Here is a 57,671-nt window from a genome sequence, read left to right as displayed (position 1 = left end):
AGGTGGTTAAGTCCGCCAAGAGTCCGGTTCTGACTATTAGACCCTCCTAAGAATAACCTCATAACTGACCGGATGACCCTCACCCCGGTCTGAAGGTCGACCTCACTAACCTCAAAAAGCCCCCCGTCCTGCCATGAACGGGGGGCTAACTTCATTGTTTTTTAATAAACAGGATTTATTCAAGTGGTGCTGCCATAAACGGAGGGCTGAATTTATTCTTTCTGAAATAAATGGAATTTATTTTGGCATGGCTGCCATAGACAGGGACCTTGCTATCTTGTATTACTAATTGTGATACGAAATCAGCAAGGGGAAAGACAATGCAGAAAGGGATTAGCACCAGATTTGATGAGAACACCTTAATCCGACTGGAAGAAATGGCCGATCAGCTTGGTGCCAGCCGCTCCAGCATAATAAAGGATGCTGTTAACCATTATCTTGAATATCTCACTTGGTATGCTGAAGAAGCACGGCAGGGAGAAGAAGATATCGAGCGCGGGGATTTCACAACCCATGACGACATAAAAGCTAAATTCAACAAGCTTGGCGCAAAATGCAAATAATATGGTCCAAATCAGCAGAAAAAGATCTGGACTCCATTCTTGAATACTTCAAAGACAAAGGCGAAGAAGACGTCGGCCTGAAAATAATTACACAGTTACTTAATTCCACTTCACGCTTAGAGAAATTCCCCCATTCTGGAAGACAAAGCGTTTTACCTCAGCGCAGAGAACTGGTTATCCCCGATCTGCCGTATTTTCTTCTTTACAGAATTTCCACACAGGTAAGAATCATACGTGTAATCCACACCTCAAAATTATGGCGGGGTTGATTCAAAACTTCCCTTGTTCTAACTTTTAAAGCCCCCGCCCATGGCTGGACGGGGGCTGAGCTTAGCCTTTTTTCCTTGTCTTCTTCATCTTCTTTATATGCAGGGCAATATCGCGCCAGCGTTCTTTTTCCACCCGATCAGCGGTTTTGTACTGCCTCTGTGAAAGGTAATCCAGTTCACGCTTCATTTTGTAATAACTTTCAAGCCGTTCAGCAGAAAGTTCTTCATTCGTGACCGCCTTCAGCACGTTGCAACCGGGATCATTTAGATGGTCGCAATCTGAAAAACGGCAGTAACGGGCATATTGCTCGATATCCGCAAAGGCATCTTCCACCCCGCCATCATTCGAGTAAAAAGCGATTTCGCGAATCCCCGGATTATCTATCAACATCCCGCCCTGCGGCATGATGATCAAATCGCGTCCGGTAGTGGTATGCCTGCCTTTACCCACACTCTGGCTGACTGAACCCGTTTGCTGCACGGATTCGCCATACAGCCTGTTTAAGAGCGTAGATTTACCAGCTCCTGATGAACCGATCATGGATACGGTCTTTCCCGAAGACAGATATTGCTCCAGTTCTAAAACTCCGACTTCATCCTCAGCAGAAACGAGGTGCACAGGAACACCGAAAGCAACTCCCTCCACCTCGTCAACACAGCCCAGTGGATCTTCATGCAGGTCAGCCTTGGTCAGAACTATTGCGGGAGACAGATTGCAGTTATAAACAAGAGTCAGATAGCGCTCGATACGCCGGACATTGTAATCACGATCCAGACCGCAAACAATGAGTACAGTATCCAGATTGGCAGCCATAATCTGCTCTTCGGTTGCTGCGTCACTGTTTTTTCCGCGTCCCCCGGCAGCACCGCGCGATAACGTATTACGCCGCGGCAAAACCCTTGTAATGACTGAATCCCGGACAAGCACCCAATCACCAGTAACCGGGAACAATCCCTCTGAGTTCGGCACCCCTGCTTTATAACGGACTTTGCCGGAAAGCGTGGCCTGCAAATCCTTACCGCCCTGACTCAGGGCAAACAGATCCTTGTTCACGCTGACAACTCTGGCGGGAACTTCTGTGTCGCTGGCATTTTCATGAAAAAACTCATCCCAGCCCAAAACTTTAAGGTTCTTATCGCTGGAGAAACATTCTGCTAATTCGTAAAAAATTTTCATTGGTATTACCATCTATTAATAACCTGACCCATGACAGTTCAGACACAACAAAACCGTCATGCATCAAGCAATGTTCATTTAAATCTATGTATCAGGCTACGGACGCATGCAAAGGATGCAAGAGTCCGACAACCTGAACGATACATACAGGTCATGAATAACAGCTAATGGTATGTCACCGACAAAAATTGGGAACAGCAATAGAGGCGGAACTCTGAATAGAGGTCCGATACGGCGTAAGCCGAGAAGGAAACAGAAAAGCTCCTCAGATGGAGTGGGTGTTCCGCACAAGGCAGAACCAGATCATTCTGCTACCAGCTTGTTACCCGTTGTCGGCAACGTGCGGCACAATCTCCAATGATCTCATAAACATAAAAACTCCTTAAAAGAATTATCACTTATTTTGGAAATCCATACTTCCATGACTATCTCATGTCAACAGCATTAATTTTGACAAATCCCCCGTTCCAAACTAATAAAACCGTGCCTTCCTTTTAAATTTGTACCTGTCTTTACTGCGCCAAGAGCGAAGCCCGATAGGGATTCCAAAGGGGATTATCTCCTTTGGCCGCCGGAGGCGAAATCAAATAATTAAAGCGCACTGCGCATCAATTCAAATAAGGATTCCAGCATGTCCGCCATTAAAGTCCGCTCTGATATGATGAATTCAAAGCCCTATGCACCGGGCCTGACCATCGAAGAAATCAAGGAAAAATACGGTCTCGATACTGTCATCAAACTTGCCAGTAACGAAAACCCGCTGGGCACTTCTCCCATGGCCCAAAAAGCCATCAACCGCCACGCTCCATCTGTCTTCCGCTATCCGCACAACGGCAATCCGCGCTTAAACGCAGCCATTGCCAAACGCACAGGCGTGTCTGAAGAGCAGATCATCAGCGGTAACGGCTCGGATGAGATCCTCGACCTGCTTGTGCGCATCAAGGCCAATCCCGGACAGGATGAAGTGCTGACTTACGAATCCTGCTTCAGCATGTATCGGCTCATGTCCCATCTCTGCGCCATCAATTTCCGTCAAATTCCCCGTGATGCAGGCCACAAACAGCCCCTGAAGGCTCTGACGGAAGCTGTGAGCGAAAAGACCGCCATCGTCTTCATGACCTCCCCGGATAACCCCACCGGTCTGGCTGTGACTGTTGATGAAGTGCGTGAAATGGCTGCCTCCATTCCCGAACAGACCCTGCTGGTCATTGACGAAGCATACATCGAGTTTGCCCGCCCCGCTGAAAAATACGACATGCGCGGCCTGCTCGACGAATTTCCCAATATAGTGCTGACCCGCACCTTCTCCAAGGCTTACGGTCTGGCCGGACTGCGTATCGGCTACGGCATCATGAGTCCGCAACTGGCCGGATACATCAAAAGTGCCCGCGCCCCCTTTACCGTCAATCTACTGGCCGAAGAAGCAGCAATCGCAGTGCTGGAAGATGAAGCATTTTTCCAGACAACCATGGATGTGGTCCTGCGCGGACGTAAACTTTTCACTGAAGAAATCCGCAAAATGGGCTGCGAGGTACTTGATTCTCAAGCCAACTTCATTATGTTCAAGCCCTCCCGTGACGCCATGGAAGTTTTCCAAGAACTGCTGGAACGGGGCATCATCGTCCGCCCGCTTAAAAGCTTCGGCCTTGGCGAGTACATCCGGGTCAATATGGGCACTGACCAAGAAAACAAAATTTTTCTGAAAACACTCAAGGAGGTCCTTTAATGGACAAACCCTTTATCGTAACCCTTGACGGTCCGGCCGGGGTCGGCAAATCCACCCTTGCCAAACGTCTGGCCGACCACTTTGAGATCGCTTACCTTGATACCGGGGCCATGTTCCGCGGAACAGCCTGGAAACTGGGCGAAGGTTCATGGGACTGGGATGCGGACAAACTTGCAGAAGCCCTTAAAGGACTTGAATTTACCCTCTCAGGTAGCGGCTCTGAATCTATCCTCAGTCTGAACGGAACACCGCTCACTGACGAAATCCGCACCGAGACTGTGGGCATGTGGGCCTCTAACATGGCTAAAATCCCGGCTGTGCGCGAATTACAAAAAATCGCCCAGCGCAACATCGGTGAAACAACCCCGCTTATTGCTGAAGGCCGTGATATGGGTACAGTCATCTTCCCGAAGGCCCCCTGTAAATTCTTCCTAGATGCCGATCTTGAAGAGCGGGCACGTAGACGATTCGAACAACTAAAAGACATGGGCAAGTCCGCAAACATGGCAGAACTTATTGAGCAGATTCGCGCCCGTGATGATCAGGACCGCAACCGCAAGGTGGCTCCGCTCAAACCCGCTGAAGATTCTATCATCGTAGATACCACCCATCTTGATATCAACGGGGTCTTTGACAAGCTTGTTTTCGAAACTGAAAAAAAAGTTAAATAGAACCGAAAACGCAAATATAAATATTTCAGGCCGTTTGGAAAATTTCCAAACGGCCTTTATCTTTCAACAACCCAAATGTTACTTGACTTTAACTTTTCAAAGACTACCTAATTAAGCCATGAATCATCAACCAGCCCAAACGGAGCTTTCCGTGAAAATATCTTCTATTCTGAAAAAAATATTCCCTGAACCACTCGGCCCGGTTTCCGAAAACCTGACCGATGAACTGGCGGCATCCTTTTTTCCGGCAGATTCAACCAGACTGGCCCACATGCGTCAGGCCAGTGGCACTGCCCGCAGGCTTGCAGCACAAATGGATTATGATGCGGAAACAGCGGATAAAATAGTAACCGCAGCCCTTTTCCATGATGTGGGCTACTCCGAAAAGCTGAGCAAAACCGGTTTTCATCCTCTTGACGGAGCAGCTTACCTCGCCCACTGCAATGCACCGGAAGATTTAATTCAGGCCGTGCTCTGGCATTCCAGCACCCCGGTTGAGATTGAGAGCCTGCCTGAAATCAAGAAGATTTACGACAATTTCCCCGGCCCCAACTATGAATGCCCCATCCACAAGGCCGTGGCTTATTGTGATTTCAGGACCTCCCCTGTTGGGGAATCATATTCTGTAGGGCAACGCATAGTTGAACTTGAGAGCAGGTTCGGCGTAGATTCCGTGCCCCCGGCCATAGCGCGCAAAACCCTGCCTTACACCCGTAACAACCAACAGGACTTCGCTAAGACAATAGCCTGTATGCAGGGAAAAAACCTGCCTTGGATTTTCTGCGACATCGACAACACGCTGATCATGCCCGGAGAGCGTATTGATCGCCGGACCTTAAACGCCATCAACCGCTACACCACCGCAGGCGGACACTTTTCGCTCATCACCGGGAAACACATGATCAGCGTACCGCACCTGATCAGCAGTGTCGGCGAACAAACACCTCATGCTGGGGTTAACGGCTCAGTGATCGTACGCAATGGTAAGCTGGAAGTATTCGGGGAAACAGTAGGACCGTTCAAAGCCATCGAAGATGCTCTCATAGATGCCGGAGTCAACTACGCCACTTATGTGAGCGATTCCATCTGGACCCGTGCGGACCTCAACGAAAAAGAGCTTAATGACTTCATCAAAGTAGGCGAAACCCTGCCCCAGTCCGGTCCGACCCCGGAAGACAAGAGCGCCATCAAGATCCTGACATTTTCCCATCGCGAGCAGACTAAGCAGTGCGAACTGGTCCGCAAGCTTGCCGAAGAACACGGTATGAGTTGCGTACGCACTGCCGAAGATTTTCTTGAAATCGGACCTGCGGGACACGGCAAGCACTCCGCCATGATGCAGATTATGAAAGAAGCCGACTGGTCTGACCTTAACTCCATTGCCATCGGCGACAGCGAGAACGACCTGACCATGTTCGGCCATGTGGGTTTAAGTGCAGTGGTTGCCAACGCAGCCCCCGAAGCATTACCCGCAGCTGACCTGCATATCCCGGCCTGCAATGAATACGGGGTGGCCCGCTTGCTGGATGCCCTCGTAGATTCCGCGCAGGACGGCTGCTGGTCCATTCCCCATAACTGGTTGGCCGTCTACAAGTAGCACTTCTTTTTCTGTCGTTGCGACTTTCTTCCATTGTGCTATAAGGATTATACATAAAGTCTGATCCTTATAGCGCATTCAAGGAGGTCGCTCCGGCATGAAAAAATCATTTTTATTCAGAACAGCAGCAATTGTCCTGACACTTACCTCACTGTTACTGTCAGCTGGTTGCTCCAAAAGCAGCACCGACACAATCAACAAATGGGGCAATGACCTGACCAAGGCCCTAACCACCGAAAATCCTTTTCAGGAAATTGAACTTTTCTACGGCACTGACCGCAAAGCAACAGGAAGCACCGTCCCGGACAAAGCTTTCGGAAATAAAGAAGGAACCCTAAGCTGGGGAGCCTGCACGGTCAGCATACCCTACGATAAAGAGATTAAGACCCTGAAGAAATCACACTTCACCATGACTTCCTACGGCCTAAGTCCGGCCTGCGAATACGAAATTAAAGATGTCCGCCAACTTCCTCTGCGCTCATTTGAAACTATCCTGCCAAAACGTCTGGAAGACAATCCCGACAATTCAGTCCTCATTTTCGTACACGGCTTCAACATCTCCTTTATAGAAGCAGCCAAACGCACCGCCCGCATGAGCTATCAGATGCAATATCAGGGCGCACCGCTCTTTTTCAGCTGGCCGGCACAAGGCGATAAACTTGATTATCTCACAGATGAACAGAGCGCGGATCACACTGTGCCGCAGCTAACTGAATTTCTGAAAGTAGTGGCTGAAAAATCCACCGCAGAAAATATCTACCTCATCGGCAGCAGCATGGGCTGCGAACCGCTCTGCGAAGCCCTTGCAGATCTGGACTTAAGCTCTGAAAACATGGATCGCATCAAAGAACTGATCCTCATCACCCCGGACATCAACCGCAATAAATTTGCCGAAAAGATACTGCCCAAGTTGCATAACACCAGAGCACGCATCACGGTCTACACCTCCAGCCGGGATGACAAACTGGCCCTCGCACACAAGCAACGCACAGGAGTAAGGCTGGGAGATGTAGTTAATAATGCCGACCTACCGGGCATAGACTTTGTGGATGCTTCCGCCATAGACACCAGCCTCAACGGCAAGCCCCGCTTTGTGAAGCAGACTTCAACCTACAACGATATATCAAATATAGTTAAATAAGCCTTCGGCGCTTCGTAATCTAATTCATACAAACATCAACAAAGCCCGCAATATCTATCAAGATATTGCGGGCTTTGTTAGTAGTACGCATTTTGATGCTATAAGCGAAGCAAACTAAAAAGTTTTTTGGAGAGTCCAGAGAACCTTTTTTCCCAAAAAAGGTTCTTTGGCCGCCGGAGGCAAATTAAGCTCCCTCATCTACAATTAAATCACCGGACAAGGCCGCATTGCGGGCCAGATCGTCACAACGTTCGTTCTCAGGGTCCCCGGAATGTCCCTTTACCCAGCGAAAAGTCACATCATGCTTCTCCAGCAGAGGGATAAACTGCAACCAGAGATCCTTGTTTTTAACCGGCTTCTTGGCTGCGGTCTTCCAACCATTCTTCTGCCAATTGTCGATCCACTTCTTGGTGAAGGCGTTCTTCACGTACTGGGAATCAGTATACAGGATAATCTCACAAGGCTCCTTGAGTTCAGTAAGGGCCGCGATTACCGCACGCATTTCCATGCGGTTGTTGGTTGTTCTCTTGTAACCCTGTGCAAGTTCCTTGCGGTGTTCGTTGAACAGGAGAACTGCACCGTAACCGCCCTTGCCGGGGTTACCAAGACAGGAACCGTCCGTGTAAATGGTCATTTTCTTTTTAGACATTAATTACTTTATTCCTCGTGGGCTGATGATTCAGGATCAGGCTGACTGTCGTCTTCCTCTGCGTGCACTTCAGGAACGGGCTGCTTGGATTCAACGTTAACCAGTCGCTCCCAGATCATAGACAGGGAAGTCATGAGCGATGCGGGCCATTCCTCATCAGCAAAATGATTTTCAAAATGTTTGTTTTCAAGCTCCGAAATAAATTCATTTCCCAAGGCATGATGCACAAGACCGGGAAAATACATTCCTACCTCCTGCTGAGGAGGAGAAAGAACGATCAGAAGCTCCTTGGGATCAACTTCCTGTTCCGTGATCGGGTCGAGAATGATCTGAATCCGAACCGTGACCCCGAATTCGTTGCGCATGCTTCTTATAAAACCCTGAATGTAATCACGCTCGGAGCGATCCAGAACCTTGGTCTGGTCCCAGAGTGCATTACGGGCCTGAATTTTTTCCATTGTAGACTGGTTGTTCATCCAGAAGGCATAAACAACGAGACCGAGAATTATAACCATCCCGATCATTCTGAAAAACCGTTCCGTACCGGTCTTACCATGTGGTTTTATAAACAATGCCATGATTCATACCTTGTGCTGCTTGATAAATTAAAAACAGGAGAAAATGCTTACCTGCATGGGCCGATGGTATCAAGTATTTGCTTTCATGTAAAAATGGCAACTATGAGCAAAGCTCCGCAGCCAGCCGCTTAAGCAAGGCTTCCACGGTACTCTTTATTTCAGAAAGTTGATCTTGCGAGGAAGCCTCAAAACGAAGTGTCAGGGCCGCCTGAGTATTGGATGCCCGCACAAGGGCCCAACCACCTTCAAAAACAACACGCACGCCGTCGATACTTATAACTTCATAATCCTTGGCAAGTTCCTGCGCCGCCCTTTCAACCAGCTTGAACTTGATTTTTTCGGGATACTCAACGCGCAGTTCAGGGGTAAAGAAAGTCTGCGGCCATTCATCCCACATTTTTGAAAGGGGAATCTCAGTAGCAGATAAAATTTCCAACAACCGCAAGGCGGAATAAAGACCATCATCAAATCCGTAGAAACGGTCGGAAAAGAAAATATGCCCGCTCATCTCGCCGCCCAGTCCGGCTCCGGTCTCAATCATCTTGGCCTTCATGACCGAATGCCCGGTACGGGCCATGAGCGGCTCACCGCCGTGCTTGGAAATATCATCAAAAAGAAGATGACTGCATTTTACGTCTGCCACCACAGTCTCTCCGGGCTTGCGCTCCAGCATTTCACGGGCATACAGAGCCACAAGCCTGTCTCCGGGGATAAGATTACCCTGCTCGTCCACCGCCCCGATGCGGTCGGCATCACCGTCAAGACCTATACCTACTTCAGCACCGTGTTCAACCACAGCCTTGAACAAGTCTCCCATATATTCGGCAACCACCGGGTCCGGGTGATGGTTGGGGAAATCGCCGTCCGGTTCGCAGTACTGGGGAATGACCTCGGCCCCGGCCTGACGGAGCAGTTCCAGAGCGATATGGCCCCCGGCCCCGTTACCTCCGTCCAGCACAACTTTGAGCGGGCGCTTAAGCTTAATACCGGAAAGCAGGTCTTCAATATAATAGGGAACAATATCATGATAGGAAGCCACGCCGCTTCCCTCAACGAACTTCCCGGATTCCATTATATTGTAGATTTCCTGAATGTCATCGGTATGGATAGTGGTATCGCCACCCCAAATCTTGAAACCATTGAACTCCGGAGGATTGTGGCTGGCAGTGATCATTACCCCGGCTTTGTAGTCCAGTTTTTTCGCTGCAAAATATAATGCCGGAGTAGGAATAAGGTTCAAGAAAAGAACATCCACACCGGATTTATTAAGCCCCCGCCCCACGGCCTGTTGATAGGCAGGAGAACTATGGCGGCAGTCATGACCGAGCACCGCCCGGTCCCAACCCTTGGAACGAAACCATGTACCGCAGGCCCGGCCCAAACGCTCAACCCACTGCTCATCAAAATCCTGATCCACAACCCCGCGGATATCGTAGGCCCTGAAAATTTCTCTTCTTATTTCCTTCATTATATTTCTCCGTTAGCCCTAAATCTATTCCGGCTTCATAAAAATCAACCCATTCTTGCGGTAGATCCAGATTGAGAGTATGCATTAACAGCAGGTATCACATTATAATTTATAAAAAAGGCAACCGCACAGCAAGCCATGTTTAATATTCCATACGTTGAAGTACATACAGTAGACCATTGCAACAACAGCTGCCGCTGGTGCCACAATTATTCCCCTTTCTGCCCGGAAAAGGAATACGAGGCCAGTGACTATTTCCCCGGCCTTGATATTCTTAACGATGATAGATTCCATCTTGGAGCCATCTCGCTCATGGGCGGGGAGCCATTCCTGCATTCGGATATCACCCGTTTCGCTTTCCACATCTGGGAAAGATACGAACGCCCCCTGGTCATCACCAGCAATGGTTTCTGGCTTTCCGAAGATGCTGTGCGCGCTTACAAAGATCTCTGGAAACTCATGGCGCTTGTTAAAATTTCCCGCTACCCGACCATCGAAAAACGACTAGGCGGATACGAAGAAGCCTATCGAATAGCCATGCTGATCAAAGAAGACAACCCCAATATAAGGATTGAATTCCCCCAAAAGGCTGTTTTCAACAAACTGGAAACCTTCGACCAACCAAGGGAAGTAAAAAGATTTTGCGGCAACTCTCATTGCATGGCCCTGCTACGCGATATGACCGTGCATCGCTGCGGTGCCGGAGGATATCAACGGTTTGCCCCAGAAGGCATGCTTAGCGAAGGGTTCACAAGCTGTCCCCACATGTCTTACGACCTGAAAAATTTCGACTACCATGACTTTGTGCTCTGGAGGTCTCGCTATCCCCTTGAAGCCTGCTCCTACTGTAATTTCTCCGACCGCACCCCTTCGGTAGGCTGGAAGGTTGAAAAAGGACACAAGCCCTTTAACAAATATTATGAAATCGCTTACCACTACAATCTGGCCAAAAACATGATAATTCAGGAAAGTTTTGCTGATGCGCAAAACAGAGCCGAATTTATCCGCAACAACTACGGGCAGCAGCCACAGATTGATGTAATCAAAGGTCTAATTGCAACACAGCACGGAGATTTACCCGGCAGTCTTGAAGCCTTTTCTGCCGCCTTGCAGCAGGACCCGGATGATGTAGAGGCCAAATACTTCCTTGATTTAGTGCGCCAACAAATAAAACCATCCTGAACAGGATACAATATTCAGAAAGGGTTTTATCTTTAACGAAAATTGATATAATCTGTGCATATTTATTAACGCGTTACAGGATGGCCGGATAACTCTCCCTGCTTGCTGATACAGAACGTTCGTGCGGAAGTTATTATTTCATTAACATATTGATCTGCATATCCGATTTTCCTTGATATGTCGGTCTATCTCACCTATCAAATTTACATGAACTGGGACTGGGACAAATTATCGGAACAACGGCAGAGGAACAAAGGCGGCGGGGGAACTCCGAAACCGCCGAATGTGGACGACATCAACTCCACTATCAAAAAACTCCGCGGAACCGGCCTGCCGGGCGGAAAATTTATCATACTCGGTATCATCCTGCTCTGGTTTCTTTCCGGGGTCTACATCGTAGAACCGGATGAAGTCGGTGTGGTAACAAGATTCGGCAAGTACGTGGATACCACTACACCGGGACCGCACTACCACCTTCCGATTCCCATTGAATCGGTCATGAAGCCTAAAGTCACACAGATTAGACGTGTGGAAGTTGGTTTTCGTTCCTATGGTTCTTCGCGCTCCTTTACCCAAGGTCAATCGCGCAATGTGCCCGAGGAATCCCTCATGCTGACCGGTGATGAAAACATCGTTGATGTTCAGTTCATCGTACAATACCAGATCAAGGATCCGGTGAACTATCTCTTCGAAGTCAGCAACCAGCCTAAAACCATTCAGGATGCTGCCGAAGCGGCCATGCGCGAGATCATCGGTAAAACCAAGATCGAACTGGCTCTGACCACTGGTAAGCTACAGATTCAGACTGAAACACGTGATCTGTTGCAGACCATTGTGGACCGTTACAAACTCGGGGTAAATGTGCTGGCAGTGCAGCTGCAGAACGTGCATCCACCGAACGAAGTTGTGGACGCCTTTAAGGACGTAGCCTCCGCCCGTGAGGACAAAAGCCGTTACATCAACGAAGCGGAAGCATACCGCAATGACATCCTGCCCAAGGCAAGAGGTCAAGCAGCGGTCATGGTTAACAAAGCGGAAGCATACAAGGAATCCAAAATCCGCCTTGCAGAAGGTCAAGCCCAGCGTTTCATGGCTGTGTACAAGGAATACAAAAATGCCAAGGACATCACGGTTAAACGTATGTACCTTGAAACCATGCAAAACATCCTTTCCTATCCGAGCATAGAGAAAGTGATTCTTTCCAATGATGCGGCCCAAAAGACACTTCCTTTCCTTTCTCTGGACGGAAAGGCCCTTCCCATTCAAACCGGCAAAAAATAGGGGATAAGAATATGAGTTTACTCAAAAAAGGTTCCGCTCCCCTGGCAATTCTGATTATTGTTGCCGTACTGGGGATTGCGCAGAGTGCATATATCGTAAAGCAGACCGAGAAAGCCATTGTGCTCCAGCTCGGTAAACCCAAATCCGGACCCATGGGACCGGGGCTGCATTTCAAGCTGCCCTTTGTCCAGAACGTAATCTATTTTGATTCACGCCTTCTGGAATATGATGCCCGTCCGGCTGAAATCCTGACCAAAGACAAGAAAAACATGGTTGTGGATAACTACTCCAAGTGGCGCATTGCCGACCCCTTGTTGTTTTACCGCACCGTGCGTTCCATCCCCCGCGCTCAGGCCCGGCTGGATGATATTATCTACGCGGAACTTCGCGTTGCACTTGGCCGCTACACACTGATCGAGATCATCTCCAGTGACCGTACTTCCATTATGGAAGAGGTAAGCCACACCTCAAACACCCTGCTCAAGCCTTACGGTATTGAAGTCCTTGATGTTCGCATCAAGCGTACGGATCTGCCGCCTGAAAACGCCCGTGCAATTTACGGACGCATGAGGGCGGAACGTGAACGTATGGCCAAGCAGTATCGCTCACAGGGTAGCGAAGCAGCAGCCCGCATCACGGCACAGGCCGACAAGGAAAGAACCATCCTGTTTGCTGATGCGAACCTCAAGTCCGACATCCTACGTGGTGAAGGTGATGCAATCGCGACCAAAACCTATGCCGAGAGCTTTGGTAAAGACCCGCGTTTCTATGAATTCCAGAAATCTCTCGAAGCCTACGAGAAAGGATTCAGAGCTGGAAAAACGAAGCTGATCCTCTCGCAGGACAACCCGTTCTTGAAGTATATGAAGTAGTTTCTCAGCAAACTCGACATAACACTAATAAGCCCGTAGTATCTTAAGAGATATTACGGGCTTTATTTTGCCGGAGGCATCACATAATGAAAAAATGCAAACATCTTATTGTCGGGGCCGGAATTACTGGCTGTACTATTGCGAGACGTATTGCTGAAGAGTTAGGCGAAAAGGTGCTGGTCATCGACAAACGCGACCATATCGGTGGCAACTGCCACAGTCATATCAATGAAGAAACCGGCATAGAAATCCATAGCTACGGCACCCATATTTTCCACACCAAAGAACGACGTGTTTGGGATTTTTTAAACCAGTTCACGGAATTCAACGGTTACAGACATAAAGTGGTAACCACCTATCAAGGTCGCACATTTCATATGCCAGTCAACTTGCAGACCATCAATTCCTTCTTCGGCATAAGCTTGAAACCGCATGAAGTGGAAGATTTCATCCAGAGCAAAAGCGCGCAAGAAAATATTACTGACCCTAAGAATCTTGAAGAAAAAGCAATCAGCCTCATCGGACGAGAGCTGTATGAGGCATTTGTTAAGGGCTACACCCTCAAACAATGGGAATGCGACCCCAAGGAACTGAACGCCTCAATCATTACCCGGCTGCCCTTCCGTCATACATATGAGTGCGATTACTTCACTGACCGCTATCAGGGATTGCCGTGGGACGGCTATACTAAAGTGTTCGAGCGCATGCTGGACCACGAATTGATTGAGACTAAACTAAATGCGGACTTCTTTGACCTGAAGCAGATCACCCCCAAGAATTGCACCATTTATTATACTGGTCCGGTGGACAGATATTTTGATTACTGCCACGGAGAGCTCACCTGGCGCTCCCTGCGCTTTGACTATAGAGTGGAAGGGGTAGATGACTACCAAGGGACCTCGGTCATGAATTACGCGGACATTGATGTACCCTACACCCGCATCCACGAATACCAGCACCTGCACCCGGAAAGAGAAAACAAAAGCGGCAAAACTGTAACTGCGCGTGAATTTTCCATGAAATGGAAACAAGGTGACGAGCCGTACTATCCGGTCAATACGGACGACGACCGCAAGCGGCATGAGCTGTATCAAATTAAAGCCGAGAAGCTGGAGAATGTGCACTTCCTCGGTAGGCTGGGCCAATACAAATATTATGATATGGATAAGGCGGTGCTGGCTGCGCTGGAATTTTGTGACCAGGAACTGGGATAAACCGAAAACTCTAATATCATCTTAAAACGAGAAGCCGTCAGTATGAAGCTGGCGGCTTTTTTCTTTGATCATCCTTCCTAAATTCTTCCGCATGAAGTATACTTGTATACAAACTATCAAGCGGATCACTAATGAAACGATTCATACTGATCATAACCGTCCTCTTGGGCACGTTTTCAATTGCCATCCATGCTCACGCCTATGAAAAAGGAGTGGATGTGAAGTGGATGGTTTTTGAAGCAACACCTTCACGTGAATGGGTAGAACCGTTTACCGGAATGGAATTCGTCTGGATTCCGGCTGGCTGCTTCATGATGGGATCACCGGAATCGGAAAAAGGACGCAAGGAATACGAAGGCCCGGTTCGCAAAGTCTGTGTGGATGGATTCTGGATGGGCAAATACGAGGTTACCCATGGAGAATGGGTTACCATCATGGGAAAAGATCCCGACTATCATTACTTTGATGGTTTCGAGAAATATCCAATGAGCTCAGTTTCCTGGGATGACACCCAAAAGTTCATTCAAAAACTGAATGGCCGGGGCGTGGGACGATTCAGGCTGCCCACGGAAGCAGAATGGGAATATGCATGCCGATCTGGAACCACCACCCGCTATTCCTTCGGAGATACTATCAATACAGATCAGGCAAATTATATAGAAGAGATTAAGCCCTCCATCGACAGCGGATCGATTAAAGCCGTTGGAACATTGGGTCCCAACAAATTCGGACTCTATGACATGCACGGCAATGTTTGGGAATGGTGTGAGGACACTTTTGAATGGTACCCCCCCGGACCGGCTCAAAATCCACTGATAGTCAAGACAGACAATCCCGTCAGGGTAGTACGTGGCGGAAGCGGCTTCAGCAGTGCCGAATATCTGCGCTCAGCTTTCAGAGGAGGCTACAAAGCAAATGAGCGAGAACTTCTCAACGGGCTACGGCTGGTCCGCAATCCCTGAGAGAATAACAAACGGATAAAAAATGAAACCATTCATAATCGCCTTTGCATTTCTTCTACTATCGGCCCTGCCGGTAATAGCGGCTGACCCAGACAATATTGATACAGGCTGGGAACCGCTAAAAGAGGCTGCCCCCAAAGCAGGACAGATATGGACCGAACCAACTACGGGCATGGAATTTGTCTGGATTCCGGCTGGCTGCTTCATGATGGGCACCCCAGACAATGAAAAGGGACAGGAAGCTGATGAAAAACCCTTACACGAAGTGTGTGTGGATGGTTTCTGGATGGGCCGCTATGAAGTGACCAATGCACAATACAGAAAATATGACCCTGAAGAAGTATACCCCTTTGAAGAAGATGAAGAGGCCATGGGAACTCCCGACCGCCCGGCAGTTTACATCAATTGGATTGAAGCCAAGAAATTCGCTCAGTGGCTATCGAGCAAGGGTTATGGAAAATTCCGCCTGCCCACGGAAGCAGAATGGGAATATGCATGCCGCGCCGGAACAAAAACACGATTCTTCTGGGGTGAGTCAGAAGCCGAAGCCTGCAAGTACTCCAACATAAATGACCGCACAGCCGAGCAACAATATGACCGGGATAGACCCGTGTTCCCATGTGAAGACAACTTTTTCTCCAGCTCCCCGGTAGGAAGCTTCAAGCCCAATCAATTCGGACTATATGACATGCTGGGCAATGCCATGGAGTGGTGCGAGGACTGGTACAACATCAAAGCATACTCATACCACAGCCGCAAGAATCCATTCTACAAAGGGAAAAGTGACATACGCGTTGTGCGCGGGGGAAGCTTCATAAACGAGCCGCAATACGCCCGCAGCGGCAACCGCTATAAACTCCAAGACTGGGACGGGAAAGACCTTCAAGGGTTCCGGCTGGTAAAACAACAAACACCATGACCTCGGGGGAGATATGAAAAAAATTTCAACCGTTATTATCATATCCAGTATTTTACTGCTCCTTTCCGCTCCATTGGTTTATGCCAAAGAAGATATGTGCCTCGTTGCAAGGGAGTTTGCAGCTAAGGCAGTAGCGGGATTTGAAAAAAGCCCCAAAAAATCACTGGCAGGACTTATGCAGGCCAATAAATGGTGCCCCGAGGACCTCAAAATTGCCTACAATCTTGGGCTGGCCTATTACCGCTACAAAAGACCGGACAAAGCTTATGAAATATGGTCTGAGCTATATGAAAAAAAACACACCAACAAAAAACTGATCCAAAATCTCGGCTGGCTGGCCTACAAACTGGGCAAGAATGAAGAAGCTCTGCGCTGGGTCAGGGTAATGGGCAAAACAAAGAGCTCCACCCGACTCAGCCTGGCTATCAAATTCCGGGAAGGTAAATATGAGGAAGCCATGGCCTTTGCCGAGAGTAAATCCAAATTACTGGACAGCACGGACCTTGATCAGGCTGCTGAATTCCTTGTTGAAAAACAATGGCAGCGTTTCCGGGCCGGGAACCGGGAAGCAGCCACCGGAAATATGGTCCGTCTGAGTTCCACTTACCCGGACTCACAAATCATCAATAAGGCCAAAGATAAAATGATTCTGGCCATGTGGGATGATTCAGTAGACATTCCCGTTCCCCAGCCCCTGCCGGACAGCACCTTCCACGCAGAAGCCATGCAGGGTGCAACCGGGGAAAGTGAAGTTTTGCAGATCAGCAAAATAAAGCCCACGGCCAAACCTAATAAAAGAGCTTTTGCGGTAATAATCGGTATCCACAAATACCAGACCATCAACGGTCCGCGATTCGCCGCCAATGACGCAAAACAAATGCAGCGCATGCTGACCGGCATGTGCGGATTTATAAACGATCAGGCCCATATCAAGCTGCTGCTGGACCGCGAAGCCACACTGGGTAACATGCTCAACAGCCTGAACTGGCTGGAACGTAAAGCAAGGCTGAACCCCGGAGCAAAGATCGTCTTTTACTTTTCCGGGCACGGCTCACCTCTGCTGGCCGCGGATAAGACTACCATCAAGGACGGCTTACTCATTCCATATGAAGCGCATCTGGACAGCCTGAACACCCGAACCGCAATCTCTCTTGCAGAACTGGACAAAAGGTTTTCCGCAATCAAAAACAAAAACATCCTGACCATCATTGATGCCTGTTTTTCCGGCTCCGGTAAATCCGCATCCGGCATGAAACTCATCAAGCCGCAGGTGAAAAAGGAACTGCTCTCGGCCAAAAAGCAGTTTATCACCGCCTCTGCCGCAGATCGTCCGGCAGAGGAATACGGACCGGGCAGGCAGGGCGCATTCAGCTACTTTTTCCTGCAAGGCATGATGGGTCCGGCAGACAGCAACAAAAACGGTTGGGTTGATTCAGTTGAAGCGTACAGCTACGCCAAGGCAAAACTGAACGCCCTTGATCTTGAGCAGGACCCCAAAATCACGAGCAACAAAAAAATAAAGCTGAGCAAGGTAAAATAATGGTTCGCACTAAAGCTGAATATACAAATACGACTTTAGTTGTAGCATTTTGCAGCCTGTTTCTGCTGTTGTTCCTGACAGTTTCCTGCGCACCGGCAAAAGCACGTTCCTTGTTTGACAGGAAATCCAATCTTGAACGAGCCGGAGACGAACTAGCCGAAGAACTGGCAGAAAACGGTTTGCTGGCAGGAAAAAGAATTGCGGTGCTGGAATTTGAAGCTCACGGCAATTCAGCTCCATCAATGCTTGGAAAAAGAATTGCTGAATATGTGGGACTTGCCTTGGTCAGGACAGAAGGGCGAACATGGACAGTTGTGGAACGTTTGGAACTGGCCCGGTTGCACAATGAAATGAATGAACACAGGCACGATTCTGTTGATTACACGGAATGGATGAGCAGAAATCTCCGGGCGGATGTTCTGGTGCTGGGCAGCTACGTGCTTTCAAAAAAGAAACTGCGCATCACCGCAAAAGCTGTTGATCCGGCCAACGGAAGCACAATCGGTTCTGCAACTGTCTCCCGAAGGGTTGATGAAGAGGTACGTATACTGGCCCGGACCAGAAAGCCGGCAACAAACTTTGCCCGGATCACCGAAGACATCACAGCGATACTCACCGGACAGGAAAAATCTCTGAATACAGCCAAACAATCACGGGTGAAACTCTTCAAACTGGTGGGAGGCAACAGGATCAATTTCAAACAGGGAATGGTGCCGGTCTACAATCCCGGCGATGAAATGGGATTCTCCGTAAGACCGCCCATGTCCTCAAAACTATACATTCTCAACTATGACCCGGCAGCAGAAAAGGGACAAGCCATCCTGCTCTACCCCATACCTTTAATGAATGTTCAGAATTTTCCTAAAAACCGAACCAGCTTCTTCCCGGCGATCATTGCGCAGGGTGTAAGCTCCTACAAAGTCGAAGAACCGTTCGGGCGCATGGTCTTCAAAATTATCGGAATTGATTCATCCGTAAAGATGGACCTGAGTGAATCCCTGAAAAAAGAGGATGGATATTATTGGCTTGATGCCGACAACCTTAACAATTTCATTGAAATTCTCGCTTCCCTGCCGGACAGTGCGTGGTGGTCCCAAGACATAGAATTCTGGATTGAACCTTAATCAATCCCTAATCAAACGCAAGGGACTCCAAAATGGAATTGGAAACCAACATGCCGTTCTTGGTCAACCGCAGGTAGCCTGCGCTCATGCGAACCAGCCCGTTTTTATGCAGAGCACCTATTACAGACGCTTTTTCCTTGGTCAGATCACGTCCGGTGAGTTCCGTGTAATCAGATAGTTTAAGGCCCTTTGAAGTCCGCAAACAGAGCATAACCAGCTCCTGCGCTTTGATTTCATCGGTGAGTTCCTCAAAATCTTCTCCAGCAAAAGCCCCGCGCACAGCAGCATCGTATTCATCCATATAACGCGGATTAGTAAATCTGCGATTCCCGATTGTGGAGACTGCGGAAGGCCCCAGACCAAGATAATCAAAACGATCCCAATAGCCCTGATTATGACGGGAAATAAACCCCATACGCGCAAAATTTGAAATCTCGTACTGAATATAGCCCATGGATTCCAGATACTCGGCCCCGTAAATAAACATACGGGCCTGCTCCCCGTCGGGCGGCAATTCCATATCCAAATCTTTTGCCCGCTGTCCGAAGACAGTACCCGGTTCAATGGACAGTCCGTAACAGGACATATGTTCCGGCTTAAGCTGGACCACAGCCTTGAGCTCATCGTTCCAGTCCTTGGCCTTCTGGCGCGGCAAGCCCCAGATCAAATCAATGCTGATATTACCGAACCCGGCTTTGCGGGCCATGTAATAAGATTCAGTGGCCTGCCTTGCGGAATGTGGACGGCCGAGAGTTTCAAGATTGCGGTCATCTAGAGACTGGAAGCCGAGACTGAGCCGATTGATGCCCATATCGTACAGGGCCTTGAAGTAGGAAAGATCATTGGCAGAATCAGGATTGGCCTCAAGGGTGATTTCCATGCCCTTGGTGAAACTGAAATTCTTACGCAGGGCATCCATGATCAGCTCAAGCTGAAATGGGGGAATCAGGCTGGGGGTACCGCCGCCGAAATAAATCGTACCGATATTGGGATTCTTGAGCCGCTTGCCCCAAAGCTCAATCTCGGAGAGCAGGGTTTTCATATACCAAGCAAAACTGACCTGCTCAAAAGGCTGGGAATGGAAAGCGCAATAGTTGCATTTGCGTTTGCAGAAAGGCACATGAATGTAGAGCAGAAGGTTTCTGGCCTCACTGCCGTCACCGCGCAACAGCGGGGCATTAAAAAAAGCGGGGGGCATTCCCATAGAGATCCTTTAATGGGATGCGCTTCACGCTTTTGGCGATTTGATTTCGCCTCCGGCGGCTTAAACCCTTTAAAAAAGGTTTAAGAATCCCAAACTTTTTTATTATGGCTTCGCCATCTTGAATAACCAATCGTCATTAAGCAAAAGACTTAGGCTCAACTACCTGCTGATCCAGAGAGCGGCTCCCTCAAGTTCATGCAACAACTTCACACTAAGCGAACGGGGAAAAAGTTTTTCTATTGCGGTCTTGTCGTGTTTGCCACGCCCGGTAGCAACTGCGGCGTAAGGCTTTTTCGCAACTTGTTCCAAGATAGCCTTCACGACATCATCACCATCAACAACCAGCTCTTTGATGCGTTCAGGTGCGATGCCATTACCTTGAAGATGTTCACGGGTAATCTCGAAAATATCCTCTACAGTAGCCGCGCCCTTTTCTTTGGAATCATGAACATGGAGCATGGTTATATCGTGGTTGGGATTATCGCCAAGCACAAATCCCACATGATCTGCAATCCTCTGCGAAGGGGCATCTTCATCCACACAAAGCAATACATCCTTACCCGGAATCTCCTGCGGACATTTGCAGAACCAGAGCGGAAAATCAATTTCCTCCCAGATGACCTTGCTACCAACACTGTAATCAAAAAATTCTTCAAGCACAGACTGAGCCTGACGCCCGAGTATGACCGCGTCATACATGCCCTTGTGCCCTTCCTGAACTATTTCACGGGCGGTATTGCCCCGCGAGTAGATACTCTTGATATCGATATGGCTTTCTGCGCAAAAACTGTTATCGATAAACCACTTGCGGGTCTCTTCAAGCAGTTTGCGCCCCTTGACCAGTGCCCCCTTGCTCCATGAACTCTTCGGGGGAGCCACATGAAAAAGAGTTATCCGCACATCACAAGGAGAGTGAAAAAAATTCTTTATAAATCTGACCGCATATGAAGCTGTACAATCCGCACGAACACAAACCAGTAGATGTTTTTCCATGGTCCACCTTACCCTGTTGCTGTCAAAATATATGAAATAACAGCCCAACTGCTTTCGATTACAATAACTTAATACAGGATAACCATTGAGAAACAATTAAACAAGCTAAGATTTTTACAAGCTGTTAAGAAAGTTCCTTTTCATAACGCTCATTTTCGCTAAACAGACAGCCGCAATACTGCTGGCGGTAGATACCCATCTCTTTTGAACGCTCAATGCCGTCTTTCCAGCCTTCGCGGAAATCATAATAGTAAAATTCGCATTTACTTTCCCCGGCCATATCTTTTCCGAGTTCGGCAATGCGGTCATGCTGCTGAAATTTACTGTAGAGCAAAGTGGTGGTGTAAAAATCAAAGTTGCCGCGTTTGGCAAGGGAAAGGGTCCGCTCCAGACGGTCAGCATAGCAATGGAAGCAACGATTGGCTTCGCGAAAAGCTGCATTGCGGAACCATTTTTTGGAATCATACTCATCCAGTCTGCCGATGACCTTTACGTTCATCTTCTCGCAGACCTCTAGGAAGCCGTCGCGGCGGCGCAGGTATTCCTGCAAAGGGTGAATATTGGGATTGTAGAAAAATGCGGAAACTTCAAAGCCCTGATCACGCAAAATGTCGATTGTAGTAATGGAACAAGGCCCGCAACAGGCATGAAGTAATATTCTCTTAGACATATCAGGAATGCCCTAACGCGCTACTTGCGAAGCTTAATGAAAGGTTTTGAAGGGGAATCCAAAGGGGAAACTTTTGCAAAAGTTTCCCCTTTGGCCGTCGGAGACAAAAGTTATTCGTTCCACTGAATCTCGATGTTGATTTTGGTATCAAACATCTTTTCATACTCGATGATTGCATCGCGCTTGTGGTTGAGCAGGTAAAGAGCGAGTTCCTCTTCGGCCTCGTAGACCAGTGAGGAGTCGTTACCCGGCTTTCTGAGCATGCGGTAAACTTCTTTAAGGGCCTGCATGGACTGCCATTCCATATTACGACGGATACCTGTTCCGTCACAGCAGGGACAGGCTTCGGTGGAAACCGCAATTGCGGATGATCCCAGACGCTGGCGGACCAGCTCCATGAGTCCGAAACGAGAAATACGTCCTACATCGGTACGTGCCCGATCACCCTTAAGTGCGGCGCGCATGGTCTTTTCAACCTCGCGGCAATGCTTGGGGTCCTTCATTTCAATGAAGTCGATAACCACCTGACCGCCTAGATCACGCAGCTTGAGCTGGCGGGCGATCATCTCGGCACTTTCCTTGTTGGTTTTGAGGGCCATTTCCTTGAAATTGCGCTCGCCGCCAATCTTGCCGGAGTTGATATCGATTGCGGTCAGGGCTTCGGTCTGGTCGAAGACAAGACGACCACCGGAAGGCAGATTGACATCACGACCATAGATCTGCTCGATCTGCTTAACCAGATTGAACCGTTCCCAAAGGGATTTGTCTGTATCGGAATGCAGCTTTACCAGATTGGCACGGCGAGGAAACGACAAAGTTGCCAGCTTCTTGACCTGCTCAAGGGTTTCCTTGTCATCAACCCAGATTTCAACAACATCAGAGGAAAGGTAATCACGCACGGAACGGGCAGCCAGTCCCATTTCCTCGTAAACGAGGGACGGCGGCTTGGCATCCTGTCCTTTTTCGCGGATATCATTCCAGAGACGAGTCAGGAATTTAAAATCGCGGCGCAGGGCGGATTTGCTCTGGCCCTTACTGGCGGTACGCACGATAACGCCCACCCCATCTCCGGGGTTGACCTCATCAATCAGTTCCTTAAGCCTTTCGCGTTCCTTTTCATCTTCGATCTTGCGGGAAATACCAATCTGCTCGCGACCGGGAGTAAGCACGAAGTAACGGCCCGGAATGGAAAGATAGGAAGAAAGGAAAGCACCCTTCTTGCCGGTAGGTTCCTTGACCACCTGCACGAAGATTTCCTGCCCCGGTTTCAAAACCTTCTGGAGCAAGGGATAACGATGTCCTTTCTTAAGCTTGTAAGTACCCTGATAGTATTCGGGATGAACCTCATCAACTTGCAGGAATCCGTTACGTTCGGCCCCGTAGTTGATGAAAGCCGCCTGTAATGCAGCGTCGATGTTGTGGATGTAACCTTTGTAGATGTTACCTTTGGTCTTGGCCTGATGGAGCATTTCTACGTAATACTCAATGACCTGACCTTCCTGAGTCAGCGCGACCTCCACCTGTTCACCGGGGAGAACGCTGATAAACATTTTCTCTTTTTTCTTAATTTTTTTACCTGTCATGTTCTAATCCAAAGAAAAGTTGTAAATTTTCTCCGGACCCAGAAGCTGTAATCATGTATCTCCGTCAAGCCTGCAATCGTAATAGATCTCATTTCCTGTCTGCTTGACGTGCAGTCTGCCGCTTTTTTCCAGTTCCGTAAGCACCTGCTCCACTCTCTCCAAGGGAATATCAAGTGCTCCGGCGAGCTGTTGCGCTGTCTGCGGCCTGCGCATGATAGAAGCCTGAATCCGGTCAAATGCGTGAGAGTCCTCGCCCTGCACATGGGCTATGGTCTCATCACCGCTCCTTTTCTTTGCGCCGGTATCCGGTCCGCAATCCCTGTCTTTACAGGGCGCGGCATCAAGAACCTTTTTCCAGCGGCCTAGGGTCTCGGAATCAACCGGACCGGCCTTCTCTAGAGTACCGGGACGCGAAAGTGTGACCACATCAATGCGGTCCGGGGCAAGTTCGGTGCAGAATTCCTTCATAAGAGAGAGGTTTTCATCCGAATCGTTGTATCCCCGTGAAAGGAGCACTTCCAGAAAAATCTTACCGTTGAATTCCTTGCGGAATTCGATCAGGGCTTTGGCAATTGCCGTAGGGTCGGTCCCTTTGCACGGCCTGTTTATGGCCCTGAATTCCGAAACAACAAGGGAATCCATGGAAGGAAGCACCACATCGGCTTCCTGTAATTCCTTTCTCACTTCGGGGTCCGTCATGGCGGTCGCGTTTGTCAGCACGGCCACAGGCATGGACGGGAAAAGTTTTTTTACGCCGCGAATAATTTCGGGCATTTCAGAGTTGAGGGTCGGTTCCCCGAGTCCTCCAAGGGTAATAACCTCGGGCGGCTGATGCCCCTCCTGCTTCCATTTCTCAAGTTCATTAAGAATATCAGCCGCAGGTACATAAACATCGCGTTCACCGGTGAGCAAATCAGTCTTGCCCACTTCGCAATACACACAATCCATGGAGCAAATCCTGCGTCCGAGCAGGTCCAAGCCCAGTGAACGCCCTATTCTACCGGAAAAAACCGGTCCGAAGATATAGCTATAACCCATAACGGCCTCATCAAGAAGCAAAAAAATCAATTAAATTTGATGCGCTTCGCGATTTTTATCGAAACAATTTCGCCTCCGGCGGCTTAAACCCTTTTTGAAAAAAGGGTTTAAGAATCCCAAAAACTTTTGTCGGGGCTTCGCCGTTGTCAATTCAACAAGCGTGCTCTCTTAATTCCAACTGTGATTTTTGCGGGAGATGTGTAAAAATAACTGCGCGAAGATAAATTCTATTCAATGCGGTAGTTAAGCACTTATGCCTAAATGTCAAAAAACTCAAGTGGTATATATGGTGACTATTTTCGCAGCACCCCACGGGGGTAAAGTCTTGTAACGCTCGAATAACTAGCTAGCAATTCACTTTACGCCGCAGATGGTGCTTTATCTGCGACCTTGACTTTATGCTGTTTCATCCGTAATCGGGCGAGAGATCAATTCAGGAGGAAGTCTAATGCTTGAAGCTGGACAATTAATTTTGCTTATCAACCCCAAGGGCAAGCGCTACCTGCGCATGATCAATCCCGGGGAAGAAATACACACACATGACGGCATGATGTTGACCGACAACATCCTCGCCGGCGGGTTCGGAAAGGTTGTGGAAACCCACTTGGGCCACAAATACCAGATTCTGAAACCCACCATATACGATATCATTCAGGGTCTGAAACGCCAGACCCAGATCATGTATCCCAAAGAGATCAGCTACCTGCTGCTCAAGCTGGGTATCGGTCCCGGTACAAGAGTTGTAGAATCCGGTTCCGGTTCCGGCGGTCTGACCACCGCACTGGCCTACTACGTAGGTGATACCGGTAAGGTATACACCCACGAGAAACGCCCCGAATTTTACAAGCTGGTCCGCAAGAATCTCGAATGGGCCGGACTTGAAAACCGCGTTGAGCAGTTCAACCTGAACATCGAAGACGGTTTCCTCGCCAGCGATTGCGACGCCCTCTTCCTCGACGTACCCAACCCGTGGGATTACCTGCACCACATCCCCAAAGCAGTAATTCCCGGTGCAATGTGCGGTTTCCTGCTGCCGACCACCAATCAGGTCAGCGATCTTTTGAAGGCCATGGAAGACATGCCCTTCGAAGAACAGGAAGTCTGCGAAATTTTCGTACGTAACTACAAGCCCGTTGCAGAACGCTTACGCCCCGAAGACCGCATGGTCGGTCACACCGGGTTCCTCGTCTTCGCCCGCAACATGGCTGGTTGCGAAATGAGCGTAGAGCCGCCCAAGAAAAAGCGTCAGAATCGCGGCAAGCCCGCAGCTGATAAGTATCATGTAGATAGAAAGGACATGATTCACGCCAAGAAAGATGTTCCTGAAGCTACAGCTGAAGAAGCTAAGCCTGCTGAATCTTCTGATGAGGAAAAGGCTGAATAGTATTTCGGTTGTGGATAGTTAAAGATGTTATGATGAAAGCCGGGTCTCCTTGAGGAGGTCCGGCTTTTTGTATTTCAAAAACTAAATTTTTATGTCTTTTTCTCAACTTCAAAATATAACTTATTCATTCCTTTTTCACTCTTTACTATCTGCTTTAGCACATCTAAAATTATCTCGGCCGTCGCAATTAGCATGTTTGCATCACGACTATTAATCATCCCACACTCATGCACTAAATAATTTCGGACTTCTTTAAATTTATCATATTCTGACCAAGCCGATTGAACATTATCTTCATCAAAATATTTGGGATAAATACAACTTACTTCTTTTATTAACTCATTATGAGGAATGCTTTTACAACCCCTGTATTTGTCCTCAATTAAATCCTTGGTTATCTCGACAACACAATTACTTCCAATTTCATATAGCAATCTTTTTAGTAGTATAAACCTTGATATCCCCTCAATTGCCGAATAATAATTAACTAATTTATTTGAAGACAGCCCACTATATTCAAGCCGATCATCAACAACTTTAATTTTTTGTCTTCCGGTACAACAAACTGCATGCATAATTCGTAGCGACAATGATCTTTGTTTTGGATCACTAACACTAGATAGCTTGGGGACTACTCTTTCAAACTCACTCATTTCACCTCACCCGCTCCAAAATCCCACACAAACTCTTCAAAGCATATCCGGCAATCAATTCAATAAAATCGCCCTTCTCGTCCTCAAGATTACATTTCTCCAATGCTCCATAATAAGCCAGACGACTCTCGGTATCCCCGGCGATATTTACGACCAAGTAGCCGCGCTGCATCAAAATTAAGTTCATTACTAACCGAGCAGTTCGCCCGTTGCCGTCTATGAATGGATGAATTGTGGCGATACGTTCATGCACTTCCGCAGCAAGTACAACGGGATGCAGAACAGGTTCGCTCTCAGCATACCATGCAACCAGCTGCTCCATTAATATCGGAACCTGCCACGGCTGCGGCGGGAGATACCTACTACCGGAGATAGCCACCGGAACGCTGCGGTACCACCCGGCATTTTCACGATCTATGCCTTGCAGGATAATACCGTGAATGTCCTTGATAACCTTCTCTGAAAAAATGGGTTCTGCGGTCAACTCACGTACGTACTGAATGGCTTCGTAATGATTGACCGCTTCAAGATGCTCCTGCATGGACTTGCCGCCGATGGTCAGCCCCTTGTTGATGACAAGGTCGGTCTCGCGCAGAGTAAGAGTGTTTCCCTCAATACGGTTGCTGTCGTAGGTGTATTCAATATTCAGGGCGTCTACTATCTTGGAACTGACGAAATCGCGGCAAGCATCAAGCTGCGCTTTGCGCTCATCAATTTCGCCAAGCAACGCGGTCAGGGATTCGGATTTTAGGTAATCAGCAGTCATAGGAACTCCTTTAACACAAAGTATTTGCTTAGCCTATGAAGGTCAATCCGCTCGTAAAACATAAAGCCCCGCACTCATCCGAGCGCGGGGCTTTCAAATCTCCAACGAAACTTCAACAACTAACGAATGTGCTTATTTATAGCATCCTCATCCTTGCGGCGCTGCACTTCCTGCGCAACCACAGCGGGCACACAGATCATATCAACCGGATTGAAGATGGTCCGCAGGGACTTTGCTAAAACCAAGGCCACCGGGATTCCTACAATTGATATGGCAAGCCCCACTATCTGGGTGATGGTAATCAGCGAAAAGATGATCCCGAAGGGAATCCAAAGGATCATGATGATGGTGGAATAGGCTTCCCAAGCGGGATTGCTTTCCACATTGAGATCATCTTTGGAAACCATGGACCAGCTGAACGGCGCGAAAAGGAATTTACTGTACTGGATCAAACCCAGACCCAGCGGGGATGCTACTACGGTCAGCACCAGCAGGGAGCCGAGCAGGAAAAACATAATCGCGTTGATGAATCCGAAGAAAGGGAAATACCATAATATGTTTCCAAGTGTTCTCATTTTTATCTCCAAATTTTAAAGTACAGCCATTCACAACACCAGAGCCTGTATTGCAGCAGTCTGCTTATTATCTTTTCCCCTTATCCCAAGAAAACATCAAGTCTTATTCACGCAAAGACAAAGGCCCCGGCGCAACAGCACCGGGACCTACTAACATTCAAACAACAGCCGAAATTATTTCGACCATTCCCTGATCTTATTAATTTCTTCCTGCCCTACCTGAATATGCTCCAGAAAAGCCTGATGCTTCTCCGGGTAAAGCTTTTCAAAAGCCTTGTGCCAGTTGTGCATGTCCTTGTCATTGAATCCAGCCTCACGGAAAATTTCAGTCCATTTTTCTTTATCCATTTTAGTATCCTGCTGATGCTCTGCAGCCATGTGCCCTGCATGGTTGCGGTTTATATTAATCTATAGATCACTTCTGCTTATTTATTTCTTACGGGCAATGTAGAAAACATATCCAAGGTAATCATGGTACTTACGCATAATTTCCATTTCCTTTTCATTGCTATCCACAACAGCCTGCGCTTCGGCAGAACCACTATGCTTTTCAATGAATACGGGGACAGCCTCGGCAATATCCCTATAGAAAACATCCCACCAATCCGCTTGCGGAACGACGAAATGCTCTACAACTTCAAAGCCCTGCTGCTCAAGAATGGCAATATTCTCGGCAGTGGATTTCATTTCCGGGTAACCTTCATTCCAAAACTCTGCGGCTTCTTCGGGTCGTTCTTCTGTCGTCCAAGTCATTTCGCTAACGGCTATCCAACCACCGGGCTTCAGGAATTCTTTCCATTTGGAAATTCCGTTTTCAAAACCCATCAGGTAAATTGCGCCTTCGCTCCAGATCAGGTCAAAAGAACCGGGCGCATAGTCCAGCTCATTCATATCACCCTGCTGCACTGTAATGCGCTGCGCAAACCCGGCATTTTCAGCACTTATTGTCAGCTTATCCAGCGCAAGCTGCCAATTATCCACAGCTGTCACCGCGAAGTCCGTACCGTCACAGAGGGCGAGGGTCTGCAAACCAGTTCCACAACCCACATCAAGCACCTGCGCATTGTCCGCTAATCCGCTCACGCATGACAAAGCCCGTCTAGTTGTCTCACTACTGCCCGGTCCCAGTCTGGAAAGTGTCGAAAAAAATTCAAAAAATAATTCCATATATCTCTCACTCGCTTTTTGTATTTTCTGTATCCGTTGTGGTCCTGCCGACCATTTGCGGATCAAGCGTATTTCATCGTCAGGTATCTGCAAATATTCCAGAAACTGCTGATGCCTGTCCGGGTGGGTGCGCTCAAAGGCTTTGTGCCATTCTTCCATATCCTTTTCACTGAACCCGGAAGAACGCAGCACTTCAGTCCACGCAGCCTTGTCCATCTTTGCGAATTGCACATCCGGGGAACTTTTCAATATCCCGGAAATGAACTCCCGCTGCTCATGGAGCGAGGAAATTTCCTCATTAAGCTCCTTGAGCCGCGCTTCCAGCACCCCGGTTATGCCGCTCACCGGAGAATCAAGAATCACCTTGATTTCCTTAAGCGGTATCCCGGCCTTGCGGTAATGGCAGATCTGGGCCAGCCGCTTTTCCTCTTCCTCGCCATATGAACGATATTCACCCTTCATATGTTTGGACGGAGCAAGCAGCCCGATTGAATCATAATAAAGCAGCGTGCTACGCGAAAGGCCGTACTTCTTGGCCAGCCGCCCCACAGTCAAACCTGATGATGTTTTAACCATAATTAACTCCATGCATAGCTATGCCATGAACCTAACATGAACTATGAAGTTATAGACAGGTCAAAGACTTTTTTGATGCCTCCGGCGGCTGGGGAAGGGAAACTTTTGTAAAAGTTTCCCTTCCCCAGACCCCAACCCTTCAAAACCTTCTAATAAGCTTCGCATATAACTTTTCTAGACTAAAAAATAAGAAAAGCCTGCAATATCTCGAAAGATATTGCAGGCTTTTTGCTAGACATATTTTATAAACTAATCGGCGAAGCCCAACTAAAAAAGTTTGGGATTCTAAAACCCTTTTCAAAGGGTTTTAGCCCCCGGAGGGACTCCCGGTAGGGCCGCCGGAGGCATTCTTCTTAAGCCTTAGCGTCAGCCTCATCCTTGGCACGGATCTCGGCTCGCTTGATCTTGCCGCTGATGGTCTTGGGCAGCTCTTTCACGTAATCGATGACGCGCGGGTACTTGTAAGGCGCGGTGACCTTCTTGACGTGATTCTGCAATTCCTTGGTCAACTCATCGCCAGCTTCATATTCAGGAGCAAGAACGACGGTGGCCTTAACAGCCTGACCGCGCACATCGCAGGGCACACCCGTTACGGCAGCTTCTACAATTGCATCATGAGTGATCAATGCGGATTCGACCTCAAAGGGTCCGATGCGGTAACCGGAACTTTTGATCAAGTCATCGGTACGTCCGAGGAACCAGTAATAGCCGTCCTCGTCCATCCAAGCCTTGTCCCCGGTCTGGTAGTAACCGTCGACCATGACATTCTCAGTCTTCTGCGGTTCGTCGAGATATCCAGTAAACAAACCCACGGGACGGGGATCAAGTTTAACGCAGATTTGGCCTTCTTCACCGGGGGAACAAAGATTGCCTTCAGTATCAATAAGGGCAAGTTCCCAACCCGGACAGGGCTTGCCGATGGAGCCCGGTTTGGGCTTCATGTTGGGAAAAGTTGCAATCTGAAGCACAGATTCGGTCTGACCGTAACCTTCGTAGAGAGGCAGTCCGGTGGCTTCCTTCCATGCTTCAAACACTGAAGCGTTAAGCAACTCACCTGCGGTGGTGCAATGCTTGAGCGCGGAAAGGTCGTACTTTGAAAGATCTTCGCGGATCATGAAACGGTAAACTGTAGGCGGTGCGCAGAAGGTGGTAACCTTGTTCTCGGCCAAAACCCTGAGCAGCTCGGAAGGTTCGAACTTGCCGCGGAAATCCCAGACAAAAACAACAGCACCAGCCATCCACTGACCGTAATACTTACCCCAGACAGCCTTACCCCAGCCTGTATCGGCAAGGGTCAGATGAACGTCACCGGGCTCAAGGTCATGCCAGTAAGCTCCGGTCACATAGTGACCCAGCGGATAGTTATGAGTGTGCTCGACCATCTTGGGCTGTCCGGTAGTACCGGAAGAAAAGAAGATGAGCAGAGAATCGTCACCACCTGCGCAATCAGATGGGCGAGGGAAAGAATCGGAAACTTCGTCACAGATGGTTTCGAAATCAAGCCAACCGTCATGCAATTCGCTTTCTCCGGCCTGAACCATCACCTGAAGCGAAGAACAGCTTTTGCGTGCTTCTTCAGCACGGTCAGCCACTGAATCCTCGGCAATGATGCCCTTGATCTTGGCAAAATTCACCCGAAACTCAATGTCCTTCACAGTAAGCAGGTTGGGTGAAGGAACAGGTACAGCTCCGATCTTGTGGCAGGCCAGCATGGTCACCCACCAATCAATGCGACGGTAAAGGATGACCATAATCCGGTCGCCCTTCTCTACCCCGGCCTTACTCAGTGCATTGGCAAGGCGTGCTGACTTTTTGGAAAAAAAGTCGAAATCTTTTTCAGTGCGGGTGCCGTCCGGTCCGATGTGAATCATGGCCAGACGCTTGGGGTCATCTGCGGCGATCACATCCACGCAATCAAAGGCGAAATTGTAATTTTCAGGAACTTCGGTCTTATATTCGGCACAGAACTCTTCGTAAGAGCCGTATTTCTGCTTTTCCATTGTCTTATATCTCCACGGAGGATGCAGAAGCATCCCATTGCTGTTAGTTGACGTTAAATCCTCAAATGTAAAAACCGTGCTTTTTACCGCAGGCCGCGTGCGCTTGAAAGAAGCTTCTTCAGCGCGTTAAAGGCGACCTGCTAGAGAATGACGTCCAGCATACGTGCGGATTTGCCGTCAAGACCTCGCAGGGCGTGGGGAGTATTGGAATCAAAGTAAAGGGAATCGCCTTCTTCAAGTTCGAGAATGGAATCGTCGAGTCTCAACTCAAGGCGTCCTTCGAGCACGTAAATGAACTCCTGCCCGCGATGGGTAGTGAAATTCATATCGGAAACCTCTTTGGACGGAACTTCAACCATGAAAGGTTCCATACGGCGACCCACAAATGTGGATGCAAGGTTCTTGTAATCGTAGTCCTCGCGGCGGTCTACATTAAGCCCTTTGCCCTTGCGCACCAGTGCGTAGTTGGTCAAATGGGCCTCGCTGCCGGAAATCAGCACAGTCAGGCTGACTCCGCAAAGGTGAGCCACATCCATCAGGTAACTGACCGGGATCTCTACAGTACCGGATTCGTACTGCGCGGCACGCTCAGGGGTAACCCCTACCTTCTCGGCCAGTTCTTCAACACTCATGTCCATTGCATCACGCAGGCCCGCCAGCCTCGGTGCAATTTCCTTATAAGCCTGTTCGTTACTCATGATGCCTCCATTTGCCTCCGGCGGCTTAAACCCTTTTGCAAAAGGGTTTAAGAATCCCAAAACCTTTTACTTCGGCTTCGCCGCCTTTGGCGATAAATTTATTTATAAAAAAAGGAGGCTCTGCAAAAGCAAAGCCTCCTTTGCGTTTTTATGCGTCGGGGTACAACTCTGCGGCCATATCCCGGAGTTTGTATTTCTGAATCTTGCCGCTTGCGGTCATGGGGTAAGCGTCAAGGAAAGTGATGAACTTAGGAATCTTGTAGCGGGCAATCTGACCCCGGCAGTAGTCGATTACATCCTGCTTGGTCATCTCCACGCCATCTTTGAGGATAATAAAAGCCCCGACCTGCTCCCCGAACTTTACACTTGGGACACCGGCCACCTGTACATCAAGGATACCATCCATGGTGTACAGGAATTCTTCAATTTCACGGGGGTAAATGTTCTCGCCGCCACGGATAATCATATCCTTGAGACGTCCGGTAACATCAACATATCCTTCCTCATCCATGGTTCCGAGGTCGCCTGAATGGAGCCAGCCATCCACATCAATAGTGGTATTGGTGGCTTCGGGGTTGTTGTAGTACCCCTTCATGACGTTGTAACCGCGGCAACAGATTTCACCTGTTTCACCGGACTCGCTCATCTCACCTGTTTCCGGGTTGATGATGGCTACTTCGATTTCAGGCATAGCCTGCCCGACAGTCTCGGTACGACGTTGCAGACTATCAGTCATGCGGGTCTGGGTCATAACCGGGGAAGCCTCGGTCAATCCGTAGCAAATGGTGATGTCGGTCATGTTCATCTTATCCATGACCTTCTTCATGACCTCAATGGGACAAGGCGACCCGGCCATAATCCCGGTCCGCAAGGATGAATAATCAAACTTGCTGAAAAGCTTATGTTCGAGGATAGCGATAAACATAGTCGGTACGCCATAAAGAGCAGTACACTTCTCCTGATCAATTGAAGCCATAACCAGCAGCGGATCAAATCCTTCAAGGATAACCATGGTGGTACCGTGGTTAACTGCGGCCAGCACGCCGAGTACGCAACCGAAACAGTGAAATAAAGGCACGGGCAGGCAAAGTCGGTCACCGGGCTTGAATCCCTGATTCTCACCGATCCAGAATCCGTTGTTACCGATGTTGTAGTGGGTCAGCTGCACACCCTTGGGGAACCCGGTGGTTCCGGAAGTGTACTGCATATTGACGACATCGTGCGGATCAAGAGTAGCCTGACGCTCTTCGTAATCTTCTTCAGTGGTTACTGCAGAAAGGTTGACCACCTCGGCCATGGAGTACATGCCGCGGTGCTTTTCCTGACCGAGAAAGAAAACCCTCTTCAGATCGGGAAATTTCTCGCTCTTAAGGTAACCGCGTTCCTGAGTTTTAAGTTCAGGAATAAGCTCATAAGCAGTCTGGAGATAGTCGATCTCCCGAAAACCGTCGATAATGACAAGGTTCTCGCACTCGGACTGCTTGAGCAGGTATTCCAGCTCAGTGGTGCGGTAAAAAGTGTTAACAGTCAGCAGGATAGCCCCGATCTTGGCAGTAGCAAACTGCAAGGCCACCCAATAAGGTACGTTGGTGGCCCAGATTGCGACCTTCTCGCCCTTTTTGACTCCAAGAGCCATAAGTCCCATAGCCAGATCATCCACCAGTTCACCGAACTCGCGGTAGGTCAAACGGAAATCGCGGTCCACATAAACAACGGCTTCCTGATCGGGCCATTTTTCAACAGCCTCGTCCAGCAACCCACCGAGTGTAATTTCCCTGAGATGTGATTGTTCCATGAAATTCCTCTCTTATTCCGGGAAATAAAGAACCGCGTAGATATCACACTTTTCGTTACCTTCAGCAGCAACATAGTGCGGGACCACGGAATTGAAATATACGCTGTCACCAGCTTCAAGCACGCTCTCTTCCTTGCCGTAAACAACCTTGAGTTTACCGGAAACGACAATGATGAATTCCTCGCCTTCATGGGAAGTAAGCTTTGGCTCTGCGTCCTCCGGCTGGATTTCAATAAAGAAAGGCTCCATATGACGGTCGCTCTTACCCTTGGCGAGTGAGAAATACTTCATGGATGCAGTCTTTTCCTGATCGGAATGCATGGTAAACTCTTCTTTGCGCTCACCAAGCTTAACGATAAGGGGATCTTTGCTGACCTGATCATCAAGGAAAGTGCCGAGTCTTACACCAAGAGCTCTGGCGATCTTAAGTAGGGGACCTAGGGAGGGATATTTTTCTTTTTCTTCAACAGCTTCAAGGAAGTCTGCTCCAAGGCCGGTACGTTCGGAAAACTCTTCAAGGCTGATGCCCTGCTTTTCCCTGAATGTCTTAATACGATGTCCTACTTTTGCTTTGCTCATAACTCCCTCTACTGGTCTGAACCCGTTAATACGGCATTTTGATAAAACTACAAAAAAAAGCTAAAAATGAGTACTTACATTAATGTCGGTCACTTGTCATCAATCTCATAATACAACACTAATTTTTAACAATCATCAAAGCGGCAGTCACTCTAAATCTTCCATCAAGAAAAATGAAGAACAAAATTAGGTATTAACATTTTTTTCCCATTTCTGGTCCATACAACTATAATTGTGCGCTGATGCAAAATTTTGTTAGTGGAATATTTTGTAAATTTTATCTATAGTGCGCATAAATTTCAGGAAATCAAAAGGAACAACAAATGGCCGCGGCAGATCATAATACAGATAGACAGACAATTAAGGGTGTCTTCTCCAGCCAGAACGTACAAAAGATCGGGACAGGCACCACAGTGCGCCGGACCATCAGCAAAATGTATTGGATGGCTGAAGAACTTAATCCTGAGAATGTAGAAGTTCAAGCCCTGAACACAAGTTACGTTCCTGCCGGACCCAAATCCGTGGTGACCATGGAAGAGTTCCTCTCCAAATACTCACCTGAACCTGAATTCTACGTTTCCACCGTGTACCCCAAGATGAAAGAGCTGGGCACCACCATTGAGCGTGGGGAAAAAGCAAGACAGGCCGGAGCCACCTACAGTGCTGAATTTGAATTCCAGAACGCACTGGATGTGGACGAGGAAAACGTCAAAGCCAACTTCGGTCTCGGGCTGACTTACATGGAACGCGGGGAGAGCAACAAGGCCAACGATATTTTCAACCGGCTGGTCAAGCTGGATGCCGCCTTCCAGACCGAGCACAAACATTTATTCAACGAATTCGGAATCAACCTGCGTAAAACAGGCATGCAGGATCAAGCCATCGATTATTATGAACGGGCACTTGAAATGACCAGCAACGACGAAAACCTGCACTACAACATAGCCCGTGCATATTTTGAAAAAGGAGTGCTCGACAAATGCTCCAGCCACCTGCAAAAAGCACTCGACCTGAATAAAGACCACGCAGAGGCCGCAAAATTTCTTGAGTTTCTAAAGAAACATCATCCTGATCAAGCGTAGACACTACATCATAGACAAAAAAACTCCCCTTTCAGCATTTGATGAAAGGGGAGTTTTTGTATCTACTTCTTTTCCAGCAAAGCTGAATAGAAAAATTCGTGCAGTTCCGAATCCGGAGGAGTGGTCCATTCCTTGAGCGGGACTGCGTCCTTGTGCCGTTTGAGAAATGCCGCGATCTGGCGTTCGTTCTCATCCGGGTTGAGGGTGCAGGTGATGTAGGCCAGCTGACCGCCCTTGCGTATAGTTTCCCAACTGTTGTCCAGAATACGGGATTGCAGCTGTATCAGTGAACGCACATCATCCGGGGTGCGTTTAAACTTGGTATCCGGCCTGCGGGAAAGAACTCCCAGCCCGGAACAAGGCACATCAAGCAAAGCTGTGCCGATGGATTCTTTTGCCAGCGGCGGATTAATGGCCGAAGCACGAAAAGCCGCCACCGAAGGAACATCCCTCTTTAATGCCGCCAGCCTTCTGGCATGAGGGTCACTGGCTACAATGGGTGAAATTTTCTTTGAATGAAGGAATCTTGATTTACCGCCACGCCCGGAACAAGCATCCCAGACCGGAACAGGCCACTTGGAAGGCTCCAGCACGGCAAGAGCTTCGCGGGCAGCGTAACTCTGACGGATCACAAATTCTTTCACTTCCTTAAAAGCCAACGGCCAGTAACCGGAATAAAAAGCAAAAGCCTGACCGTCAGATGCGATATGGTCGCCCTCTTTCAGTAATTGCTCCGCTGCTGCTTTGGCCTTGCTGTCTGTGGTATCAAGCACAAACCCTGCTGCGGGCGGGCAGATCTGGGCTTCCAGATACTGCTCAGCCTTATCACGGCCATAGCTGTCCACCCAAAGCTCTACAATCCATTCAGGACAGGAGTAATAGGCGGAAAGAAATTCAATTTCGGAATCACAACGGCGACGGAAAAAGTCTTCATCTGCGCCGTCTTCTGCCAACCGGGCCACCTTGCGCAGCACAGCATTTGCCAAGCCGCCGAGTTTGCCATGGGAAAGGCGCTTTGCGGAATCCACACCCCAGTCCACAGACGCATAAGGAGGGACATCCATATGCAGGATTTCATAAGCAGCCATGCCCAGCACTCGCATTATTGGCTGCGGCAAGCCGTCAGGACGGGAAAGAAAACAACTGAGGACTGATTGCAGCCTCAAACGCATACGCAGATAGCCGTAGAGGATTTCAGTTACAAATCCACGGTCACGCGCATCCATCTTTGAAGATGTGAGAGCATCATCCAAAACAGCCTGTGCGTCCGCTCCGCCGTCAAGGGAACGGGTTACACAATCAAAGGCAATTCCTCTGGGGCCGGGCAAAATATTTTTCTTCATCAGCGAATTCCCGGCTTAAAGCCCGGTAAGAGGGGTCAAAGCCACATTATTGTCCGCATCTTCGGGAAGCTTGTCTTCCTTGATGAAACGGCGCAGCGCATTCTCTACATCAATGAGGGCAACCTGCGTATCAAGGCAGGGGCCGTTGGGGCGTTCGTTGAGCACGCCATAAACCGGAAGCGGATAAGTATCCTGAATACCGCTGGCAAGGTCGCGTTCGCAAGCAATAGCAATGATCATGCGCGGACGGTTCTGTACCACCAGACGGCGGGCAATTGTGCCCCCGGTGGCAACATAGAAGTGCACTCCATACTTATCACGCAGTTCAAGCAGTCCCTTGATGGAACACAAACCGCAACGCTTACAGTTATTGATATCGTAAGTCAGGCGCATATCACAGCGGCTGGCCTGCAAGCAGTGCGGGGTCAAAATCATGATCTTTGCAGGATCAAAACGGCCGACCTCGGAAAGGACCAACTCGTTATTGACCTTGATAAAAGACCCCCGGATCTTGCGCTTTGAAAGCCCGAAGACACGGCCCAGAATGGTCATCAGAGGCAGAAAAAGCTTAACGCTCAAGCCACGCGCTTTTTGTGAGAAAGGGAAAGTCCGCTGGAGCACAACATTGGTAAGCAGACCAACATACCCCCAGCCGACCAGCACGATGAGTGCAAAAATGAACAGCCCCCAACTCCACGTGGCCCACGCACCGAAAGAATCCAGTCCGGCATAAGGAACATACCAAAGCAGGCCCAGAAAAGCACAAAGCAGTACACAGGTTCCGGTGATCAGGCCGATGAAAAGACGCTTTTTATTATCTTTTGCTACACTCATTTATTAGATCCAAATTAGCATTTATTCATGTAACCACAGACAAAAGCCTTGCCGTCCATTTCTTTCTTTCCGGCAGGTTTGACCTTTGATGCGAGGTAGATTTTATCTTTGCAGGCAATGCCGAGCATGCCGTCAAATTCACCGACTATGGTTCCAGGAGCATGATCCCCGACTTCCTCATCACCGGGCTTGCCGGGAGAAAGTACAAGGCGGATGGGATCTTTACCTTCGGGAGTCCAGAAGTAGTAGGCTCCGGGCCACGGAGACATGCCCCTGATCTTGTTGTGCACTTCCTTGACCGGAAGATTCCAATCGATCAAGCCTTCTTCCTTGCTCAGCTTTGCAGCGTAGGTGGCAATGGAATCGTCCTGCTCCATGACGGTCAGACGACCATCCTGATAACGCAGCAGGGTTTCCATGACCAACGGCCCACCCATGTCAGCCAGTTCATCATGAATTTTCCCGGTGTAATCGTCCCAAGCAATACCAAGGGCCTGCTGCACGAGCATGGGGCCGGTATCAAGACCAGCTTCCATCTTCATGATAGTGATCCCGGTGGCGTGATCACCGTTGGCAACCGCCCGGTGAATGGGCGCGGCACCGCGATACTTGGGCAGCAGGGAAGCATGCACGTTGATGGGCATTACAGCGGGGATATCCAGCACCGACTGGGGCAGGATCAGCCCGTAGGCCGCAACCACCAGAAAGTCAGGCTCCAGAGCGCGCAACTCTTCAACGTCCTTTTCGTCCTTGAAATTCAAGGGCTGGTAGACGGGAATATCGTTTTTCAACGCAACTTCTTTAACTGGGGAATGATGCACCTTCTGCCCACGACCACTTTTGCGGTCAGGCTGGGTATAGGCGCCAATGACTTCACATCCGTCCCATTCTACGAGATATTCGAGAATGGTGGACGCAAAGTCCGGTGTTCCCATGAAAACTATTTTCCAGCGCTTTTCAGCCATTTTTTTACCTTCTTATCGTACATTGCACGTTTCAGGCGGCCTACACGGTCGACAATGAGAGTCCCATCCAGATGATCAATTTCATGCTGAAGCACGATAGCGAGAAAATCATCAGCTTCAATACGGACATCGTTACCTTCAAGGTCAGTACCGGTGACGGTAACTGTCTCGTGGCGTTTGATCACGCATTTGAAAGCGGGGCAGGAAAGGCAGGCTTCCTCGGAATCCACCTTCTGGCTACTCTTTTCAACGATTTCAGGGTTGATAATAACCTGCAAATCAGTGCGCTCTTTAGGACCTGAAGGATCAATAACAATAAGACGTTTCTGAATTCCGACCTGTGGAGCTGCAAGGCCCACACCGTCGTCATCGTACATGGTCTCAACCATGTTATCGATGGTTTCCTTCAGCTCAGGGGTGACTTCCTCAACCCTTGCGCAAACTTCCTTCAAAGAAGGTTCAGGATAAGCTAAAATTTCTAATTTCATATTCATGCCTCCGGCGGCCCTTCGGGGACCAAAGAACCCTTTTGCAAAAGGGTTCTCTGGACTCTCCTAAAACTTTTATTAGGGCTTCGCCATCGTTAGCGTAAAACTGTTTTTTTATGCCAAACAAGCACAATCCTCCAAGCTACCCCAAAAACAACCTACTAAAAGGTTTTGGGATTCTTAAACCCTTTTGCAAAAGGGTTTAAGCCGCCGGAGGCACTCTTATGCTTCTTTCTTTTCTCTCAAACGAATACCCAGATCACGCAGCTGAGTGCTGGCTACTCCGGAAGGAGCTTCGGTCATCAGGCAGGTGGCTTTCTGAGTTTTGGGGAAAGCGATAACGTCCCTGATGGATTTGGCTCCGCACAGAATCATAATAAGTCTGTCCAGCCCAAAAGCAATACCACCATGCGGCGGTGCACCGAACTGAAGCGCATCCATGAGGAAGCCGAACTTCGCGCGGGCTTCTTCTTCGTCGATACCCAGAGCAGCAAACATTTTCTCCTGCATTTCAGGAGTGTGGATACGGATGGAACCGCCACCGAGTTCGTAACCGTTGACTACGAGATCGTAAGCGCGGGCAAGAGCTTCGCCGGGCTTTTCAGCAAGCTCGTCAATCTGTCCGTCCTGTGGGGAAGTAAAGGGATGGTGACGAGCAACGTAGCGTTTTTCTTCGGGGGTGTACTCAAGCAGCGGGAAGTCGGTAACCCACAGGGGTGCGAACTTGGACTCATCAATGAGTTCAAAACGTTCACCGAGCTTGATACGCAGAGCGGCGAGAGCGGCGTTGACGATGTCTGCGGCTCCGGCCTGGAAAAAGAGGATATCACCGGGCTGGCAATTAGTAAGCTCACGCAGTTTGGTGCACTCTTCTTCGGAAAAGAATTTTACAATGGGAGACTGCCATTCGCCGTCTTCCTTAACCTTGATCCATGCAAGGCCCTTGGAACCGTAGATCTCAACGAACTTGGTGAACTCGTCGATTTCCTTACGGGAAAGCTGAGCACCGTTCGGTACACGCAGAATCTTGATCAGCTCGGAGCTGGCAAAAACCTTGAAGTCGGAACCCTTGAAGATGTCAGTGGCTTCCTGAAGCTTAAGGTCGAAACGAACGTCCGGCTTATCGCAACCGTAATCACGCATGGCATCAGCGTAAGTCATGCGAGGGAAAGCTGCGGGAAGTTCGGTCTCGATGGTTTCTGTGAATACAGTACGGACCATATCTTCAGCCATGCCCATGACCTGCTCTTCATCCACAAAGCTCATCTCGATATCAATCTGAGTGAACTCGGGCTGACGGTCAGCACGCAGATCTTCGTCACGGAAACATTTAACAATCTGGAAGTAACGGTCCAGACCGGAAACCATGAGCATCTGCTTGAAAAGCTGTGGGGACTGCGGCAGAGCGTAGAAATCGCCGTTGTTCATGCGGCTGGGCACAAGGAAATCACGTGCGCCTTCAGGAGTGGACTTGGTCAGAACCGGAGTTTCCACTTCGAGAAAGCCGAGATTGTCGAGGTAACGACGTACGGACTGAGCGGCCTTGTTGCGCAGGATAAAGTTCTTGGCAAGACTGGGGCGGCGCAGGTCCAGAAAACGGTATTTGAGGCGCAGCATTTCAGAAGCATCGCTGCGGTCTTCAATGGCAAACGGGGGAGTCTCAGAAGTGTTGAGCAGCTTCCACTCGTCAACAACGATTTCGATCTCACCGGTGGTCAGATTGGTGTTGCGCATACCTTCGGGGCGTTCACGAACTTCACCTTTAATGGCTACTACGTACTCGGAGCGGATAGCATGTGCGCGCTCGTGGGCCTCAGTGTTGTGCTCGGGGCTGAATACAACCTGAGTAAGACCTTCACGGTCACGCAGGTCGATGAAAATCAGGCCACCGTGATCGCGGCGGAACTGAACCCAACCCATGATCAGGACTTTTTCGCCCATATTTGCTGCGGTGATCTGGTTGCAGCTGTGAGTACGTTTCCAGTCGCCGAGGGATTCAATCACCCGGTATTCGTCGTAATCGCGTTCTTCAATCTGTTCAGACATGTTTAGTCTCTCCCGATATTATTTGGAATTTCTACTTAAAATATTCGGTACGGCTTACAGTTTCCTGATCGCCGCCTTCGGTCATATCCTTAATGGTGACCGTTCCGTTCTCAAATTCGTCCGCACCGAAGATGAAACACTTCTGTGCGTTTATTTTATTGGCATGACGCAGCTGGGCTTTCATGCTCTTGGCAGTGAAACCAACCTCGCCCTTAAGACCGCTTCTACGCAGCTTTTCAGCAAAGATAAGTGAATCCTTGGCAGATCTTTCGTCCACAAGGGCTACATAAAAATCAGTGGACGGTTCGTACTCACCTTCCAGCAGCATGGCAAGACGTTCCATTCCGCAGGCAAAACCAATACCAGATACCTTCTTGGGGCCACCGAGACTTTCAACCAGCCCGTCATAACGGCCACCGCCTGCAACCGCAGTCTGGGCACCGATATCACCGGAAGTCACTTCGAAGGTAGTCCGCTGGTAGTAATCAAGTCCGCGCACAAGGCGGGGATTCAATGTATATTCCAGACCTGCTTCATCGATAAGAGTGATGACCACATCAAAATGGTCGCGGCACTCTGTGCAGAGATGGTCGGGAATGGAGGGAGCATCCTTAGTCAGCTCCTTACATCTCTTGACCTTGCAGTCGAGCACACGCAGAGGATTGGTATCCACACGGCGCTGGCAGTCATCGCAAAGTTCGCTCTTGTCGAGGGAATTGAAGAAATCTTTCAAAGCCTGATTGTACTTTGGGCGACATTCGGGGCAGCCAAGGGAGTTCAGCTCAAAGGAAAGCTTTTCCAGACCTATTCCTTTAAGGAAGCCGGAAAGCATAAGCAGAACTTCGGCATCGGCCTGCGGCTCGGATGCACCGAAGACCTCGGCATTGATCTGGTGAAACTGGCGCATGCGTCCGGCCTGCGGCCTTTCGTAGCGGAACATGGGACCGAAGGTGAAAAATTTGCTGACCTTGCCCGGCTGGTAGATTTTATTTTCCACGTAAGCGCGGACAACCCCGGCGGTAGCTTCGGGGCGCATAGTCAGAGAGCGGCCCTTGCGGTCGGGGAAGGTGTACATTTCTTTCTGGACCACATCGGTTTCTTCACCGATGGAGCGGCAGAAAAGTTCGGTCTTTTCGAGGATAGGAGTCCTCAGTTCGCCGAAACCGTAAGAGGTGAAAACATCTCTTGCGGTCTTCTCCATGAACGCATATCTTGCACTATCCTCTGGAAAGAGGTCTGCAACGCCTTTGATTTTTTGTATTTTTGCCATTTTTCTTCTCTTTGCGAATTTCCGGGGAATGCTGATATTGGTAGTCCGCCCCCGGCACGGAGCGTGGAACCAAATTTCGTTAGTCTATTATCATATAAATGTCAAAAAGAGTGATACGCAGCAGGTGCTTTATCAGCCGTCTGGTTGCCAATTAGCTCAAGCTACGGCATTAAAGGCTCAGGAGATTAAAAAACATGGAAATGATCACTTCACAAGATTACCAAGAATACATTGGCCCCAATGCGGGCAAATACCTTTTTAACTTTGCCAAATTCCAGCAGTTGCATGACGGTTTCACCATAACATGGCACTGGCCCGCCTTTTTGTTCGGTTTCTGGTGGTTTTTGTACCGCAAAATGTACTTCTGGGCCGCAGTCACCTTCTTGGTAGGCTTCCTGCCCTTCGGAAATTTCATTGCCCAAATCGGATACGGACTGAGCGCGAACTTTTTCTATTACCGCGACACCACAGCAAAAATCGGAGCCATCAAATCAACCGCCCCGGTTGGCGGAGCTTCGGTAATCATGCGCGATACCGGCGGGGTTCACGGCTGGGTAAAAATTGTCGGGCTGGTCTGCTTTTTCCTGCAACCTCTTTGGATTTTCTTCATGTCCCTTTTCTTTGGCAGTGCTTTTATTTTTTCTTTCCATCAAGTTATGGTATAAAGAAAAAAGCACTTACATTTTGAAGGGGGTTCCTAAATGAAAAAAACATTCTCACTCAAGCTGTTCTGCACTTTTTTCATGGCTGCCATGTCGATCATGCTGCTTTCTGCCAGCGACTGTCTGGCCCAGAAACGGCTGGCCCTGCTCATCGGCAACTCAGCATACCAAAAGATCGGCGCACTGAAAAACCCGGTCAATGACGTTATTGCCATGAACCGTTCACTTAAAAATGCAGGCTTTGATGTCATGCTGATTAAGAACGCCGACCGGACCAACATGGGCAGAGCTATTGATGATTTCGGGCGCAAGCTCAAAAATTATGATGTGGGATTGTTTTACTTTTCAGGACACGGATTACAGGTCAACGGAATCAACTACCTCTGCCCGCTAGGCATGTCCATTCAGGGACAGTCCGATGTGCAGTATGAAGCAATCGATGCCGGAAAGGTGTTGGCCAAAATGGAAGATGCCGGAAACCGCATGAACATCGTCATCCTCGATGCCTGCCGCAACAACCCCTTCAAACGCAGCTTCCGCTCCATGCGCAATGGCCTAGCCCAGATGGATGCCCCCACCGGATCATTTATCGCCTTTGCGACAGCTCCAGGTAAAACCGCCCTTGATGGCCGCGGCAACAACAGCCCCTACGTGACCCACATGCTCAGCAACATGAACCGCAAGGGCGTGACCATTGAGCAATTCTTCAAAAAAGTCCGCCAAGGCGTAATCAAAGACACCAGCCGCAAGCAGGTTCCATGGGAATCCTCCTCACTGGTCGGTGATTTCTACTTCTCAGGTAAAGGTTCATCCGGCTCGTCCTCTTCGCAGGCTTCAAGCCAATCTACAACAACACAACAACAGCAGACTCCGCCCCCTGCCCCTAAGCCAAGACCGAAGCCCAAAAAAAATAAAAGCGATGAAGTTTTGGATATGATGCTGAATTAAATCTTTTGAATACGAAAATAAAAACGGGAGAATCGATTGCTCGATTCTCCCGTTTTATATTTGCAAAAATGAAAGTGCTATCTCTGAAGAAGTCTCGCCCCCGCATCCACTGACTTGGTCACCCAGACGTTACCGCCGATGACCGAGCCTTCGCCGATGGTCACCCTTCCGAGGATTGTTGCCCCGGAATAGACAATGACATCGTCTTCTACAATGGGATGACGAGCGATACCCTTAATCAGGTTACCGGAATCATCCTGTGGAAAGCTCTTTGCCCCTAGGGTCACGCCCTGATAGAGGCGCACGTTACGTCCGATAATACAGGTTTCGCCGATCACGGTACCGGTGCCGTGGTCGATAAAGAAATGCTCGCCCACTTGTGCGCCGGGGTGAATATCGATCCCGGTCTTGGAGTGGGCCATCTCACCAATGATACGTGGAATGAGATCCACGTCCAGCTTATACAGCTCATGGGCAATACGGTGATGGGTCATGGCGATGATGCTGGGGTAGCAAAAAATTGTCTCGCCCGGACTCTTGGACGCAGGGTCACCCACGTAGGCAGCCTGCACGTCAGTAGCGAGCAGACGGCGAATTTCCGGCAGCTTTTGCATGAATTCCGAGGCAATGCGCTGGGCATCGGCCTCACAGTTGGTACAGTTGAATTCATCGGCCTTGCAGAAAAAACAATGTCCGCGCAGAATCTGTTCTTCCAGAATCCTGTAAGCCGCATCAAGGTTCCCCCCGATGTGGTAGCGCATAGTTTCGGGACGGATTTCGGAATCCCCGAAATAACCGGGAAAAATAACCGCCCGCAGCCTTTCCACAAACTCGCCCAATGCTGCAATTGAAGGCATGGGACGGTCATGTTCAGGCATGTGATACACAGTCTGATATGACTCTTCTTCGCACAAAGCGTCCACGACCTTCGTCAGCACGGAGCCGCCGATCTTACTAACCATTTTAGAACCTTACCCCTTAAACAGCGCGGTGCTTAAGTAACGCTCCCCGGTATCGGGAACCACAAACACCACAAGTTTATCTTTGTTTTCTTCACGCCTTGCGATCTGCACAGCCGCATGGGCCGCAGCCCCGGCTGAGATACCGCACAAAATTCCTTCTTCCTGAATGAGCCTACGCGACATGGCAATAGAATCCTCATCCGCAACCTTAACGATCTCGTCGATCACCTCAGTCTGCAATACATCAGGCACAAATCCAGCCCCGATACCCTGAATGCCATGCGGACCGCCAGTCCCGCCGGAAAGAACCGGGGATTTTTCCGGCTCAACCGCAACAATCTTAATCTCCGGGTTGCGCTTCTTCAATTCAGTGCCGACTCCGGTGAGTGTTCCACCTGTGCCTACTCCGGCCACAAAAATATCAATCTTGCCGTCTGTATCTTCCCAGATTTCATTGACAGTTTTATTACGGTGGGCCAACGGGTTATCCGGATTATCGAATTGCAGAGGCAAAAAGGCATTAGGATCACTATCCGCAATTTCCTTGGCTTTATTCACCGCTCCGGTCATACCCTTTGCCGCAGGAGTAAGCACCAGTTCCGCACCGAATCCTTTGAGCAGATCCCTACGTTCCTGACTCATGGATTCAGGCATGGTCAGCACCAGCTTATAGCCCTTTACCGCGCAGACAAAAGCCAGCCCGATGCCGGTATTACCGCTGGTGGGTTCAACAACAGTGGCCCCCGGCTTGAGTGCACCGCGCTTCTCGGCTTCCTCAATCATGGAAACGCCGATGCGGTCCTTCACTGAGGAACAGGGGTTGAAGAACTCCAGCTTCGCAACAACCTGTGCCACGCACCCTTCAGTTACTTTATTCAGCCTAACTAAAGGGGTATTGCCGACCAAAGAAATCATGGATTCATGGATATTCATTTCAAACTCACTTGATGTTGTTTTTCTAATCCCCTGCCCTAATTCAATGCAAAATGCAAAATATGGGCGAAATTTTAAAATAAATAAAATTTCGCCCTTTAAAACTTAATGATCGTGATCTTCTACCCAGTCTAAACCTTCATCGCCGCGACGGAAAGGAGACATCTCGCGCAGACGACTGATGATGGGCGGCAACTCCTTGAGCACCAGATCGATATCCGCATCGGTGTTGTAGGTGGACAGGGAGAAACGGAGTGATCCGTGAGCAAAAGTAAACGGAACACCCATGGCCCGGAGTACATGAGAAGGCTCAAGGGAACCGGATGTACAGGCCGAACCGGAACTTGCGGCAATGCCGAACTGATCAAGCATGAGCAGCATGGCCTCGCCTTCAATATACTTAAAGGCGATGGACAGGGTATTGGGTAGCCTCATTTCCTGATCACCGTTGATAATGGCTTCAGGGATTGCAGCCATAAGCCCCTTTTCAAGACGGTCGCGCATGGCCCGCACGCGGGTATTTTCATCGTCAATATGTTTGACAGCGAGCTCCATGGCTACACCAAGCCCTACAATACCGGGCAAGTTTTCAGTACCACCACGCCTGCCGTGCTCCTGATGCCCACCGAGCATGAAGGGACGAAATGGCGCATTCTTACGTACAAACAAAGCCCCCACGCCCTTGGGCGCGTGAATCTTGTGCCCGGAAAGAACCAGATAATCCACGGGCAGGGTCTTGAGGTCGATAGCAATTTTACCCACGGCCTGCACTGCGTCAGTATGAAAGAGCACACTATGCTTCTTGGCAATTTCAGCCATTTCCTGAATGGGCGAAATCACGCCGGATTCATTGTTAGCGTACATGATTGAAACAAGTGCAGTGTCAGGACGGAACGCTGTCCGGTACTGGTCCATATCAAACAACCCATCAGAATCCACAGACAAATAGGTCACAGCGTAACCCTTGCGCTCATAATGCTTGGCAACATTAAGTACCGCCGGATGCTCCACGCGGGTGGTGATGATGTGCCGTTTTTCCGGCTGGGCTTCTAAGGCCGAGAAAATAGCGGTGTTATCACCCTCGGTTCCACAGGAAGTGAAAATTATTTCATCGGGATCACAATTCAGCCCGGCAGCGATTTTCTGACGGGCCTGCTCCATGAGCATACCGGATTGTCCGCCGAGACGATGCATGGACGAGGGGTTACCGAATTCATCTCCAAGCAGGGGCAGAATGGCTTCGCGCACCTCGGGTGCGACCATGGTGGTGGCGTTGTTATCAAGATATGTTGACATGGCTTAGTCCTCCCGCACGAAGATTTCAGGTTCCACGGTTTCCTTGAGACGACGCTCCACAAAATCCTTGAGAGTGCGTCCGCTGGACGGACAGCCCACACAGGCTCCGCGCAGGGAAACGATCACTTCATGACCGTCAATATCGATGAGTTCGATATCGCCGCCGTCCTTGTTCAGGGCCGGGCGGATTTCCTCATCAATAACCTTGGTCACCAACTGGAAACGCTTGATATTGGTCAGCTTGGCAGGCTTTTCGGATTCCGGTGCAGGCTTAGCTGCCTCTCCGGTGATGGTTTCAGTAATGAGTTCCTGAATACGACCATGACAGTCCTCGCAACCGCCACCGGCCTTGGTGAAATTAGTAACTTCCTCAAGGGTGGTCAGCTTGTTTTCCTGTACAGCGCGCCTGATTTGAACGTCAGTGACGCCAAAGCACTTACAGACAATTTCGCCCTCAGGAGCCGGGATAGCTTCGAGACCGCGATACTTACGGATGGCATCTTCAAGGGCTTCCTGTCCCATAACGGAACAATGCATCTTTTCCTTGGGCAGACCGCCAAGGGCTTCAGCTATGTCCTTGTTACTGACCTTGGAAGCTTCATCGAGAGTCATACCCTTGATCAGTTCAGTAAGCACGGAACTGGAGGCAATCGCACTGGCGCAGCCGAAAGTCTGGAACTTGGCATCTACAATGCGCTCGTCATCATCTATCTTAAGAAATAGCCGCAGGGCATCACCACAAGAGAGTGAACCAACTTCGCCGATAGCATCCGCATCTTCAATTACCCCTACATTCTTGGGGTTGAGAAAATGTTCCTGAACCTTATTTGTATATTCCCACATATCGTCCTCCGCATCAGTGTAGCGTGAATCAGTTTATAAGAATTATCTCAAGCATACCCTCTTCCGGATAATTTCGAAAGGAAAAGGCCTGCCTTCTATTTTCAACAAAATTTCATACCATTTTGGTATGATTTATTTTACGCTCAAGCCCTATGCTTAGCAAGTTTTTTATACTTTCACCGTAGATACTAGGTTGTAAATTTTAAAAAGCAAGAGGCTGGGCTGACTCAGCCCCATTTTTTATCAACAAAAAGTCAGCAACTCTTTAATTAAAAACCGATGAAGCCTTAATAAAAGTTTTTGGGGTTCTTAGCCCTTTTTTCAAAAAGGGCTAAGCCGCCAGAGGCAAAATCAAATCATCAAAAGCGCGAAGCGCATCAATTTTTGTATTCCTGCGGTTGTAGATCGCCGCGTAAAACAGCCAGACCGCCCCGGCCCATTACTTCCATTTCTTCAAGACCAGTCACGACCTTCACCGGAGCAATAAACCCGACCACATCTTCCACTGCCTTGACCAGCAACTCGCTGCGGGCAACGCCTCCGGTGAGAATAATGGCATCAATGGGACGCTTTTGCGGGTCGTTCTTCATCAATGCCGGGATAAAGGAACAAATATGTTTGGAGGCATTGTAAACCAACGCTTCCAGCACCAGACGGGCATCCTCGTCTCCGTCTTCCATGCGGCTCTGAACTTCACGCATGTCGTTGGTTCCAAGCAGGCCGAGAACTCCGGACCGGGAGGTAACAACCTTGCGCATTTCATCAAAAGAGTACTTGCCGGATTCCACAAGATTAAGCACAGGAAGGATAGGCAGTGTCCCGGAACGCTCCGGGCTAAACGGACCTTCCCCGTCAAGTGCGTTGATGACATCAACGACCTTTCCATCCCTGTGTGCTCCTATAGAAACCCCACCTCCCATATGGCCGACAATGAATTTAGCCTGCTCGTATTCCAAGCCCATTTCAGCGGCCACGCTGCGGGCAACGCCCCGCTGGCTCAAGGCATGAAAAACACTGCGCCGCTTGATTTCCGGCAGTCCGGTAACCTTGGCTACAGGGTCCATCTCATCAGTGACTACCGGGTCCATAATCATGGACGGCACACCCCACTGCTCTGCAAATTCACGGGCAATCATTGCTCCGAGATTACAGGGATGGACACCGTACCGACCACTTTCCAGATCGGAAATCATCTCATCGCTTATTGAATAAGGACCGCCGGGGATGGGCTTAAGCAAACCGCCGCGCCCCACAACCATATCCGGCTTCCCTTTTACAAGCTCATCTTTAATAAGCTCCATAACAGCTGCACTGCGGAACTCTTTCTGCTCTATTACAGTGGAAAATTTATCTATACTTTCACGGGGATGGCTTACTTCAGCGTCAAAACACACTTTTTCATCGTTGAAGATCGCCACTTTAGTTGATGTTGATCCGGGATTAATTACAAGAATTCTCGAACCCATTCATTTTCTCCGTAAGTTTGCTGCAAGTTTAAGTTTCCGCATTATGTGCTAAAATGGAGAAAAACAAAAGTAACACTCTACGTTCCCGGACTCCTTGACTAAAATCAAGAGAGAGTTACATTTTAAAATATGTTATAATTACAAATACAAAGACAGACCCCGCATCCGCAATCATCTACAAACAACATTTTCCAGCTAAAGGCCGCCGCTATGACATTAAAAGTAATACCAATCAACACGCTGACTGCCACACGCAGAAAAATTCTGCATGCGGCTTACAAATATGCTGCAAAGTCTGGACTCAACAATCTTGATGTGGATGAAATTGCGCTCAAGGCCGGGGTGAGCCGCAAGACCCTCTACAGCTACTTCAATGGACTGGATAATTTAATGAGTGAATTGGCGGTATCTGGAATTTACTGGCCCACCACCGAAGAATTGCTGGCAAATGCTCCGTCAGAATTTCCAGAAATTGAACCGGAAAAACAGGTTGCCGCTTTTTTCACATCATTGCGGAGTACGCTTGAGACAAGGCCGGATACCCTGCGTCTTCTGGCTTGGGAAATGCTGGAACGCACCCCCCTTTCGGAATTACTGGAAGATGTGCGAGTGCGCACGGCGTTGGAATTTTTCGAACACATGACCCCGGACGTGCCCGATGACGTTGATTTGGCAGCGGCGGTAGCCATCTTAGGCGGGGCCATTTCCTATCTGTCCATCCGCTCCCTGAACACCAAGCACTTCGGCGGGGTCAGCTTGCAAGATGAAGTTGGCTGGGACCGCATGGAAGCGGCCATGCAGAACATGCTGCACGGATTACTTTGCCTGAAGCCGGAGACTCTAGATTAATCATCCAGCAGAACTAACCTCTTCGTTTATCTACGCATCCTGAAAAACATAACCAGCGGAGATGAAACCACCATGGCAATCAAGGCTATCTCCGGTGACAGAAACTGTTGCGTCCCGACACAAAATCCGAGTACAATCAAAAACCACGGAATCCAGCCCGCCACATAAACTTGCCCCGCAGGACCGAAAATAAAACAGAGCAACAAACCGATCCAAAGCACATTAGGCCTTGTGCGGCGAAGTCTGGTTCCCAGTATGAAAGGCAGCACTGTTGCGCCGAGGATGATGATTGCGGTGAGGATTATGTTTAGAGTGGATTGGTCCATGTGGGTGGTACTCCTTTTGGGTGATCTTGAGGAGGAGGCTAGCAGTTCGATCTTTCGCGGGCAAGCGACGGATTTCATATCAAAAGACGCAGCCCCGGCGCAAACACGCCGGGGCTGCTATACCTATTTCAAGTCATCCATCAAATCTTCTGGAAACTCGTTTTCCTTGTCTTTCAACTCAGGATGACGGTCATAAAATCCGTCAATAAATTCTAGTTCGACATTGCAATCAGGGCATTTACCCTTCTCTGGTGCCCTGCCGTGTCCAACTCCGAACCACCGTTAAGACAAACTTGCTGGTTTCATATAAGTTTAACTTAAATTTATGGGGCAAAACCATTAATTGTCCAGCACATAAACACGAAGACTAAAAAAAGCTCCGGCAAACTGGTCAAGATTCCCGCAGAAATTGTCAATACCCAATCCCTCTTTGTTGTTTCAGTCTTTTTCAAAAAAATGAAAAATAAAAATAGATATGGAACAAGAGGAATGACAACCACAACTAGCCCATTAAAAGTCGCAGAAAACAAATATTCAAACAGAATCCAACTAGGAAGAACACAAATCCACATTAAAGCTATTATTGCCTTAGTTCTTTCAACCGCTTTACCATGGAAAACCATGAGATTGCTCCTTTTCTGTACAATTCAGCATTCTTCCGCTCACTGTCTTTTGCTGGCTTAGTCCACTTGCTGGAATCAGAATCTAACTTTTCGAGATCCTTCACTAACTCTTCATCAGCCTTTTGGATTCGTTTCTTCTGCTCTTCATTAACATCACCAAGAGTAGGCATATTTTTAATTCGCTCATATTCAAGATCATGTTTTCTGTACGCTTCATCAGAGCTGTCCACAGGCTTAGCTGACCCAACTTTACCGCCATCAACTCCACCACTGTACTTTCCTCCGCCCCATTTTCCATACTTTGGTCCGTCAAATAACGACCGCCCTTTTCCGCCCCATTTAAGCGGAGAAGAATTCATTTTCCTTATCTTTTCAGTGGGATCAACATCAAAGACTGAATCAGTAATATAATCTTCCTCTTCCTTCTCCTCACTCTCCTTCTTCAACCCCACCCGATCAATAAAATTAACCGGATCATCATGGCAGTACCCGTAAACATCCACATCGCCGCCCTCAAGGCCGATGGGATCGGGAGTGATGAAGCGCCCGCTGGAAGGATCGTATTCGCGATGGCCGAAATGGACGAGACCGGTATCGCGGTCATAGAGTCCGGCGGCGAAGCCCAGCGGGATATTCATACGCTCATTGGTATCGACAATCAGATTTCCAAACGAATCGCGAATAATCCGCTTTACCTCATGACCGGAAGAATTAGCAACCATATAGATTGTACCGACCTGATCGGAAGCGAAGCAGTAAACTTCGTCATTATAGCGCATTGCCACAGGGTCGCCTTCATTATCGTAGACGAATTCCATGCGGCTCCCGTCTTCAAACGCAACAACTGCAAGGGTAGTAAAATCATGCCAACTGTAAGTTTCCGCAACCTTCCCGTTCACCGACTTGGCCATGCGTCTGCCCTGCGGATCAATTACGTATGAAATGCGACGACCATCGAGTAAATTGACCTGCTGAAGCTGCCCGGAATGATGGTATTCGTAGGTTGTCACGTCCAAACCATCCTGCTTCATGATCAAGCGGCCCTCGCCATCGTAGGAATATTTCACTTCCCCGGCCCGTTCCAGACGAAGGCCCGGACCGTATGTGAAACGGCACTGTCCGGTTTGCGGAGTGGAACCGAAGTAACGTTCGCCCTGTTTGCCGTACTTATACTCCTCAATAAGCCGCTCATCTTTCCAGACATTGCAGAGCCTGCCGCCTGCATCATATTCATATTGCAAAAGATGATCTTTGGGCTCAAGGGAACACAATTTACCCACAATGCGTCCGTCTTCATCCCGTGCGGTTGCCAGTATGGAGAACGGCTCTTCCGCACCCGGCACAATGAACGGAGTTACGCTGATGGCGTCTTCGGGATCAAAAGGAACACCGTCACGTTCAAATTCATCATGCAGATCTTCTCCTGTACCTGCTTGCGGTTGTTGCGGTTCGGTCTCTTTAGAAGTGAATTCTTCAATGAGTGCTTTGCCGTAGTCAGTCTGCGCCAAATCCTGCGCCAGCGGCAGCTTTGGATTCTCGCGCATGAATCGCATGTGGGCCAGCCGTTTACGCCATGCATGACGTTCCTTTTCAATCTCCCACTCTTTGTTCTTCTGCTCCCAGCGCACTTTGACTTCCGGCTTCATCATAGATGGGTACATGCGGTCGCCGCGTGAGAATTCCGAAAAATCAGTTCTCGGTTCGGGCAAGGCCATGCCTGTGGACGGAGAGTATATTTCCCACATGTTTTCAATCTGCATTTCCGGCGGTTCGTTTTCGCCGTACATGCGCAGAGCAAGATTCAAATCTTCCCGTCTTTTGGGCCGCAGCGTAAAATCATTTCTAAAAATCATAAACTATCCTTTTGTTTCGGTTAAACATCCAAGCAGCAGAAATCTATATTTCATACGGCTTGAGCCTTATTCGAAACAACCGAATACAAAACAGGGCGGACCTGAATCACCCAACTCAGGTCCGCCTCCAATCAGCCTGTTAAGAAAGTGCCAGATGCAAGGCGCAAGAAAAACACTGGAACGATGCGTATTCACATACGTGAGTTTCAGTGCTTTTCGCAGCACCCCACAGGGGTAAGATTTTGTAAACTTGATAAAATCAAGCCAACAATTCACTTTACGCAGCAGATGGTGCTTTATCAACAGTCTGACTATTTGACCGCACAATCAATCCAGCCTATAAAACCGCAAGCGAGCAAACATATAGCGGCAGACTTTATCCGGTCCATTCCAAGATAAAGTCTGGCCGTGAACCTTTAACGTGCCAGCGAGGGGCCATGAAAGGTAAAAATAAAAAAGACGCGATCCTATATGCGGCTCAGGAGATTTTCGGGAGGTACGGCTATGCCGGGACTACCGTAAAGATGATCTCCGAACGGGCGGGCGTGGCATTCGGACTTGTCTCACACTATTTCGGATCAAAAGAGGAACTCTTCATCACCGCCGGGGTAGCGATTGTTGAAGACCTCACTGAATATCTCAGTACGGAAACACGCAAAACATCAAACGGGCTGGAAGGAATCCAGACCTTTATGCGCAGTTATCTGGGCTACACACTGCAACACCGCAACACCTTCCCGGTGCTGCTGCGCTGCTCTCCCTTTTCTGATGTCCAAATCGAGTTGGACCGCACCCGCATTGCCGTGAAGTTCCAACAACTGTTGAATGTCATTCGCGAATCAGTTGAACGCGGCATTGAGGACGGTTCCATCCGCGACCTCTCCATTGATGACACTACCACCATTGTATACTCCAACATCGTCGGTACGGTCAGGACCAGATTCCTTTCTCCCTACGACCTGCCCAACCTCTACGAGGAAACCACCGACTTTGTGGTCCGCAGCATTAAAGCGCGGGACTAGAATTCATATTTTCCTTTAAAAAAGCCGCGTACCTCTTGGGGTATGCGGCTTTTTTGCTGCTGAACTTGACACATCTTTATTCATCCTCCATCTTGCCTGCATGCAAAGATTTTTCGCCCATAACACCGGAAAACACGAAACAGCTATTCAGGCTCTTATACTGCTTGGAGCAATGCTGTTCTTCCTGTTTAGTCCGGCAAAAGCTTCTGCCCATCCGCATGTATTTGTAGACTGTTCCCTGACCTTTGAATTCAATGACAACGGCCTTGCCGGAGTACGCCAGAAATGGTGGTTTGATGAAATGTTCGCGGCCATGATCCTCGGTGATTTTGACAAGAACCATGACAACATCCTCACTCCTGACGAAGCAAAGGCCCTTGAGCAAGGTGCATTTGTGAACCTCAAAAACTTCAATTACTTCACCCGTATCCTCGTGGACGGACAGGAGCATAAACAGATTGAAGCAACTGAATTCAACCCATCTATTGAAGAAGGAACCCTTGTCTATGAATTTTTCGTGCCCCTTAATATAGTCGACCAAGACAAACATGTTGTTATGGTCGCCATTTACGACGAAAGTTTTTATACTGCGGTCCAAATGGACCCCCAGAATAAAGTTCTGGGACTCAGCGGAAAATACAAGACCAACCTTGAGTTGGAACCCGTATCGAAAATGGCCTATTTTTACGATCAGATAGTACCGGAAGCCGCAGTACTGACCCTGCTACCTCAATAGAGAAACAATGAAAAAAACAAGTATCCTTTTTATCCTGATATTGACTCTTACTTTCGCATTCGCTGCAACAAAAGCCTGCGCACAAGCGAACAATCCTTTTCTCTCCTCACCCAAAAAAGAGAATACAACCACACAAGCCGCACCGTCTCCTTTTTCCAGTGGCAAACCAGCCAAACAGATTGTCACAAAAGACGGTGGCGGCGGAATCTATAGCATGGTCATGCTCAAGGTGTCCCTGCTGCAAAAGGAAATAAGGGCCAAGCTAACCGGATTTGCACGGGACATTAAAAAAGACCCTTTCGGCAAATCGCTCTGGATGTTCCTTGTCTTTGCCTTCATGTACGGGATAGTACACGCGGTCGGTCCGGGGCACGGCAAATCCGTGGTTTGTGCCTATTTCATCTCGCGGGGCGGCTCCATGTTCGCGGCCTCTTTCATGTCATGGGTCATAACCCTTGTGCATGTGGGATCGGCAACTGCGGCAGTCTGTCTTGCCTACCTGTTTCTGGAAAGCGGCATGTCCGGCTTTGAAAATTTCAACCGCCAGTTGCAGACCGCCAGCTACGGTCTGGTCGCAGCGATCGGACTCTGGCTGATCATTGAAGCCCTGCGCTCTTTCAAGAATAATGATCGCGATGAATGCGAAATAAAAAGCCGTGGATCACTTAAAGAAATCGCTACGGTGGCCTTTGTAACCGGCATTGTCCCCTGTCCCGGAGCAGCCATTATTCTGGTCTACACCCTTTCCACCGGCATACTCGCGGCAGGACTTGCGGCCATGGTATTTCTAGCCACAGGCATGGCCGTAACGACCACTGCTTTTGCCCTTGTAGCGGCTAAAGCCCGCAACGCGATGGACAACAGCCCCTTTGCCCAGCGATTGCGTCTTGCCTATTCAATAATCTCACTACTTGGCGCAACAATTATCACCAGCTTCGGCATACTTATGCTTTCTGCCCACATTAGCTGAAAGCAAAACCTGTACGCATTTTAAAAATCCATCCATGACAGATTACCTCAATAATGCTATTAATATAACCAGCCCCTTATCACGGTGCTGCAAACAGGACCTCTAAGTGAAACAGAAGTAAAGAAATAAACACATATATTTCAGTGCTTGCGAAATATCCGATTGTTGTTACGGGAGAATTTCGAACGATGATTAATCTTGCGGGATATGAAAATGTTACCCCTATGTACGAAGGGAATGACATGACTCTATGCAGGGCTGTCAGGGAATATGATGATCTTCCGGTGCTCATCAAATATCCCAATGCAGAATTGCCATCCCCACGAATTTTAACAGGCCTGAAAAATGAATACGCCACATCTCAGGAGATCGGCAATACCGCCATAATCCAAGCAGTAACCCTACACCGTACCGACAATTCACTGGCCCTTGTTCTGGAAGATAAAGGATACAAGCTATTAAGTTCGATTATCCCGCACTCAGAAACCGATCTCAGCCAAAAATTGCAGATCGCACTGAAGATAGCCAAATCCATCAGCCGTATACACACCAAAGGATTCCTGCATCGCAACATCCGGCCGGACAGCATCGCTATTGCCCCGGACTTTAAAGAAGCTTTGCTGACCAACCTGCAAAACAGCACCCGAATTACAGACTCATATACCCAATCTTCCTCGGAAATTATTTCCGCAGACAACATATACTATATATCGCCGGAACAAAGCGGCCGAGTCAGCACAGAACTGGATCGAAGGTCCGACTTCTACTCACTGGGGATTACCCTGTTCGAACTTTTTACCGGACGCAAACCCTTTACTGCCAAGGATGATCTTGAACTGATCCACAGCCATCTGGCCAAGGAACCACCGGCCCCGCAAAGTATTTCCCCTGAAATACCTGCCCCGCTCTCCGCAGTAATTATGAAGCTACTCGCCAAAAACCCAGGCGACCGTTATCAATCCGCCCATGGCATAAAGCAGGACCTAAAAGCGTGCCTGAATCTCACGGGGAACAAAATCGGCCTTGATAAATTCACACCGGGACATCAGGACATTTCTGAAACCTTTACTCTTTCACACAAACTTTTCGGTAGAAAAGAAGAACTTTCCGAACTGAATAACTCTTTCAGCAAGGTTATGCTGGGCAGTTGTGAAATAGTTTTCGTCAGCGGTGAAGCCGGGACTGGAAAGACTTCCCTGATTCAAGCTTTCAGCGAACAAGTATACAGGGAAAAGGGAGAATTCATCTCCGGAAAATTTGACCAGTTCAGACGTAACCGCCCATACAGTGCCCTGATTCAAGCCTTTCAGGAACTCCTGCGCAAAAGACTTTCCAGCCCGACCCCGATCATCAACGCTTGGAAAAACCGAATCACCAGTGCTCTGGAGCAAAATGCCAGCCTGATAACAGAAGTCCTCCCTGAGCTGGAACTCCTGATCGGACAACAACACCCGCCGACAGAACTAGGCTCCACTGAATCTCGCAACAGATTCAATCTTGCATTCAAAAATTTTATTAAAGTTTTCCCATGCATAGATAA

Annotated in this window: 56 protein-coding genes (2 of these 56 cut by a window edge); 24 read left to right on the top strand and 32 right to left on the bottom strand. The window is 48.9% G+C overall.

Annotated features, from left to right (window positions below; translation table 11 throughout):
- The 3 genes from D0S45_12350 to D0S45_12340 form a co-directional block, all read left to right on the top strand.
- Window positions 1-50, top strand: partial view of a universal stress protein gene (locus D0S45_12350; GenBank protein ID TIH14926.1) — the 3' end only. Its footprint begins 391 nt before the window's first position; only the last 50 of its 441 coding nucleotides appear in the window; the start codon falls outside the window, past its left edge; its stop codon occupies window positions 48-50.
- Window positions 51-320: 270 nt separating this feature from the next.
- Window positions 321-563, top strand: a complete 243-nt coding sequence (locus tag D0S45_12345) for a ribbon-helix-helix protein, CopG family (GenBank protein ID TIH14925.1) — start codon at window positions 321-323, stop codon at window positions 561-563.
- Window positions 554-832, top strand: a complete 279-nt coding sequence (locus D0S45_12340) for a type II toxin-antitoxin system RelE/ParE family toxin (protein ID TIH14924.1) — start codon at window positions 554-556, stop codon at window positions 830-832. The genes D0S45_12345 and D0S45_12340 overlap by 10 nt, the downstream gene beginning before the upstream one ends.
- Window positions 833-893: 61 nt before the next feature.
- Here D0S45_12340 and rsgA read toward each other — a convergent pair whose 3' ends face one another.
- Window positions 894-2,009 carry a ribosome small subunit-dependent GTPase A gene (gene rsgA, locus D0S45_12335; protein ID TIH14923.1) on the bottom strand — a complete coding sequence of 372 codons (1,116 nt, stop codon included), beginning with the start codon at window positions 2,007-2,009 and terminating at the stop codon, window positions 894-896.
- A gap of 631 nt (window positions 2,010-2,640) precedes the next feature.
- Between rsgA and D0S45_12330 the strand changes: the two genes are divergently transcribed.
- From D0S45_12330 to D0S45_12315, 4 genes are all read left to right on the top strand, one after another.
- Entirely contained in the window at window positions 2,641-3,735 is a 1,095-nt protein-coding gene (locus D0S45_12330) for a histidinol-phosphate transaminase (GenBank protein ID TIH14922.1), read from the top strand.
- Window positions 3,735-4,406 (top strand): (d)CMP kinase, encoded by a 672-nt coding sequence (locus D0S45_12325; GenBank protein ID TIH14921.1) that lies wholly within the window; start codon window positions 3,735-3,737, stop codon window positions 4,404-4,406. The genes D0S45_12330 and D0S45_12325 overlap by 1 nt, the downstream gene beginning before the upstream one ends.
- A gap of 151 nt (window positions 4,407-4,557) precedes the next feature.
- Window positions 4,558-6,003, top strand: a complete 1,446-nt coding sequence (locus D0S45_12320; protein TIH14920.1) for an HAD-IIB family hydrolase — start codon at window positions 4,558-4,560, stop codon at window positions 6,001-6,003.
- Window positions 6,004-6,100: 97 nt separating this feature from the next.
- Window positions 6,101-7,144, top strand: coding sequence for an alpha/beta hydrolase (locus D0S45_12315; protein ID TIH14919.1), 1,044 nt, complete (start codon window positions 6,101-6,103; stop codon window positions 7,142-7,144).
- 184 nt (window positions 7,145-7,328) lie between these two features.
- Here the strand turns inward: D0S45_12315 and D0S45_12310 are convergent, their stop codons facing one another.
- The 3 genes from D0S45_12310 to D0S45_12300 form a co-directional block, all read right to left on the bottom strand.
- Entirely contained in the window at window positions 7,329-7,793 is a 465-nt protein-coding gene (locus D0S45_12310) for a ribonuclease HI (protein ID TIH14918.1), read from the bottom strand.
- Between the two features lie 8 nt (window positions 7,794-7,801).
- Window positions 7,802-8,371 carry a TPM domain-containing protein gene (locus tag D0S45_12305; protein TIH14917.1) on the bottom strand — a complete coding sequence of 190 codons (570 nt, stop codon included), beginning with the start codon at window positions 8,369-8,371 and terminating at the stop codon, window positions 7,802-7,804.
- A gap of 100 nt (window positions 8,372-8,471) precedes the next feature.
- Window positions 8,472-9,839, bottom strand: a complete 1,368-nt coding sequence (locus D0S45_12300; protein ID TIH14916.1) for a phosphomannomutase/phosphoglucomutase — start codon at window positions 9,837-9,839, stop codon at window positions 8,472-8,474.
- Window positions 9,840-9,977: 138 nt separating this feature from the next.
- Between D0S45_12300 and D0S45_12295 the strand changes: the two genes are divergently transcribed.
- The 8 genes from D0S45_12295 to D0S45_12260 all read left to right on the top strand — a co-directional run bounded on the left by D0S45_12295 (window position 9,978) and on the right by D0S45_12260 (window position 18,933).
- Window positions 9,978-11,021 carry a radical SAM protein gene (locus D0S45_12295; protein ID TIH14915.1) on the top strand — a complete coding sequence of 348 codons (1,044 nt, stop codon included), beginning with the start codon at window positions 9,978-9,980 and terminating at the stop codon, window positions 11,019-11,021.
- A gap of 177 nt (window positions 11,022-11,198) precedes the next feature.
- Window positions 11,199-12,302 (top strand): FtsH protease activity modulator HflK, encoded by a 1,104-nt coding sequence (gene hflK / locus D0S45_12290; protein TIH14914.1) that lies wholly within the window; start codon window positions 11,199-11,201, stop codon window positions 12,300-12,302.
- A gap of 11 nt (window positions 12,303-12,313) precedes the next feature.
- Window positions 12,314-13,174 carry a protease modulator HflC gene (gene hflC, locus D0S45_12285; GenBank protein ID TIH14913.1) on the top strand — a complete coding sequence of 287 codons (861 nt, stop codon included), beginning with the start codon at window positions 12,314-12,316 and terminating at the stop codon, window positions 13,172-13,174.
- An 86-nt stretch (window positions 13,175-13,260) separates the two neighbouring features.
- Window positions 13,261-14,388 carry a UDP-galactopyranose mutase gene (gene glf / locus D0S45_12280; protein ID TIH14912.1) on the top strand — a complete coding sequence of 376 codons (1,128 nt, stop codon included), beginning with the start codon at window positions 13,261-13,263 and terminating at the stop codon, window positions 14,386-14,388.
- 131 nt (window positions 14,389-14,519) lie between these two features.
- On the top strand, window positions 14,520-15,350 hold the full coding sequence (locus D0S45_12275; protein TIH14911.1) for a formylglycine-generating enzyme family protein: 831 nt from the start codon (window positions 14,520-14,522) through the stop codon (window positions 15,348-15,350).
- 22 nt (window positions 15,351-15,372) lie between these two features.
- Window positions 15,373-16,269, top strand: a complete 897-nt coding sequence (locus D0S45_12270; protein TIH14910.1) for a formylglycine-generating enzyme family protein — start codon at window positions 15,373-15,375, stop codon at window positions 16,267-16,269.
- A gap of 13 nt (window positions 16,270-16,282) precedes the next feature.
- Window positions 16,283-17,809, top strand: a complete 1,527-nt coding sequence (locus tag D0S45_12265) for a hypothetical protein (GenBank protein ID TIH14909.1) — start codon at window positions 16,283-16,285, stop codon at window positions 17,807-17,809.
- Window positions 17,809-18,933: a DUF4384 domain-containing protein gene (locus tag D0S45_12260; GenBank protein TIH14908.1), complete on the top strand. Its 1,125-nt coding sequence runs from the start codon at window positions 17,809-17,811 to the stop codon at window positions 18,931-18,933. The genes D0S45_12265 and D0S45_12260 overlap by 1 nt, the downstream gene beginning before the upstream one ends.
- Before the next feature lie 7 nt (window positions 18,934-18,940).
- On the opposite strand, the gene hemW is transcribed toward D0S45_12260, so the two are convergent.
- From hemW to D0S45_12235, 5 genes are all read right to left on the bottom strand, one after another.
- Window positions 18,941-20,131 (bottom strand): radical SAM family heme chaperone HemW, encoded by a 1,191-nt coding sequence (gene hemW, locus D0S45_12255; protein TIH14963.1) that lies wholly within the window; start codon window positions 20,129-20,131, stop codon window positions 18,941-18,943.
- 165 nt (window positions 20,132-20,296) lie between these two features.
- Window positions 20,297-21,130 carry a universal stress protein gene (locus D0S45_12250; protein TIH14907.1) on the bottom strand — a complete coding sequence of 278 codons (834 nt, stop codon included), beginning with the start codon at window positions 21,128-21,130 and terminating at the stop codon, window positions 20,297-20,299.
- A 124-nt stretch (window positions 21,131-21,254) separates the two neighbouring features.
- On the bottom strand, window positions 21,255-21,800 hold the full coding sequence (locus D0S45_12245; GenBank protein TIH14906.1) for a hypothetical protein: 546 nt from the start codon (window positions 21,798-21,800) through the stop codon (window positions 21,255-21,257).
- Window positions 21,801-21,910: 110 nt separating this feature from the next.
- Window positions 21,911-23,383 (bottom strand): Rne/Rng family ribonuclease, encoded by a 1,473-nt coding sequence (locus D0S45_12240; protein TIH14905.1) that lies wholly within the window; start codon window positions 23,381-23,383, stop codon window positions 21,911-21,913.
- Window positions 23,384-23,434: 51 nt separating this feature from the next.
- The gene (locus tag D0S45_12235) at window positions 23,435-24,421 is read right to left on the bottom strand and encodes a radical SAM protein (protein TIH14904.1); all 987 of its coding nucleotides are present in this window, start codon (window positions 24,419-24,421) and stop codon (window positions 23,435-23,437) included.
- Between the two features lie 448 nt (window positions 24,422-24,869).
- Here D0S45_12235 and D0S45_12230 point away from each other — a divergent pair, with 448 nt between their 5' ends.
- Window positions 24,870-25,805, top strand: a complete 936-nt coding sequence (locus D0S45_12230; protein ID TIH14903.1) for a tRNA (adenine-N1)-methyltransferase — start codon at window positions 24,870-24,872, stop codon at window positions 25,803-25,805.
- 89 nt (window positions 25,806-25,894) lie between these two features.
- Here D0S45_12230 and D0S45_12225 read toward each other — a convergent pair whose 3' ends face one another.
- The 9 genes from D0S45_12225 to D0S45_12185 form a co-directional block, all read right to left on the bottom strand.
- Window positions 25,895-26,458, bottom strand: coding sequence for a hypothetical protein (locus tag D0S45_12225; protein ID TIH14902.1), 564 nt, complete (start codon window positions 26,456-26,458; stop codon window positions 25,895-25,897).
- A gap of 1 nt (window position 26,459) precedes the next feature.
- The gene (locus tag D0S45_12220; GenBank protein ID TIH14901.1) at window positions 26,460-27,224 is read right to left on the bottom strand and encodes a Fic family protein; all 765 of its coding nucleotides are present in this window, start codon (window positions 27,222-27,224) and stop codon (window positions 26,460-26,462) included.
- 119 nt (window positions 27,225-27,343) lie between these two features.
- Window positions 27,344-27,799 (bottom strand): hypothetical protein, encoded by a 456-nt coding sequence (locus tag D0S45_12215; protein TIH14900.1) that lies wholly within the window; start codon window positions 27,797-27,799, stop codon window positions 27,344-27,346.
- 174 nt (window positions 27,800-27,973) lie between these two features.
- Window positions 27,974-28,177 carry a hypothetical protein gene (locus D0S45_12210; GenBank protein TIH14899.1) on the bottom strand — a complete coding sequence of 68 codons (204 nt, stop codon included), beginning with the start codon at window positions 28,175-28,177 and terminating at the stop codon, window positions 27,974-27,976.
- 51 nt (window positions 28,178-28,228) lie between these two features.
- Complete coding sequence (locus D0S45_12205; protein TIH14898.1) at window positions 28,229-29,554, bottom strand: methyltransferase domain-containing protein; 1,326 nt, start codon at window positions 29,552-29,554, stop codon at window positions 28,229-28,231.
- A gap of 341 nt (window positions 29,555-29,895) precedes the next feature.
- Complete coding sequence (locus tag D0S45_12200; GenBank protein TIH14897.1) at window positions 29,896-31,542, bottom strand: acyl-CoA synthetase; 1,647 nt, start codon at window positions 31,540-31,542, stop codon at window positions 29,896-29,898.
- 140 nt (window positions 31,543-31,682) lie between these two features.
- On the bottom strand, window positions 31,683-32,240 hold the full coding sequence (locus D0S45_12195) for an XRE family transcriptional regulator (GenBank protein ID TIH14896.1): 558 nt from the start codon (window positions 32,238-32,240) through the stop codon (window positions 31,683-31,685).
- 148 nt (window positions 32,241-32,388) lie between these two features.
- Complete coding sequence (locus D0S45_12190) at window positions 32,389-34,035, bottom strand: AMP-binding protein (protein ID TIH14895.1); 1,647 nt, start codon at window positions 34,033-34,035, stop codon at window positions 32,389-32,391.
- Between the two features lie 12 nt (window positions 34,036-34,047).
- Window positions 34,048-34,614 (bottom strand): XRE family transcriptional regulator, encoded by a 567-nt coding sequence (locus D0S45_12185; GenBank protein ID TIH14894.1) that lies wholly within the window; start codon window positions 34,612-34,614, stop codon window positions 34,048-34,050.
- 323 nt (window positions 34,615-34,937) lie between these two features.
- Between D0S45_12185 and D0S45_12180 the strand changes: the two genes are divergently transcribed.
- Window positions 34,938-35,696 carry a tetratricopeptide repeat protein gene (locus D0S45_12180; GenBank protein ID TIH14893.1) on the top strand — a complete coding sequence of 253 codons (759 nt, stop codon included), beginning with the start codon at window positions 34,938-34,940 and terminating at the stop codon, window positions 35,694-35,696.
- Between the two features lie 62 nt (window positions 35,697-35,758).
- On the opposite strand, the gene D0S45_12175 is transcribed toward D0S45_12180, so the two are convergent.
- From D0S45_12175 to D0S45_12150, 6 genes are all read right to left on the bottom strand, one after another.
- Entirely contained in the window at window positions 35,759-37,039 is a 1,281-nt protein-coding gene (locus D0S45_12175; GenBank protein ID TIH14892.1) for a hypothetical protein, read from the bottom strand.
- A 15-nt stretch (window positions 37,040-37,054) separates the two neighbouring features.
- Window positions 37,055-37,873 carry a DUF116 domain-containing protein gene (locus D0S45_12170; GenBank protein ID TIH14891.1) on the bottom strand — a complete coding sequence of 273 codons (819 nt, stop codon included), beginning with the start codon at window positions 37,871-37,873 and terminating at the stop codon, window positions 37,055-37,057.
- A 14-nt stretch (window positions 37,874-37,887) separates the two neighbouring features.
- Complete coding sequence (locus D0S45_12165; GenBank protein TIH14890.1) at window positions 37,888-38,838, bottom strand: methionyl-tRNA formyltransferase; 951 nt, start codon at window positions 38,836-38,838, stop codon at window positions 37,888-37,890.
- On the bottom strand, window positions 38,814-39,326 hold the full coding sequence (gene def / locus D0S45_12160; GenBank protein TIH14889.1) for a peptide deformylase: 513 nt from the start codon (window positions 39,324-39,326) through the stop codon (window positions 38,814-38,816). The genes D0S45_12165 and def overlap by 25 nt, the downstream gene beginning before the upstream one ends.
- A gap of 222 nt (window positions 39,327-39,548) precedes the next feature.
- Window positions 39,549-41,372 carry an aspartate--tRNA ligase gene (gene aspS / locus D0S45_12155; GenBank protein TIH14888.1) on the bottom strand — a complete coding sequence of 608 codons (1,824 nt, stop codon included), beginning with the start codon at window positions 41,370-41,372 and terminating at the stop codon, window positions 39,549-39,551.
- Between the two features lie 31 nt (window positions 41,373-41,403).
- Window positions 41,404-42,642: a histidine--tRNA ligase gene (locus D0S45_12150; GenBank protein TIH14887.1), complete on the bottom strand. Its 1,239-nt coding sequence runs from the start codon at window positions 42,640-42,642 to the stop codon at window positions 41,404-41,406.
- Between the two features lie 194 nt (window positions 42,643-42,836).
- Between D0S45_12150 and D0S45_12145 the strand changes: the two genes are divergently transcribed.
- Window positions 42,837-43,307 (top strand): DUF2628 domain-containing protein, encoded by a 471-nt coding sequence (locus D0S45_12145; protein TIH14886.1) that lies wholly within the window; start codon window positions 42,837-42,839, stop codon window positions 43,305-43,307.
- A 36-nt stretch (window positions 43,308-43,343) separates the two neighbouring features.
- Window positions 43,344-44,252 carry a caspase family protein gene (locus D0S45_12140; protein ID TIH14885.1) on the top strand — a complete coding sequence of 303 codons (909 nt, stop codon included), beginning with the start codon at window positions 43,344-43,346 and terminating at the stop codon, window positions 44,250-44,252.
- A 77-nt stretch (window positions 44,253-44,329) separates the two neighbouring features.
- Here D0S45_12140 and D0S45_12135 read toward each other — a convergent pair whose 3' ends face one another.
- From D0S45_12135 to buk, 5 genes are all read right to left on the bottom strand, one after another.
- On the bottom strand, window positions 44,330-45,214 hold the full coding sequence (locus tag D0S45_12135) for a serine acetyltransferase (GenBank protein TIH14884.1): 885 nt from the start codon (window positions 45,212-45,214) through the stop codon (window positions 44,330-44,332).
- A gap of 9 nt (window positions 45,215-45,223) precedes the next feature.
- Window positions 45,224-46,147 (bottom strand): cysteine synthase A, encoded by a 924-nt coding sequence (cysK, locus tag D0S45_12130; protein TIH14883.1) that lies wholly within the window; start codon window positions 46,145-46,147, stop codon window positions 45,224-45,226.
- 105 nt (window positions 46,148-46,252) lie between these two features.
- Window positions 46,253-47,443: a cysteine desulfurase NifS gene (nifS, locus tag D0S45_12125; GenBank protein TIH14882.1), complete on the bottom strand. Its 1,191-nt coding sequence runs from the start codon at window positions 47,441-47,443 to the stop codon at window positions 46,253-46,255.
- 3 nt (window positions 47,444-47,446) lie between these two features.
- On the bottom strand, window positions 47,447-48,286 hold the full coding sequence (gene nifU, locus D0S45_12120; GenBank protein TIH14881.1) for a Fe-S cluster assembly protein NifU: 840 nt from the start codon (window positions 48,284-48,286) through the stop codon (window positions 47,447-47,449).
- A gap of 377 nt (window positions 48,287-48,663) precedes the next feature.
- The gene (gene buk, locus D0S45_12115; GenBank protein ID TIH14880.1) at window positions 48,664-49,752 is read right to left on the bottom strand and encodes a butyrate kinase; all 1,089 of its coding nucleotides are present in this window, start codon (window positions 49,750-49,752) and stop codon (window positions 48,664-48,666) included.
- 210 nt (window positions 49,753-49,962) lie between these two features.
- Between buk and D0S45_12110 the strand changes: the two genes are divergently transcribed.
- Window positions 49,963-50,601: a TetR/AcrR family transcriptional regulator gene (locus tag D0S45_12110; GenBank protein TIH14879.1), complete on the top strand. Its 639-nt coding sequence runs from the start codon at window positions 49,963-49,965 to the stop codon at window positions 50,599-50,601.
- A 26-nt stretch (window positions 50,602-50,627) separates the two neighbouring features.
- Here the strand turns inward: D0S45_12110 and D0S45_12105 are convergent, their stop codons facing one another.
- The 3 genes from D0S45_12105 to D0S45_12095 all read right to left on the bottom strand — a co-directional run bounded on the left by D0S45_12105 (window position 50,628) and on the right by D0S45_12095 (window position 53,403).
- Window positions 50,628-50,927: a hypothetical protein gene (locus D0S45_12105; GenBank protein ID TIH14878.1), complete on the bottom strand. Its 300-nt coding sequence runs from the start codon at window positions 50,925-50,927 to the stop codon at window positions 50,628-50,630.
- 323 nt (window positions 50,928-51,250) lie between these two features.
- Window positions 51,251-51,550: a hypothetical protein gene (locus D0S45_12100; protein TIH14877.1), complete on the bottom strand. Its 300-nt coding sequence runs from the start codon at window positions 51,548-51,550 to the stop codon at window positions 51,251-51,253.
- Window positions 51,508-53,403: a hypothetical protein gene (locus D0S45_12095; GenBank protein TIH14876.1), complete on the bottom strand. Its 1,896-nt coding sequence runs from the start codon at window positions 53,401-53,403 to the stop codon at window positions 51,508-51,510. The genes D0S45_12100 and D0S45_12095 overlap by 43 nt, the downstream gene beginning before the upstream one ends.
- 437 nt (window positions 53,404-53,840) lie before the next feature.
- Here D0S45_12095 and D0S45_12090 point away from each other — a divergent pair, with 437 nt between their 5' ends.
- From D0S45_12090 to D0S45_12075, 4 genes are all read left to right on the top strand, one after another.
- Complete coding sequence (locus tag D0S45_12090; protein TIH14875.1) at window positions 53,841-54,425, top strand: TetR/AcrR family transcriptional regulator; 585 nt, start codon at window positions 53,841-53,843, stop codon at window positions 54,423-54,425.
- A gap of 100 nt (window positions 54,426-54,525) precedes the next feature.
- A complete protein-coding gene (locus D0S45_12085; protein ID TIH14874.1) occupies window positions 54,526-55,161 on the top strand; it encodes a DUF1007 family protein in 636 nt (211 codons plus the stop codon).
- Between the two features lie 7 nt (window positions 55,162-55,168).
- On the top strand, window positions 55,169-56,131 hold the full coding sequence (locus D0S45_12080) for a nickel ABC transporter permease (protein TIH14873.1): 963 nt from the start codon (window positions 55,169-55,171) through the stop codon (window positions 56,129-56,131).
- 188 nt (window positions 56,132-56,319) lie between these two features.
- Window positions 56,320-57,671, top strand: partial view of a response regulator gene (locus D0S45_12075; GenBank protein TIH14872.1) — the 5' end (the start) only. Its footprint extends 5,062 nt past the window's final position; 1,352 of the gene's 6,414 nt are visible here — the first part of the coding sequence; its start codon is at window positions 56,320-56,322; its stop codon lies beyond the right edge, outside the window.

It is taken from the genome of Marinifilum sp. JC120, assembly GCA_004923195.1.
Classification (GTDB): domain Bacteria; phylum Desulfobacterota; class Desulfovibrionia; order Desulfovibrionales; family Desulfovibrionaceae; genus Maridesulfovibrio.
The sequence above is the reverse complement of the archived record's forward strand: the minus strand, read 5'-3'. Positions and strand labels throughout refer to the sequence as shown.

What these genes read in the sequence shown, in the direction of transcription:
- D0S45_12345 (TIH14925.1), top strand. Translation starts at nt 321, where the DNA reads ATGCAGAAAGGGATTAGCACCAGATTTGATGAGAACACCTTAATCCGA.
- D0S45_12340 (TIH14924.1), top strand. Translation starts at nt 554, where the DNA reads ATGCAAATAATATGGTCCAAATCAGCAGAAAAAGATCTGGACTCCATT.
- rsgA (TIH14923.1), bottom strand. Translation starts at nt 2,009, where the DNA reads ATGAAAATTTTTTACGAATTAGCAGAATGTTTCTCCAGCGATAAGAAC.
- D0S45_12330 (TIH14922.1), top strand. Translation starts at nt 2,641, where the DNA reads ATGTCCGCCATTAAAGTCCGCTCTGATATGATGAATTCAAAGCCCTAT.
- D0S45_12325 (TIH14921.1), top strand. Translation starts at nt 3,735, where the DNA reads ATGGACAAACCCTTTATCGTAACCCTTGACGGTCCGGCCGGGGTCGGC.
- D0S45_12315 (TIH14919.1), top strand. Translation starts at nt 6,101, where the DNA reads ATGAAAAAATCATTTTTATTCAGAACAGCAGCAATTGTCCTGACACTT.
- D0S45_12310 (TIH14918.1), bottom strand. Translation starts at nt 7,793, where the DNA reads ATGTCTAAAAAGAAAATGACCATTTACACGGACGGTTCCTGTCTTGGT.
- D0S45_12305 (TIH14917.1), bottom strand. Translation starts at nt 8,371, where the DNA reads ATGGCATTGTTTATAAAACCACATGGTAAGACCGGTACGGAACGGTTT.
- D0S45_12300 (TIH14916.1), bottom strand. Translation starts at nt 9,839, where the DNA reads ATGAAGGAAATAAGAAGAGAAATTTTCAGGGCCTACGATATCCGCGGG.
- D0S45_12295 (TIH14915.1), top strand. Translation starts at nt 9,978, where the DNA reads ATGTTTAATATTCCATACGTTGAAGTACATACAGTAGACCATTGCAAC.
- hflK (TIH14914.1), top strand. Translation starts at nt 11,199, where the DNA reads ATGTCGGTCTATCTCACCTATCAAATTTACATGAACTGGGACTGGGAC.
- hflC (TIH14913.1), top strand. Translation starts at nt 12,314, where the DNA reads ATGAGTTTACTCAAAAAAGGTTCCGCTCCCCTGGCAATTCTGATTATT.
- glf (TIH14912.1), top strand. Translation starts at nt 13,261, where the DNA reads ATGAAAAAATGCAAACATCTTATTGTCGGGGCCGGAATTACTGGCTGT.
- D0S45_12275 (TIH14911.1), top strand. Translation starts at nt 14,520, where the DNA reads ATGAAACGATTCATACTGATCATAACCGTCCTCTTGGGCACGTTTTCA.
- D0S45_12270 (TIH14910.1), top strand. Translation starts at nt 15,373, where the DNA reads ATGAAACCATTCATAATCGCCTTTGCATTTCTTCTACTATCGGCCCTG.
- D0S45_12265 (TIH14909.1), top strand. Translation starts at nt 16,283, where the DNA reads ATGAAAAAAATTTCAACCGTTATTATCATATCCAGTATTTTACTGCTC.
- D0S45_12260 (TIH14908.1), top strand. Translation starts at nt 17,809, where the DNA reads ATGGTTCGCACTAAAGCTGAATATACAAATACGACTTTAGTTGTAGCA.
- hemW (TIH14963.1), bottom strand. Translation starts at nt 20,131, where the DNA reads ATGCCCCCCGCTTTTTTTAATGCCCCGCTGTTGCGCGGTGACGGCAGT.
- D0S45_12250 (TIH14907.1), bottom strand. Translation starts at nt 21,130, where the DNA reads ATGGAAAAACATCTACTGGTTTGTGTTCGTGCGGATTGTACAGCTTCA.
- D0S45_12245 (TIH14906.1), bottom strand. Translation starts at nt 21,800, where the DNA reads ATGTCTAAGAGAATATTACTTCATGCCTGTTGCGGGCCTTGTTCCATT.
- D0S45_12240 (TIH14905.1), bottom strand. Translation starts at nt 23,383, where the DNA reads ATGACAGGTAAAAAAATTAAGAAAAAAGAGAAAATGTTTATCAGCGTT.
- D0S45_12235 (TIH14904.1), bottom strand. Translation starts at nt 24,421, where the DNA reads ATGGGTTATAGCTATATCTTCGGACCGGTTTTTTCCGGTAGAATAGGG.
- D0S45_12230 (TIH14903.1), top strand. Translation starts at nt 24,870, where the DNA reads ATGCTTGAAGCTGGACAATTAATTTTGCTTATCAACCCCAAGGGCAAG.
- D0S45_12225 (TIH14902.1), bottom strand. Translation starts at nt 26,458, where the DNA reads ATGAGTGAGTTTGAAAGAGTAGTCCCCAAGCTATCTAGTGTTAGTGAT.
- D0S45_12220 (TIH14901.1), bottom strand. Translation starts at nt 27,224, where the DNA reads ATGACTGCTGATTACCTAAAATCCGAATCCCTGACCGCGTTGCTTGGC.
- D0S45_12215 (TIH14900.1), bottom strand. Translation starts at nt 27,799, where the DNA reads ATGAGAACACTTGGAAACATATTATGGTATTTCCCTTTCTTCGGATTC.
- D0S45_12210 (TIH14899.1), bottom strand. Translation starts at nt 28,177, where the DNA reads ATGGCTGCAGAGCATCAGCAGGATACTAAAATGGATAAAGAAAAATGG.
- D0S45_12205 (TIH14898.1), bottom strand. Translation starts at nt 29,554, where the DNA reads ATGGAGTTAATTATGGTTAAAACATCATCAGGTTTGACTGTGGGGCGG.
- D0S45_12200 (TIH14897.1), bottom strand. Translation starts at nt 31,542, where the DNA reads ATGGAAAAGCAGAAATACGGCTCTTACGAAGAGTTCTGTGCCGAATAT.
- D0S45_12195 (TIH14896.1), bottom strand. Translation starts at nt 32,240, where the DNA reads ATGAGTAACGAACAGGCTTATAAGGAAATTGCACCGAGGCTGGCGGGC.
- D0S45_12190 (TIH14895.1), bottom strand. Translation starts at nt 34,035, where the DNA reads ATGGAACAATCACATCTCAGGGAAATTACACTCGGTGGGTTGCTGGAC.
- D0S45_12185 (TIH14894.1), bottom strand. Translation starts at nt 34,614, where the DNA reads ATGAGCAAAGCAAAAGTAGGACATCGTATTAAGACATTCAGGGAAAAG.
- D0S45_12180 (TIH14893.1), top strand. Translation starts at nt 34,938, where the DNA reads ATGGCCGCGGCAGATCATAATACAGATAGACAGACAATTAAGGGTGTC.
- D0S45_12175 (TIH14892.1), bottom strand. Translation starts at nt 37,039, where the DNA reads ATGAAGAAAAATATTTTGCCCGGCCCCAGAGGAATTGCCTTTGATTGT.
- D0S45_12170 (TIH14891.1), bottom strand. Translation starts at nt 37,873, where the DNA reads ATGAGTGTAGCAAAAGATAATAAAAAGCGTCTTTTCATCGGCCTGATC.
- D0S45_12165 (TIH14890.1), bottom strand. Translation starts at nt 38,838, where the DNA reads ATGGCTGAAAAGCGCTGGAAAATAGTTTTCATGGGAACACCGGACTTT.
- def (TIH14889.1), bottom strand. Translation starts at nt 39,326, where the DNA reads ATGAAATTAGAAATTTTAGCTTATCCTGAACCTTCTTTGAAGGAAGTT.
- aspS (TIH14888.1), bottom strand. Translation starts at nt 41,372, where the DNA reads ATGTCTGAACAGATTGAAGAACGCGATTACGACGAATACCGGGTGATT.
- D0S45_12150 (TIH14887.1), bottom strand. Translation starts at nt 42,642, where the DNA reads ATGGCAAAAATACAAAAAATCAAAGGCGTTGCAGACCTCTTTCCAGAG.
- D0S45_12145 (TIH14886.1), top strand. Translation starts at nt 42,837, where the DNA reads ATGGAAATGATCACTTCACAAGATTACCAAGAATACATTGGCCCCAAT.
- D0S45_12140 (TIH14885.1), top strand. Translation starts at nt 43,344, where the DNA reads ATGAAAAAAACATTCTCACTCAAGCTGTTCTGCACTTTTTTCATGGCT.
- D0S45_12135 (TIH14884.1), bottom strand. Translation starts at nt 45,214, where the DNA reads ATGGTTAGTAAGATCGGCGGCTCCGTGCTGACGAAGGTCGTGGACGCT.
- cysK (TIH14883.1), bottom strand. Translation starts at nt 46,147, where the DNA reads ATGAATATCCATGAATCCATGATTTCTTTGGTCGGCAATACCCCTTTA.
- nifS (TIH14882.1), bottom strand. Translation starts at nt 47,443, where the DNA reads ATGTCAACATATCTTGATAACAACGCCACCACCATGGTCGCACCCGAG.
- nifU (TIH14881.1), bottom strand. Translation starts at nt 48,286, where the DNA reads ATGTGGGAATATACAAATAAGGTTCAGGAACATTTTCTCAACCCCAAG.
- buk (TIH14880.1), bottom strand. Translation starts at nt 49,752, where the DNA reads ATGGGTTCGAGAATTCTTGTAATTAATCCCGGATCAACATCAACTAAA.
- D0S45_12110 (TIH14879.1), top strand. Translation starts at nt 49,963, where the DNA reads ATGACATTAAAAGTAATACCAATCAACACGCTGACTGCCACACGCAGA.
- D0S45_12105 (TIH14878.1), bottom strand. Translation starts at nt 50,927, where the DNA reads ATGGACCAATCCACTCTAAACATAATCCTCACCGCAATCATCATCCTC.
- D0S45_12100 (TIH14877.1), bottom strand. Translation starts at nt 51,550, where the DNA reads ATGGTTTTCCATGGTAAAGCGGTTGAAAGAACTAAGGCAATAATAGCT.
- D0S45_12095 (TIH14876.1), bottom strand. Translation starts at nt 53,403, where the DNA reads ATGATTTTTAGAAATGATTTTACGCTGCGGCCCAAAAGACGGGAAGAT.
- D0S45_12090 (TIH14875.1), top strand. Translation starts at nt 53,841, where the DNA reads ATGAAAGGTAAAAATAAAAAAGACGCGATCCTATATGCGGCTCAGGAG.
- D0S45_12085 (TIH14874.1), top strand. Translation starts at nt 54,526, where the DNA reads ATGCAAAGATTTTTCGCCCATAACACCGGAAAACACGAAACAGCTATT.
- D0S45_12080 (TIH14873.1), top strand. Translation starts at nt 55,169, where the DNA reads ATGAAAAAAACAAGTATCCTTTTTATCCTGATATTGACTCTTACTTTC.